Genomic DNA, 56,797 nt, shown 5'->3' on the forward strand with positions numbered 1-56,797 from the left:
CGGCTTCGCCGTACAGCGCCGACGTGGCGTTGGCCTGCGCCGCGAACTCCTCGGACGGTGCGAATCGGTCGTGGGCTGCGTTGCTCACTGACACTCCCTCCTGCTCGGTGCGCGGTACTGGGCACGCAACGTAAGCAACTCCCGTGATCTGCGGCACCACCTGCGCGACCGATCGCCGCGCTGACGCGTCCGAACGCCCCTGCTGCGCGACGAGCGGCTGATGAGCGGTCTCGCTCACGTCAGCCGAACGGATTAGCATCCCAGCATCCATCAATGGCGATTTGGGGTTTTCGATGCCGGCACCGACCCACCGCACGCCGCCGGGCGCGTGGTCGTTGCGGCGCTCGGACTCCGAATCGGTGCTGCGCACCGCGCGCCGCCTGGCCGTGAACCTGCGCGCCGGTCCCGCCGGACCCGGGGTGCCCAGCGCGCTGCGCGACCTCCGCCGGCTCCTCGACGTGAACGCGGTCGGGATCAGCGATCTGTCCGGGTCGCTGCAGTGGTCCGGCCGGTCCAAGGCCGAACCGGACGCGGTGACCTCGGTGGCCGACGTGCTGCACACCGAAACCCGCAGCGGCCGCCCACCGCTGGTGGCGATGCCGCTGCTGGTCCAGGACGAGCTCGCCGGCGTGCTGATCATCGACGGGGAGATCCGGATGTCCGCGGTGCGCGAAGCCACCGCCTGGGTCGAGGACGCGCTGGAGCACGGCAGGCTGGAGCACTCGGCGGAGCTGGCCGCGCAGTCCGAGCTGCGCGCGCTGCGGGCCGAGATCTCCCCGCACTTCATGTACAACGCGATGACCGTGATCGGCTCGCTCGTGCGCTCCGACCCGGAGCGCTCCCACGAGCTGATGCTCGATTTCGCCGAGTTCATCCGCTACGGGCTGGCCCGGCACCGCGACTACACCACCGTCTCCGACGAGTTCCACGCCATCGAGACCTACCTCGCCCTCCAGCGCGCGGTGCTGGGGGAGCGGCTGCGGGTGCAGATCCGCGTCGCGCCCGAGGTGCTGGCCGTGGCGATCCCGTACCTGGTGCTTCAGCCGCTGGTCGAGAACGCCGTGCGGCACGGCATGGAACCCCGGTTCACCCCGGGCACCGAAGGGGTCGGCACCGTGCAGGTGCGCGGCGAAGCCGAGGGCAACGACCTGGTCATCAGCGTCGAGGACGACGGGGTCGGGATGGACCCCGTCCACGCCGAGGCGATCCTCGCCGGGCACGGGCCCGCCGACTCGGTGGGGCTGGCCAACGTCGACCGGCGGCTGCGCAGCGTCTACGGCGCCTGGTACGGGCTGGTCGTGGAAACCGCCGAGGGAGCGGGCACCCGAGTGGTCGTCCGCGTGCCGCGATTCCATCCGGGAGTGGTGCCGAGTTGAGCGAAGGACTGCGCGCGCTGGCCGTGGACGACCTCCCGCCCGCGCTCGACGAGCTGTGCAGGTTGCTGCGGGAGGCGCCCGAGATCGCCGAGGTCGTGGCGGCCTCGGACTCGCTGAGCGCGCTGCGCACGTTGCAGAGCGACCGGTTCGACGTGGTGTTCCTGGACATCTCCATGCCCGGGCTGGACGGCATGGAGCTGGCGTCGCTGCTGTCGAAGATGAGCGAGCCGCCGGTGATCGTGTTCGTCACCGCCTACGAGCAGCACGCCGTGCAGGCCTACGACATCGGAGCCGTGGACTACCTGCTCAAACCCGTGCGCGCGGAACGGCTCTCGGCGGCGTTGGACCGCGTGACCCGGCTGCTGACCACTGAGGACGTCGCGGAACCCGTTCCGGCGCAGCCGGACGCGATGGTGGCGCTCCCGGTCGAGACGGCGGGTCGGACCCGCTACGTGCGGCGCAGCGAGGTGCTGTTCGTCGAGGCGCACGGCGACTACGTGCGGCTGAACACCCGCAGCGGCGTGCACGTGGTGCGCATGCCGCTGTCCCGGCTCGAGGAGTACTGGGAGGGAGCCGGTTTCGTGCGGGTGCACCGCAGCTTCCTGCTGTCGCTGGGGGCGGTGCGGGAGCTGCGCAGCGATTCCGCCGGAGCGCTCAACGCCCACACCGACGCAGGGGACGTCCCGGTCAGCCGCAGGCACGCCCGGGACCTGCGGGAGCGGTTGCTGGACAACGCCCGTCAGGCCGAGATCACCCACCCGCGGGGGCGCGGATGAGCGGTGGCCCGAAGCGGGTGTCGGTGACCAGCCCGCAAACCCGGGTGGCGCACGCTCGCCGCGTGATGCGGCGGCGTTGGCGAGCGCCGCGCCTGGAACCGGGTGAGGCCCTGCGGGCGAGGTCCCTGCACCGGGCGCAGCGCAGGCTCGGCGCGGTGACGCTTCTCCTGCTGTTCGCGCTGGTCTTCGGGTTGCCGCTGGTGTTCGCGGCGGCTCCGGTGCTCGACGAGGTGCGGGTCCTCGGCGTCCCGGTCTCCTGGGCGTTGCTGGTGCTGCTGCCGTTCCCGGCGATGGCCGCGCTGGCGCGCTGGCAGCTGCGCGCGGCCGAGCGCGTCGAGGAGCGCTGAGCCGTGTTCGCCCTGCTGGCCGTCGCGGTCGTCGTGCTCCTGACGCTGCTGATCGGGCTGCGCGGGGTGGCGGCCATGCGCACCACCTCGGACTTCCTGGTCGCCTCCCGGCAGGTGTCGCCGCTGGTCAACGCGGCGGCCGTCTCGGGGGAGTACCTGTCGGCGGCGTCCTTCCTCGGCGTGGCCGGGTTGATGCTGTCCCACGGCGTGGGCGCGCTGTGGTACCCGGTGGGGTTCACCGCCGGGTACGTGGCGATGCTGGTGCTGGTCGCGGCACCGATGCGCCGGTCCGGGGCGCTCACGGTGCCCGACTTCGCCGAGGCCCGCTTCGCCTCACCGGAGCTGCGGCGGCTGGCGGCGGTGGTGGTGCTGATCATCGGCGGGCTGTACCTGGTCCCGCAGTTCCGCACCGCGGGCCTCGTGCTCAGCGTTGTCAGCGGAACGCCGTACTGGGTGGGCGTGGTCATCGCCGGGACCGCCGTGTCGGTCACGCTCGCGCTCGGCGGCATGCGGGCGGCGACCTACGTGCAGGCGTTCCAGTTCTGCCTGAAGCTGCTGCTGTTCGTGATCCCCGCGGTGTGGCTGGTGCTCCAGGTGGGCCCGGCGGTGCGGCACGAGGCGCTGAATCCGGTGCAGTTCACCCACTTCGCCGAGGACACCCCGGTGATCTTCCGCGTCGCCGTCGACCTCGACATCACCGAGCCGGTGACCGCGCGCGACGCCGAGGGACGGCCGGTGCCGCTGGCTCCGGGCGCTCACGAGATCGAGGCGGGGCGGACGCTGACGTTCCCGGGCGGTGCGGCGGTCCCCGAGATCGACGGCATGGACGTGCCGGGCGGGCCGGACTGGCGGCGACCGCTGCTGGACCTGGAGAACGCCGGTCACCCGCTGCTGGGGACCTGGGCGGTGCTGATGGCCACCATGTTCGGCACGATGGGGTTGCCGCACGTCATCGTGCGGTTCCACACCAGCCGCGACGGGCGAGCGGCACGCCGGGCCGCGGCCATCACCGTGCTGCTGCTGGGCAGCTTCTACCTGTTCCCGGGCATCTACGGCGCGCTCGGCCGGGTGCTCGTGCCGCAGCTGTACCTCTCCGGCGTCACCGACTCGGTCGTGGTCGGGCTGCCCGCTCAGGTCGACACCGGCTGGGTCGGCACGGTGTTCACGTCGCTGCTCACGGGCGGGGCGTTCGCGGCGTTCCTGGCGACCTCGCTGGGCCTGCTGCTGGTGGTGTCCGGCGCGATCTCCCACGACCTCACCCCGGGTGGTCTCGGCCAGCTGCGCTGGACCGTGCTGGGTGCGGCGGCCGTGGTCGTCCTGCTCGCGCTGCAAGCAGCCCACCTGTCCGCCGGCGTGCTCGTGACCTGGGGATTCACCGTCGCGGCCGCCACGTTCTGCCCGCTGCTCGTGCTGGGCATCTGGTGGCCGCGGCTGACCCGGACCGGAGCGCTGTGGGGCGTGCTCGTCGGGCTGACCGCCACGTCGGGAGCCATCGGAGCGACCCTGTTCGGCCCGCAGCTCGACGGCGTGCCCGCGATCCTGCTCGCCCAGCCCGCTCCGTGGGCGGTCCCGCTGTCCTTCGCCACCATGATCGCGATCTCGCTGCGCGGGAAGACCCCGACGTGGGCGGAGACCGCGATGCTGTGCCTGCACCTGGACGAACCGTCGCGCTCCCGAACGCGGGGTTGACCCGCGGGTAACGGGCAGGAGACGGGCGCGACCGCTCGTCCCGGTCGGCGCGTCGTTCGTCGACCGTTCGTCTCGCGTGGCGGTCATCGGTCCCGGACGGCTCCCGCTGCTGCTCGTAGCTTCCTTAACGTGGCGCTCCTCACACGTTAGGGAGGATCCGTGAGCACCACCGACTCGGCCAGTCCGCCGCCCACCGAAGATGTGTGGCACGAGGCCCACGCGAGCGAGGACTTCGCCTTGCTGCGCCGGCGGCTGCGGGCGTTCGTCTTCCCGGTCTCCGCGCTGTTCCTCGTCTGGTACCTGGTCTACGTGCTGCTGGCCGACTACGCGCACGGCTTCATGTCGATCAAGCTCGTCGGCAACATCAACATCGGGCTGGTGCTGGGCCTGCTGCAGTTCGTGTCCACCTTCGTCATCACCACGATCTACGTGCGCTACGCCAACCGGAACCTGGACCCGGTAGCAGAACGCATCCGCGCCAAGGTCGAAGACGCGCCCCGCAATCCCGAGAAGGAGCTGGGATGAACCACCTCGCGCAGGGGTTGCAAGGGAGCAACCCGCTGCTCAACATCGGCATCTTCGCGGCCTTCGTCGTGGTGACGCTCGTGGTCGTGCTGCGCGCCAGCAGGAACACGAGCACTGCGGCTGACTACTACGCCGGCGGGCGCGCGTTCACCGGGCCGCAGAACGGCATCGCGATCGCCGGTGACTACCTGTCCGCGGCGTCGTTCCTCGGCATCGTCGGCGCGATCGCGCTCTACGGCTACGACGGGTTCCTGTACTCGATCGGCTTCCTGGTCGCCTGGCTTGTGGCGCTGCTGCTGGTCGCCGAACTGCTGCGCAACACCGGCAAGTACACGATGGGCGACGTCCTGGCCTTCCGGATGCGCCAGCGCCCGGTGCGCGCCGCGGCGGCGACCTCGACGCTGATGGTCAGCTTCTTCTACCTGTTGGCGCAGATGGCCGGTGCGGGCGTGCTCGTCTCGCTGCTGCTGGGCGTGTCCAGCGGGAGCGGGCAGGCGCTGGTGATCGCGATCGTCGGCGTCATCATGATCGTCTACGTGCTGGTCGGCGGCATGAAGGGAACGACCTGGGTGCAGATCATCAAGGCGGTGCTGCTGATCAGCGGCGCGGCGGTGATGACGGTGTGGACCCTCGGGCTCTACGGCTTCGACTTCTCCGGCCTGCTGCAGGCGGCGGTCGACCGGGCGTCGTCGGGCGAGAAGCTGCTCAACCCGGGCGCCAAGTACGGCAAGTCCGAGACCAGCAAGCTGGACTTCCTGTCCCTGGGCATCGCCCTGGTGCTGGGCACCGCGGGTCTACCGCACGTGCTGATGCGCTTCTACACCGTGCCGACGGCCAAGGAGGCGCGTCGTTCGGTGGTGTGGGCGATCTGGCTGATCGGCCTGTTCTACCTGTTCTCACTGGTGCTGGGCTACGGCGCGGCGGCCATCGTGGGGCCGGAGACGATCAAGAACGCGCCGGGTTCGTCGAACTCCGCGGCACCGCTGCTCGCCCAGGCGCTGGGCGGACCGCTGCTGCTCGGGTTCATCGCCGCGGTCGCCTTCGCCACGATCCTGGCCGTGGTCGCGGGGCTGACCATCACCGCGTCGGCGTCGTTCGCCCACGACATCTACGCCAACGTGATCAAGCGCGGGAAGGTCGAGGACAAGGACGCCGAGGTCCGCGTCGCGCGGATCACCGCGGTGGTCATCGGCGCGGTCGCCATCGTCGGCGGCATCCTGGCCCGCAACCAGAACGTCGCGTTCCTGGTCGCTCTCGCCTTCGCCGTGGCCGCCTCGGCGAACCTGCCGACGATCCTGTACTCGCTGTTCTGGAAGCGCTTCAACACCTCGGGCGCGTTGTGGAGCATCTACGGCGGCCTGACCACCACGGTGGTGCTGATCGTGTTCTCCCCGGCGGTGTCCGGGACCGAGGACTCGATGCTGCCGAGCGTGGACTTCCACTGGTTCCCGCTGCAGAACCCGGGTCTGGTCTCGATCCCGGCGGCGTTCTTCTTCGGGTGGCTGGGCACGGTCCTGTCCAAGGAGCACCTGGAGGACGAGTACGCCGAGATGGAGGTCCGCTCCCTGACAGGGGCGGGCGCGGAGAAGGCCTCCGCGCACTGACCTCTCGCGGCGCACGACGAGCCCGGGGCGCCCCCTCGCGCCCCGGGCTCGCATGCGCGCGAGTGCGGCGTCGCGATGCAGCGATCGTTACCGCCAACGCGGCGGAGCTCCCGGTGATCGCGGTCCGGCACGCCATGGGCGAGGTGTGCCGCTGTTCAACCCGGCCAGCCCGGCTTCCTGTGTGCCGGGCATCACCGCACGCGGAATACCCCGGGGGGTAAGCTGCGTTGGAGCTAGTGGAGGGAGATGGTCACCGTGGAGATGAAGCCGGAGATGGTCGGCGACGCGTTGACTCGGTTGAAGCGGGCGCGCGGTCAGCTGGGCGGCGTGATCGAGGCGATCGAGGAGGGGCGGGATTGCGCTGAGGTGCTGACGCAGCTCGCGGCTGTTTCTCGTGCTCTGGACCGCGCCGGTTTCAAGATCGTGGCGAGTGGCATGCGGCACTGCCGGCAGGTCGAGGAGGACGGCGAGGAGCCGCCGATGACCGAGCAGGAGCTCGAGCGGCTGTTCCTCGCGCTCGCCTGAGGGCGCTCGCGGCTGAACCACGGGAGACCTGTGTCTGAACCATACCCCCCGGGGTATCAGGAGGTGTGTGATCGTGACTGCGTTGGACGCGAAGCAACGGGCTGAAGGCCTGGTCGGCGGGCTGGCGATCGAGGTGATCGAGACGTCGTCGCTGGGGGACCGCAGCTACCTGGCCACCGATGGTGAGGTCGCGGTCGTGGTGGATCCGCAGCGCGACGTGGACCGGGTGATCGCCGCGGCCGGCCGGGCCGGCGTGCGCATCGCCCTGGTCGTCGAGACGCACGTGCACAACGACTACGTCTCGGGCGGTCTGGAGCTGGCCCGGCTGACGGGCGCGGAGTACAGCGTGGCCGCCGCCGATGAGCTGCCCTTCGCGGGACGTGGCTTGGCCGACGGTGACGTGGTCGAGCTGTCGGGGCGGATGCGGCTTCGCGTGGTGGCCACGCCCGGCCACACCTTCCACCACCTGTCCTACGTGCTCGAAGGCGAGGAGGGGCCGGTCGGTGTGTTCACGGGCGGGTCGCTGCTGTTCGGGACGACCGGCCGCACGGACCTGCTGGGTGCCGAGCACAGCGAGGAACTGGCCCGCCACCAGCACACCTCCGTGCGCAGGCTCGCCGATCTGCTGCCGGACGGCGCTCAGATCTGGCCGACCCACGGGTTCGGCAGCTTCTGCTCGGCCACGCAGGCCTCGGGCGACTCGGCGACGGTCGGGGAGCAGAAGCGCAGCAACCCGGCGTTGACGTTGGGGGAGAGCGACTTCGTTCGCCAGACGCTGACCGGTCTGGACGCCTACCCGTCCTACTACGCGCACATGGGCGTCCGCAACAGCGAAGGACCGAAGCCGCTGGACCTGCGCGAACCCGCCCGAGCGGAGCCCGAGGAGCTGCGGCGGCGGCTGGAATCGGGCGAGTGGGTCGTGGATCTGCGCTCGCGCAAGGCGTTCGTCGTCTCGCACCTGGCGGGCACGGTCGGGCTCGGTCTGGACGGGCCGATGGCGACGTGGCTGGGGTGGATGATCGAGTGGGGCGCGCCGATCACGCTGCTCGGCGAATCCCGCGAGCAGGTCGCCGCGGCGCAGCGGGAACTCGCGCGCATCGGCATCGACGAGTTCGCCGGGGCAGCGGTGGGAACCCCGGAGCAGCTGGCGACCGATCCGGCTCAGCTCCGCAGCACCCGGACGGCGAGCTTCGCGGACCTGGCCGCCGCGCTCGACGGCCACCCCGGCGAGTTCCCCGCTCCGGAGGTGGTGCTGGACGTGCGAACCCACAACGAGTTCACCGCCGCCCACATCGCCGACGCGGTGCACATCCCGCTCTACGAGCTGGCGCACCGGCTCGACGAGGTCCCGGCAGGTGTGGTGTGGGTGCACTGCGGCAGCGGGTACCGCGCGACGGCAGCCGCCTCCGTGCTGGAGGCCGCCGGACGCACCGTCGTCCTCGTCGACGACCACTTCGGCACGGCCGCCGAGGCCGGCGTCCCGATGAGCAGCTGACAACTGATGGAACGAGAGGAAATCAAGGGCATGACCCAGTCCTTACCGGCGCAGGTGGACCCCGCGCGACTGCGGGAGTCGCTCGGCGACGCGCGGATTCGTCTCGTCGACGTGCGCACACCTGGTGAGTTCTCCGCCGCGCACATCCCCGGTTCGCACAGCGTTCCCCTGGACCTGGTGCGGGAGCACCGCGACGAGCTCACCGCGCGCCACGAGGACCCCGTGGTGCTGGTCTGCGCCTCGGGCAACAGAGCCGATCAGGCCCGCGCGTTGCTGGAAAGCGCCGGGTGGAACCGGATCAGCGTGCTGCGCGGCGGGATCGCGGCCTGGGAGAACGAGAACGGCGAGCTCAACCGCGGTAGCGGCGCGTGGGCGATGGAGCGGCAGGTCCGGTTGACGGCCGGACTGCTCGTGCTCACCGGCGTGCTCGCCAGCACCCGCTTCGAGAAGGCCAAGTGGCTGGCCGGGTTCGTCGGCGGCGGTCTGACCTTCGCCGCGGTCACCGACACCTGCGCGATGGCCCGGGCGCTCTCGTTCTTGCCGCACAACCGCGCTCCCCGCTCGAACTCCCGGACGCAGCTGGCCGCGCTGACCCGCGGATGAGGTGACGTTCCTTGTTGCTAGCAGCGGCCTTCGGCGCTGTCATCGGTCTGATGCTCGGGCTGCTCGGCGCGGGCGGATCGATTCTCGCCATCCCCGCCCTGGTCTACGGCGTCGGGTTGCCCTGGGAGACGGCCATTCCCACGTCACTGGCCGTGGTCGCGCTGTCGTCGGTGGGCGGGCTGGTTCCGCGGCAGCGGCGGAGCGCCGTGCGGTGGCCGGTCGCGCTGGTCTTCGGCGCGGCCGGCATCCCGGCCGCCTTCGGCGGCGCCGCTCTCGGACGAGGGGTGCCGCAGCAGTGGCTGCTGCTGGGCTTCGCCGCGCTCATGCTCGTCGTGGCGGTGCGCATGCTGCGCGGCGGCGACGAGCGGGTCGGCGCCTGCCGCACCCACGACGGCGGGGTGCGCTGGCGCAGCTGCCTGCCCAAATCCCTGCTGACCGGGGCAGCGGTGGGTGTGCTCACCGGACTGTTCGGCGTCGGCGGGGGCTTCATCATCGTGCCCGCCCTCGCCCTGCTGCTCGGTCTGGGCGCTCAGGAAGCCGTGGCCACGTCAGTGGTCGTGGTGCTGATCAACTCGATCGCCGGACTCGCTGCCCACGCCGGCACGGCGACCGAGATCGACTACGGAACCCTGATCGCCTTCGCCGGTGCCGCCGCAGTGGTCTCGGCCGTGTCCGCGCTCTTCTCGAGCGAGCTGAACCCGGCGACCGTGCGCCGCTGGTTCGCCGTCGTCGTCATCGCGGTCGCCGTCTTCGTCGCCGTGGCCGCCGTCGTCAACCCAGCCGCGCTGGGGTGAGGCAACGCGGGAAGACCGGCAGTCGGAGGGTTTCGCCCCGCGTGACCGATCCAGGAGCTGCCCGAGGAGGCTGCGCAGTCGGGATGTGCTGGACACCGGCGGCGAGCCAGGTGGACCGGTCCAGATCGTGCCTGTTGCCAACTGCGGTTCGGGCGGACGGGATCCAGGCCTACAGCTCGCTGGCGAGCCCCAGCACCACCGCGGTGGACAGCTCGCGTGCGATCGTGTCGACGTCCGGGGTGCGCGTTTCGAGTCGCGAGGAGGCCGTCTCGAACCACACGGCACCGAAGATCAGCCGGACGATCAGATCGGGATCGAAGCTGCGGTGGTCCCACCAACCCAGGTTCTTCCGGACCACATCAGCGCTCTCCTTGAGCAGGGGATCGACTGGAGTTCCTCTCGTGCACCACCTCTCGCCGCGCGAAGCCGGTTCGGTCCGGTGCGGTCACCCGGTGCTGGTGCGGGCGATGGCGGCGTAGACGCAGGAGTGCTCGGGCTCGACGTCGTTCTCGCCCGGGCGCCAGTGCTGTGCGAAGACGAGCCCGGGATCGACCAGGGGAGCGTCGCCGAGCAGGGCGAGGACCTCGTCGTGCGTGCGCGCGTGGGTCGGTGTGGTCATGCTCCGGCTGAGCCGGGCGGCTTCCCTGCCGTCGATGGCGGGTTCGTCGTCCGTGAGGTGCGAGAGGATGTGCACGCTTCCGGCCGGTAAGCGTTCCCAGTACTGGCGCACGACGTCGGCGGTGTGCGCGGTGTCCGGGAAGTACTGCAGGACGAGCAGGCTCAGCAGGGCGATCGGGCGGTCGAAGTCCAGCAGGCCCGCGACCTCGTGGGCGGTGTAAACCTCCTCGACGTCGCGCAGATCGCCCTTGAGGATCGTCGTCCGGGGATCGTCGCGCAGCAGGTTGCGGCTGTGCGTCACGGCGACCGGTTCGTTGTCGACGTAGGCCACGCGCGCGTAGGGGTTGCCCTGCTGAGCGATCTCGTGGACGTTGCCGACGGTGGGGATGCCGGAACCGAGGTCCAGGAACTGGTCGATCCCGTTGGCGACGCACCACAGGACAGCGCGGCGCAGGAACGAGCGGTTGGCCCGGGCGGCGGCGGGGATGCCGGGCACGGCGTCGACGATCTGGTCGCCGAGCACTCGGTCGACGGCGAAGTTGTTCGCGCCGCCCAGCCAGTAGTCGTACACCCTCGCCGCGCTCGCGCTCGACAGGTCGAGCTCGGCGAGTTCCGCGGGGTTGATCGTGGAGTCGTCCAGTGCCACGGCTCTCTCCTTCGTGCCGGTGGGGGCACTGCTGATCATCCGCGAGGACCCCGGGGTCGCACAACGCCCTCGCCCCAACGCGTTCCGGACGTGCGGGCTCCTGTTGCGGGACGCGGGCGACAGCGCCGTAACCGAGGGGACCGGCGACGTCGGTGAGCTCCTACAGGTCGGTGTTGCGCCATTCCGGGCGGGGGCACCAGCCCTGGTTCGACCAGCGCCAGTCCTTCGAACCACGGAGAGATCTCGGCGTGGTCGCGCGGGTGCACGGGTTCTCCGGCCTCGGCGTAGGCGGCGCGGAGTCGTTGCACCTCGTCGCGCAGCGCGGGGTCGGCGTGCTCGTCGGTCAAGGTGCTCACGGCGATGAGGCTTCCCGCCGCGAGGTGCTGCCGGTAGCCGCGGATCAGCTCGATCGTTTGCGGGTCCGGCAAGTACAGCAGCACTCCGACCACCAGCAACGCAATCGGCTGGCTGAAGTCCAGCAATTGCCGGGTTTCCGGGTGATCGAGGACGACTTCCTGCTCCCGCATGTGGGTTTGGATGATGGTGGCGTTCGGGTTCTGGTCCAGCAGGCCTCGGCTGTGGTTTGCCTCGGGTGGGGTGGGGTGGGGTGGGGAAGTTTTCATGAAAACTTCCCCACCCCAGGAGTCGCCGAGAGTGCGGTGGTGGCCGAACGGGCTGGGGGTCCGAGGAGGACTCGGAGCGGTGAGCTAGGCGCCTGATTGCCAGATCCTGATCGATTCGACGGGGTGGATCAGCATCACGACGTTGAGGATCAGGCCGTCGCGGATGAAGTGCATCAGCAGCAGTTCGAGAGTCGCGGTGACGGCGATGGAGGCCCAGACGGGCGCCTTCTTCGCCAGGACGAATCCGGTCACCATCGCGAGGACGTCCGACACGGAATTGAGGACGCTGTCGCCGTAGTAGTCCAGCGACACCGTGGCGGTGCGGTAGCGATCGATGATCCACGGAGTGTTCTCCAGGACCTCCCAGCCGCATTCGAGCAGGACCGCCAGCAGCAGGAGCCTGCCGAAGGACAGCCGGGTCTTCTTGTTGAGCAGCCAGAGCAGGAAGTAGAACCCGACACCGTGCATGATGTGGGTCAACGTGAACCAGTCGGTGATGTGCTGCGAGTTTTCCGAACTCATGACCACGCCGTGCCAGAGCTTGACGTACCCGCACGAGCAGTACGGCACCCGTCCCATCGCCCATTCGGCGGCTGCCATGAGGGCCACGACCAGAAGGCAGAGTTGCAGGTCGGCACGCAGGATCACGGCCCCGGTCGCTTGACGAGCGGTGCCGGAGAGCGCCGTCCTGGTGCTCGGCGTCGATGCAGGGGTCTTCTTCATCGGTCCTGGGGTTTCCTCCGCGTGGTCGGAGCGCAGGTGCCTTTCAGCTGCGTCCTGCTCAAACGGGACAGCCTGCCAGGTCCGCAGGCTTCTGTCCGGCGCGTGTGGCAACCGTGACCGAGGAGCGCGCCTCGCCATGAGAAGCGTCACGAAAGGCGCGGAACGCGCTTCGCAGGAGCGCAGGAACCTCTCGATCGGCTCCGCGCGGAGGTTCTGAGCGGCCGGGTCGGTCGGGCCATCGATGACGAGGCGAACCACGAGGTCCGGGGTGAGCCTCCGCGCGGGTTTGTGGTTCCGCTTCTCCTGACCTTCTATGGGGGAGTCGAGGACGCGGGCGGTCACTGGAGGAGTGGTGGACGAGCTCTGGCAGCTGTCGAACATGCGCACGAGGTCGGTCTCGCCGGAGAACCCGACTGGCGCGAAGGGAGCGGGCGCGCGGGCCACCGAAGGCACCGGCGCGTCCGCGGCCCGGGAGCTGGGCGTCGGGTGGAAGGTCTCGCCCTCGATCGACCTGGTTGCCGGCACGACGGCGACGCTGGCCGACGTGGCAGGTCCCGGCGTGGTCCAGCACATCTGGCTGACCACCGAGGTCGCGAGCGTGCGGCAGCTGGTGCTGCGGATGTACTGGGACGCCGAAGAGCATCCGTCCGTCGAGGTGCCGCTCGGCGACTTCTTCTGCAACGGGTGGGCGGAACTGGCGCTGGTCGACTCCGAGGTCGTGGTCGTCGCCCCGGCGGGTGGGTTCAACAGCTACTGGCCGATGCCGTTTCGCGCCCGCGCGATGATCACGCTGGAGAACCCGACCGACCGGAGCGTTCGGCTGTACTACCAGGTGACCTACCAGGAGCAGGAGCTCGGAGAGCGGATCGGCTACTTCCACGCGAGCTGGCGGCGCAGCAACCCGCTCGGCGATCCGGCGGTGCACACGATCGTCGACGGCATCGCGGGCACCGGCCGGTACGTGGGCACCTACCTGGCCATCCGGCCGGGTGCGCCGGGGTGGTGGGGCGAGGGCGAGGTGAAGTTCTACCTGGACGGCGACCAGGAGCACCCGACGATCTGCGGGACCGGCACGGAGGACTACTTCGGCGGGGCGTGGAACTTCGACGTGGGCGGTCGCTATGTGCCCTACTCGACCGGCCAGCTGGGCCTGCACCAGGTGCTGCCGCCGGACGAGATCTACCGGCCGGACCAGCGGTTCGGCATGTACCGCTGGCACCTGCGGGATCCGATCTGCTTCGAGCGGGACCTGCGGGTCACCGTTCAGGCGCTCGGGTGGAAGGCGGGCTGGTGCTACCTGCCGTTGACCGAGGCCGACATCGCCACCACCGCCTTCTGGTACCAGACCGAGCCGCACACCCCGTTCCCGCCGCTGCGCACCCAGCAGCCCGCTGGGTCGGAGGCCGGCCGCGTCGCCACCTGGTTCCAGAACTTGCTGCGCCGCCGCGGGTAGCGCGATCGATCGTCCGCTCGAGCGAGAAGTCGGCTACGGCGTGTCCTGGACCGTCGTGATCGCCAGGAAAGCCGAGCGCACCCGCTCGGGGACTTCTTCGGGGGAATCCGCCGGGAGCTTGCCGTCGAGGTGCAGGGAGGCGAGGCCGTGCGCGAGGCTCCAGCCCGCGCACGCCAGGGCCGTGGTGTCCGACTGCGGTGCGACGTTGGCCAAGGCCTGTGCGAGGAGCTCGTGGAGCGCGTCGGCGGCCCGCACGCGCTCGTCGTCGGACCCGTCGCAGGGCTTGCCGAACATGAGCCGGAACAACGCCGGTCGCCGCAGCGCGAAATCGACGTAGGCGACGCCGAACTCCGCGAGGTCGGCGGTCGAGGTGGGCAGGTCGCGGTCGGCGGTCAGGTCGTGCTCGAGGTCGCCGAACCCCTGGACGGCCAGCGCGGACTCCAGGGCGTCGCGGTCCGGGAAGTGCCGGTAGGGGGCGGTGGCCGAGACACCTGCGTTGCGGGCGACGGCGCGCAGCGAGAAGGTCTCCCCGTTCTCGAGCATCTGCATCGCGGTGGTCAGCAGTGCTGCGCGCAGGTCTCCGTGGTGGTAGCCGCCCTTCGCCGATGTTGACACTGCTCACTCCCCTCCCTAGGCTTGCGTGAGCACTGTAAACATACCGCACGAACCGGAGATCGGATGCCCTCCCTGCACGCGCCCCTGACGTTGCCGAGCGGAGCGGTGCTCCCGAACCGGGTGGTGAAGGCCGCGATGGAGGAGAACATGGCCGTCGGCGGGCAACTTCCCGGCGACCGGCTCATCCGGCTCTACCGCCGCTGGGGGCAGGGCGGTGCGGGACTGCTCATCACCGGCAACGTCATGGTCCACGCCCAGGCGCTCACCGGACCCGCAGGCGTGGTCCTGGACGAGCGCTCGCCGCTCGAACCGTTCCAGCGCTGGGCCGCGGCCGCCCGGACCGGTGGTGCGCAGGTCTGGATGCAGATCAACCACCCCGGTCGCCAGATCATGGCGAACATGCCGGGGGTGGCCTGGGCGCCGTCGGCGATCCGGGTCGACATCGGGCGGAACAGCAGGACGCTGGCCCAGCCGGTGGAGATGACGTCCGATCAGATCGCGGAGACGGTCGAGCGGTTCGCGACGACCGCACGGCGAGCCGAGGCCGCCGGTTTCGACGGGGTCGAGGTCCACGCGGCGCACGGGTACCTGCTGTCGCAGTTCCTCTCGCCGCTGTCCAACCAGCGCACCGACGAGTGGGGCGGCTCGCTGGAGAACCGCGCCCGTTTCCTGCTCGACTGCGTCCGCGCGGTCAGAGCGCAGGTGCAGCCCGGGTTCGCGGTCGCGGTCAAGCTCAACTCGGCCGACTTCCAGCGGGGCGGCTTCGAGGCCGACGACGCGAGGAAGGTCATCGAACTGCTCGCCCCGCTCGGCATCGACCTCGTTGAACTGTCCGGCGGCAGCTACGAGAGCCCGGCCATGACCGGGCAGTCGGCGGACGAGCGCTCCAGCGCGCGGGAGGCCTACTTCCTTGGCCTCGCGGAGGAACTCGCGCGGACCAGCCCGCTCCCGCTGATGCTCACCGGTGGCATCGTCCGGCGCCCGGTGGCCGAGGAAGTCCTCGCCGGTGGCATCGACCTGGTCGGGATGGGAACGGCATTGGCCGTCGACCCCGACCTGCCGGACAAGTGGCGCTCTGAGGGCGACAGCAGCGTCCACGTCGAGCCGGTCGGGTTGAAGGACAAGGCCATGGCCTCGGCGGCCGGCATGGCCAGGGTGCGCTACCAGCTCCGCCGGCTCGGGCGCGGCCGCACGACCCGACCGGGCATCAACCCGGTCCTCGCCTACCTCCGCGAAGCACCACTCCGGCGCACCGCCCTGCGGCGCTACCGCAGCTGGCTGCAGTCGGAACCGACCTGATCCACCGCCGCTCGACCCCTGGAGAAGACCATGCCCGACAGCACCTCCCGCCGCTCCTACGACCTGGTCCTGTTCGGTGCCACCGGATTCGCCGGTGGGCTCACCGCGGACTACCTCGCCCGCAACCTCCCGTCGGAGGCGCGGTGGGCGCTGGTCGGTCGCAACGAGGCGAAGCTCCGCGGTGTGCGTGACCGGCTCGTCGAGGCGCATCCCGACAGCGTGCGCGCCGAGCTCCTCGTGGCCGACGCGACGGACGAGAGCTCGCTGCGCGAGGTCGCCGAGTCGAGCCGCGTCGTGATCACGACCGTCGGGCCCTACCTGGAGCACGGCGAGCCGCTCGTGGCCGCGTGCGCCGCCGCCGGAACCGACTACCTGGACCTCACCGGGGAACCCGAGTTCGTCGACCGGATGTACCTGGCCCACCACGCCACCGCGTCGCGCACCGGTGCCCGCATCGTCCACGCCTGCGGTTTCGACTCGATCCCGCACGACCTGGGCGCGCTGTTCACACGTCAGCAACTACCCGAAGGCGGACCGGTGACGATCCGGGGTGTCGTGCGCAGCAACGCCATGTTCTCCGGTGGCACCTTCCACTCGGCCCTGGGGCAGTTCGCGCGGGTCAAGCAGATGCGCGAGGCGTTGAAGCAGCGCAGCGAGGTCGAGCCGCGGCCCGAGGGGCGACGCGTGCGGGCGAAGTCGGACAGGCCGCGGCGCGACCGGGCTCTCGGTCTCTGGCTGCTGCCGCTGCCGACCCTCGACCCGTTCATCATCAAGCGCTCCGCCGCGGCACGCGCCGACTACGGCTCCGACTTCAGCTACACCCACTTCGCGGGTGTCAAGAGCCCGCTCACGATCGCCGGTGCCGCAGTGGGTCTCACCGCGCTGATCGCGGCCGCGCAGGTGCCGCCGCTGCGGCGGCTCATCCTCTCCCGCATCCCGCAAGGGGAGGGCCCGTCGCCGCAGCGACGTGCGCGCTCGTGGTTCACCGTGGACTTCCTCGCGGAATCGTCCGGCCGCACGGTGCGCACGCGGGTCAGCGGCGGCGATCCCGGCTACGACGAAACCGCCAAGATGCTCGCCGAAGCCGCCATGTCCCTGGCCTACGACGAGAACCCGAGCACCGCCGGTCAGGTCACCACCGCCGTCGCCATGGGCGAGAACCTCACCTCGCGGCTCGTCGACGCCGGAATCTCGTTCTCCGTCATCGACCGGAACGCGGCCGTCGAGTCGAAGTAGGAACCCTGCCCCAGCGCTCGCGTGCCCGGTGAAAGAGCCGGTGCGGGCGCTGGGGCTCTGGTCAGGTGGCGCGTCCGGCGATGGTGGGGGTTTCGCCGCCCCCGCTGATGCGCGGCCCCGTCGGCTCGACCCCGCGCGATGCCCGGCTGAAGTGGACGGTTCCTGTCTCCGCCCGCGCAGCAGCGGACGGAGGAGGCATCATCACCACGCCCATTCCCGTCCCGGTGTCCGAGACACGGCTCTCACCAAGCTGTTCCACCAGGCCGGTGCCGACGAGTCCGTTCGGATCGCCTGCCTCACCGAAGTCGCCCGCAGGGCACGCGCCTACGATGCGTATCTGCACGATCTCGCAACCACGTCCCGAGCCGATACCGACATCGTCGCGCTCTGCATCGCAGGGGTCCGCAATCGCGTCACCAAGTCGACCGAGCGGCTGCCGCTGCACGGTGCCGACCGCGGTTGATATCCGCGCGTCGAAGAACCGGCGCCCCAACACGAGGAATCAGCATGTCCGAGTTCATCGCCGGCCTTCCCAAAGCCGAATTGCACGTCCACCACGTCGGATCCGCCTCCCCGGAGATCGTGTCCGAGCTGGCCTCGCGCCATCCCGGCACCGTCCCCAGCGATCCCGACGAGCTGGCGAAGTACTTCGAATTCCGCGACTTCGCCCACTTCATCGAGGTCTACCTCTCGGTGGTCGACCTGATCCGGACCCCCGGTGACATCCGGTTCCTCACCTACGAGATCGGCCGGGAGATGGCGACCGGGCAGAACTTGCGGTACGCGGAGCTCGCCTGCACGCCCTACACCTCGGTCCTCCCGCACGAGCACGACAAGGGCATGCCCATCGAGGCCTACACCGAGGCCATCGAGGACGCGCGCGTGGCCATCGAGCGCGACTTCGGGCTCGTGCTGCGCTGGATCTACGACATCCCGGGGGAGTCCGGGGTGCCTGCGGCGGACGCGACCCTGGAGTACGCGTTGCACCACCGGCCGGAAGGTCTGATCGGCTTCGGTCTCGGCGGACCGGAGATCGGCGTGCCGCGCCCGCAGTTCCAACGACATTTCGAGGCGGCGCTCTCGGCGGGGCTGCAGAGCGTTCCGCACGCGGGCGAGACCACCGGCCCGGAGACGGTCTGGGACGCGCTGCGACTCCTCGGTGCCGAGCGGATCGGGCACGGGACCTCGTCCGCGCAGGACCCGGCCCTGCTCACCCACCTCGCCGAAACCGGTGTGCCGCTGGAGGTCTGCCCGTCGTCGAACATCGCCACGCGTGCGGTCGCGAGCCTCGACGAGCACCCGATCCGGGCGTTCCGCGACGCCGGTGTCGCCATCACCGTCAACTCCGACGACCCGCCGATGTTCGGCACGACGCTCAACCGGGAGTACGGGATCGCCGCCGAACTCCTCGAACTCGACAACGCCGGTGTCGCCGACCTCGCCCGCGCGGCGGTGCGCGCGTCGTTCGCCGACGATGCGGTGAAGAAGCGGATCCTCGGTGAGATCGACACCTACCAGGCCGGCGCTGAGGCCTGATCCTCGGACGCGGCCCTGCGCGCCTTCCGCACCTCGCGCGCCGGGCCGCGTCCTGGTCGATCCTGCGGGGAACTCCCGCTCGTCGGGCGCTGTTTGAGGATTCGCGCCGTCCACTGCGCGGACCGCACCGGGATCGCTGGGTGTGCGTCGCCTCCACGGACGTGGCTGCGACGCTGAGCGAGGTGCGCGACCTCGCCGATCTGGCCTACTAGCCGCCCTTCTCGGCGCTGTCGCCCTCGCCGAGGACGTCCGCCCCCGATGCTGCGATCATCACCGAGAACTTATAGTCGGGTCCGCACTAGGTCGCGGGAACCGGCCGGCTCGGGCTGATGCCGGAACGGATCGCCCGAACGCAGCCCGGCCTCCTCCGGCATGACCGTCGTGGAACTTCCCATCGCATCCGGTTATTCGGCCGAATCCCTCTGGTGGCACCCGAACCACGACCGGGATCCCGCTCACCTCTGGCTCCGCGACGCCTGACCCTCACGAGCCCAACGCGTGCACGACGACGATGGGATGTCAACCTTAAACGTCCTCAGTGGACTGACGGGCGATGGTTCTCATTGCGAAAGACCGGCAGCTGGAAGGAAATATTCCTGTTGCGCTGTATTCGTTTTCTCATCGCTTGAGGGTGAATTAGGCCTCATCGTCGGGGCTTGTGGATCTACCCGCTCGCCCGTTACGGTCGCTTGCCAGAAAGGCTAGGCAAACCTAACCAGCTTCTCGGGTGGCTTCGTGGCGCGGCCCCCCACCTGGGCATATCCGTGCGGTCGTCGGCAGGCGGAATCCCACGCGGTGCACGGCATCCGCGTGGGTCGCCGCCGGGTTGATCGCTGCCGTTCTCCTGCGCGACACGGCTCGACAACGAGGTGAAGGTGACTTGACAACCAGTATCCAGCTCGCGGGTGGGATCAGCGGACCGGAGAACCTCGGTCCGCTCCTCGCTGCGGCGCTCGACGCCCTGGGAAAGGGGACGGTCGACCGAGGCGGCCCGCTACCGACTGGTGGTGCCGAGGCGGTCGGGACCCTGTTCGCCGGTGACGTGCTCCCGGTGGAGGGTCAGGGTTCGGCGCCGGCGTTGGACGGCTTGACGAAGGCCTTCACCGCAGGTGCGGCCGATCCGGCTCATCCGGCGTGCGTCGCGCATCTGCACACGCCACCGCTGGCGCTCGCGGTGGCCGCGGACCTCGTCGCCGGCGTGCTGAACTCGTCGTTGGACTCCTGGGACCAGGCCCCGTCCGGTGCGCACGTGGAATCGCAGGTCGTCGGGGCGTTGGCGGGTCTCGTCGGCTACGACCCGGAGGTCGCCTCGGGAGCGGTGACCTCCGGCGGCACGGAGTCCAACCTGACAGGTCTGCTGCTCGCGCGCGAGCACGCGCTGGCCGGTGCGTCGGGTGCGCACGCCGTGGCCTCGGGAATCCCCGCGGAGGTGACCGGGAAGCTGCGCATCCTGTGCTCGGAGGCCACGCACTTCTCCGTGGCGCGCAGCGCGGGCGTGCTCGGGCTGGGGGAGGAGTCGGTGATCCAGGTGCCGCTGGATCGCGACCACCGGATGGATCCTGAGGCGCTGCGGTCGATCCTGGCCGATCTGCGTGCTGCCGGAGACATCCCCGTCGCGGTGGTGGCCACGGCCGGCACCACCGATCTCGGTGTGATCGACCCGCTGCCGGAGATCGCGGACGTGGCCACCGAGCACGGCACCTGGCTGCACGTCGATGCCGCCTACGGCGGCGGTGCGCTGTTCTCCGAGCGCTTGGCCCCGTTGCTGAACGGCGTTGACCGCGCCGATTCGGTCGCGCTCGACCTGCACAAGCTGGGCTGGCAGCCGGTCGCCGCCGGAATCCTGCTGGCGCGCCGGGCCGCCGCGTTCGATCCGATCGAGCGGCGGGTGGCCTACCTCAACACCGCCGACGACGAGGCCGCCGGGTTCCAGAGCCTGCTCGGGCGTTCGCTGCGCACGACCCGCCGCCCGGATGCCTTCAAGATCGCCGTGACCTTCCGCGCGCTGGGCCGCCGCGGGCTGGGCGAGCTGGTCGACAGGTGCCACGAGCAGGCCCGTAGTGCCGCGGCGACGGTCCAGGAGCATCCGAAGCTCGAACTGTACCGGGAACCGGTGCTGACCACGGTCATCTTCCGCTACCTGCCGGAGGGCGGGGATCCGGACGCCATCAACGCGGAGCTGCGTCGTGCCTTGCTGCGCAACGGCCGTGCCGTGGTGGGCCGCACCGAACTCGACGGCTCGGTGTGGCTGAAGCTCACGCTGCTCAACCCCAACACGACCGAATCCGACATCAACGCCCTGCTGGCGGAAGTGCTGGCCGCTGCCACGGACGAGGAGGCCTGATGACTGCCACCACCGGTAGCGACGTGGAGTTCGACCCCGATCGGATCGCCGAATCGGCCGCGGTGAACGCGCTGTTGCGGTGCTGGGTCCGCGAAACTGGCGCCCACGTCCCGGAATCGGGTCCGCTCGACCTGCCGCTGAAGTCCGCGAACACGGCGATCCGCGCTGATGTCCAGCACCGGTCACCGACCGGTCACCACCGCTTCGGGCCGGTGCGCTTCGAGGGCGGTGCCGCGGTCAACGCCGTCGCGCTCGCCGCCCTGATCGCCGGCGAGGCCGCTGCCGGGCACGCACCCGATCCGACCGCGGTCATCGACCTGGTCGGACGGGTCGCCGACTCGCAGCACCGCACCGCGACGCATCTGCGCGAACGACGTGGGACAGATCCGGTCGGCACGCCCCCGTTCCTGGCCGCCGAGCAAGCGCTGGTGCTCGGTCATCCGCTGCACCCGACCCCGAAGAGCCGCATCGGGTGGACCGACCGCGAAGCCGCCGCGTACTCCCCGGAACTGCGCGGGAGCTTCCAGCTGCACTGGTTCGCCGCGGACCGGTCGGTGATCGCCGGGGAGGGCGGCGCGGAGGCGCTGCTCGCCGAGTTCGCGCCGGAGGTCCCGGACGGGACGGTGGCCGTGCCGGTGCACCCGTGGCAAGCCCGCGAGGTGCGAGAACGGACCGGCGTGCGGGACTTGCTGGCCGCAGGCCTGCTGCAGGACCTCGGGGCCTCGGGCGCGCCCTGGTACCCGACCGCGTCGATCCGGACGCTGTACCGCCCGGATGCGCCGGTGATGCTCAAGTTCTCCCTGGCGCTGCCGATCACCAACTCCAAGCGGGAGAACCTGCGCAAGGAACTGCTGCGCGGCGCGGAGATCGATCGGCTGCTCGACGCGGGTCTCGCGGGCGAGATCTCGGCCGCGCACCCGAACTTCTCCGTCGTGCGGGACCCCGCCTGGATCACCGTGGAGCTGCCCGGCGAACCCGATCGGGAGAGCGGACTGGAGCTCGTGCTGCGGGACAACCCGTTCGACCCCGAGCAGCGCGTCGCGTGCGTCGCCGGCCTGCTCGCCGAACGTCCCGACGCTCCTCGATCGGCTCTGCGAGCGCTGATCGAGGATCTGTCCGAGCGCACTGGCGCCCCCGTGGAGGAGGTCGCCGAGCGGTGGTGCGCCCGCTACTTCGACGAGCTGATCGCGCCGGTGCTCTGGTTGTACCGGGAGCACGGGCTCGGTCTCGAAGCTCACCAGCAGAACACCCTGGTGAGCCTGGACGCCGAAGGATGGCCGTGCGGCGGCTGGTACCGGGACAACCAGGGCTACTACCTCTCCGAGTCCCGCATCGCCGGGCTGGAGGAATTCCTGCCGGGAGTGGGCGTGGCCGGTGACAACCGCGTCGCCGACGCCGTCATCGACGAACGTCTGGGCTACTACATCGGCATCAACAACCTGCTCGGCCTGGTCGGCGCGTTCGGATCGCAGGGCCTCGCCGACGAACGGCGGCTGCTTGCTCTGCTGACCGAGCGCCTGCTCCGGTTCTCCGATCTCCCGCTGGCCAGGACGCTCGTCGAGGAGAAGACCCTGCGCTGCAAGGCGAACCTGCTCACCCGGCTCGACGGGCTCGACGAGCTCGTCGGCCCGCTGGAGACCCAATCCGTCTACGTCGACCTCGACAACCCGTTCGTGGAAGGGGATTCCACCGCATGAGCCACGTGCACGACCTGGTCGGCGTGGGAATCGGTCCGTTCAACCTCTCGCTGGCAGCGCTCGCCGAACCGGTGGACGACCTCTCGGTCGCCTTCCTGGAGGCCAAGCCCGAGTTCTCCTGGCACCGCGGTCTGCTCATCGAGGGGACCACCCTGCAGGTGCCGTTCCTGGCCGACCTGGTCACGCTGATCGACCCCACCAGCAGGTGGTCGTTCCTGTCCTACCTGGGCGCGCAGGAACGGCTCTTCCCGTTCTACTTCGCCGAGAACTTCCACATCTCGCGCCGCGAGTACGACCACTACTGCCGGTGGGTCGCCGACTCGTTGCCGTCCTGCCGCTTCGGGCGCCGCGTGACCGCGGTGCGCTGGGACGCCGAGGACGAGGTGTTCCACGTGGAGTCCGAGGACGTCCGGACGGCCGAGCGTGAGACGCTCGCCGCCCGCAACGTGGTGCTCGGCGTGGGAACCGAACCGGCCGTGCCGGAGCCGATGCGGGAGGTGCTGGGCGAGAAGGTGTTCCACGCTTCGGAGTACCTCGACCGGCAGGAGTCGCTGCGCGGTGCCGAGGACGTCACCGTGATCGGCTCCGGGCAGTCCGGAGCCGAGGTGGCACTGGACCTGATGCGGGCCCAAGAGCGCGCGGGCTGGCGGGTTCGCTGGCTCACCCGGTCTCCGGCCTTCGCGCCCATGGAGTACTCCAAGCTCGGCCTGGAGCACTTCACACCCGACTACACCCGGTACTTCCGGACCCTGCCGCAGGAGACCCGGGACCGGGTCGTGCCGGACCAGTGGCAGCTCTACAAGGCGAGCAGCGCGACGACCCTCGCGGCGATCCACGACGTGCTCTACGAACGCAGCGTCGGGCAGCGCGACGTGGCCGCGGATCTCATGCCCAACGTGGCCGTGACCGGTGCGCGGGAGTCCGGCGACGGCGTCGAGCTGGCGTGCCGGCACACCGAGCAGGAACGCGACTTCTCGGTCCGGACCGACCGGGTGGTGCTGGCGACCGGGTTCTCGGCGAACCGGCCGGCCTGCCTGGAGCCGCTGTCGGACCTGGTCGACTGGGATGCGCGCGGCCGGTACCAGGTCGGCGATGACTACGGCGTGGCGCTGAGCCCGGAGGTCACCGGTGGCGTGTACGTGCAGAACGCGGAGATGCACAGCCACGGCGTGGGAGCGCCGGACCTGGGGCTGGGCGCTCACCGGGCCGCGGTGATCGTCAACGCGGTGTCCGGGCGCGAGCCGTACTCGCTGCCGAAGCGCAGCGCGTTCACCACCTTCGGCGTGGCCTGATGCGCGCACGTCCCGTCCTGCTCATGGCAGCGGGCCTGCACATGGTCACCGAGACCGCGCTCGCGCCCTTCTACCCCGCCCTGTTCCGGGCGGCGTTCGGCGTCCACGACCTCGCTGCGACGGGCTACTTCATCGCGTTCAGCAGGATCGCGGCGATCGCCGCCGTTCCGCTGTGGGGGATGGCGACCCGGCGCTGGCGCATCGAGCAGCTGGTTCTCGTCGGGCAGTCCGTCGCCGTGGTGCTGACGGCGTGCCTGGCGCTGGCACCCAGCTACGCGGTCTTCACCGCCATCGGTGTCGCGCTGGTCGCGGTCAAGGCGGTCGTGCTGCTGGCGTACCCGAAGACCGCCAGGAGTCATCCGAGGGGGCTGCTGCCGGGAGTGCGGCAGTACGTCGCCGTCCTGCAGGTCGCGGTGGTGACCGCGTCCGGGCTCGGGACGCTGATCGTCAGCTCACCGGATCCCAGGCAAGCCCTGCCGCTGCTCGCGGTGGTCGAGGCCGGGTTGCTGGTGGTCTGCGTGATCGCCTTGCGCACCCCCGAGGCCGAGCCGGTGGAGCAGTCATCCCCGACGATTCCCGAGATGCCGCGCAGCGCGCTGAGACCGCTCGCGGTGCTGGTGCTCGGGTTCGCCCTCGCGGGGGCCGTCGTCCGTCCGTACTTCACCGAGTACGTCACCGGAGCAGGGCAGTCCGAGCCGATCGGCGCGCTGCTGTTCGTCGCCGCGCACGTCGCCGCGCTGGTGTCGGTCGTCCGGCTGCGCGCGGAGCCTCCCGGGCCGGTCGTCCCGTTCGTCCTCGCCGCTGCCGGGCTGGCAGTGCAGGCCGTCGTCACCGATCCGGTGCTGCTCGCGCTGGGGCGAGTGCTCTTCGGCGCCGGCCTGGGACTCGGGCAGGTCGCCCTGGACTTCCGGGTCCTCACCGCCACCCGGGGCTCGGGTGCCGCGTACGGACTGGTGGCCGCCGCTCAGCACGTCGGCCTGCTCTCCGCGCCGCTGATCGCGATGGCGAGCGCCACCCAGGACCTGGCCCTGCCGCTGGTCATCGGCGCGGGACTGTTCGCAGTCCTCGCGCTCGTCACGTTCCCGGTGCTCAACACCGCGAGCACTCCACGTCCTCGCTCTACGGAGGTAACCGATGTCTCTGTCCGTGCCACCTGAACTCACCGCCGAGAACTGGCAGCGCGCCGACCGCGACGTGCTCGCCAAGTCGCTGGCCGAGCTGTCCTACGAGCTGATGCTGGAACCCGTCGAGGTCGGTCGGGGCCTGTACCGCATCCAGTTCCCGAACGAGGTCTCCTACACCTTCACCGCCCGGCGCGGAGCGTTCGGGCACTGGACGGTGGACCCGCACTCGATCGTGCGCGGCGAAGCGGGTGACGAGCGGCCGGCGCACGACACGCTGCAGTTCCTGCTCGACGCGCACTCGACGCTGGGGATCAGCGGCGACACCGCCGGTCACCTCGCCCGCGAGCTGACCGCGACGCTCGCCGCCGACGCCAAGCTGCTGGGCTCGCAGGGAGCCACCGCAGGTGAGCTCGCCGAGCTGTCCTACGTGGACCTCGAAGGGCACCAGACCGGGCACCCGTGGATCGTGCCGAACAAGGGCCGGATCGGGTTCTCGGCGTCGGATGCGGCCCGCTACACCCCGGAAGCCCGGCAGGACCTGCGCCTGCCGTGGATCGCGGTGCACGCCGACCTCGCCCAGTACCGCGGCGTCGAAGCACTGCCCAACGAGAAGCTGATCGCGCACGAGCTCGACGAGGCGACCCGGCAGCGATTCACCCAGCAGCTGGCGGAACGCGGGCTCGACCCGGACGCCTACGTGTGGATGCCGGTGCACCCCTGGCAGTGGGACGAGGTCGTGCTGCCCGTCTTCACCCCGGACATCGCCGCCGAGCGCATCGTCCCGCTCGGCGACGGGCCGGACCTCTATCGGGCGCAGCAGTCGATCCGCACCTTCGCCAACCTCGACTCCTCGCAGCGGCACCACGTCAAGCTCCCGCTGTCGATCCTCAACACGCTGGTCTGGCGGGGTCTGCCCACGGAGCGGACGGTCGCCGCACCGGCTCTGACCTCGTGGGTGCTCGACCTGGCCGCTCACGACACCTTCCTGCGCGATGAGGCGCGCGTGGTGCTGCTCGGCGAAGTCGCCTCGGTCACGGTCAAGCACCCCGTCCTGGAGGAGATCCCCGAAGTCCCGTACCAGTACCGGGAACTGCTGGGCGCGATCTGGCGGGAGCCGATCAGCAGCAAGCTCGACGACGGCGAGCGCGCTCGAACCCTGGCCTCGTTGCTGCACGTGGACGGCGCGGGACGCGCGTTCGTCAGCGAACTGGTGGAGCGGTCCGGTGTGGACGCCGAGAGCTGGCTGCGTCGGCTGTTCGGCGCGCTGCTCCCACCGCTGCTGCACTTCCTGTACCAGTACGGGCTCGTGTTCTCCCCGCACGGTGAGAACGCGATCGTGGTGTTCGACGGTGACGACGTGCCGACGCGCCTGGCGGTGAAGGACTTCGTCGACGACGTCAACGTGGCCTCCGCACCGATCCTGGAGCTGGAGGAGCTGCCGCAGGAGGTGTCCGACATCCTGCTGCGCGAAGAGCCCCAGTTCCTGTGCCAGTTCATCCAGAGCGGCCTGTTCGTCGGGCACTTCCGCTACCTCGCCCCGCTGGTCGAGGAGCACCTGTCGATCCCGGAGCACCGGTTCTGGACACTGGTGCGGGAGGAGGTCCTGAGCTACCAGGCCGCCAACCCGGAGCTGGAGCAGCGCTTCAAGCTCTTCGACCTGCTGACACCGGAGATCGAGCGGCTGTGCCTCAACCGCAACAGGCTGCTGCTCGACGCGTACCGGGACCGTCCGGAGCGACCGCACGCCGCCGTGCACGGAACGATCCCGAACCCCCTGCACGACCCGGATTCCTGATTCCGGGGCCGTGGGCGCCCTCGCCGAGGGCGCCCACGGCGCTCAGCGCGTTCGGGCCGACAGCGGATCGGCACTCCGGACGATGGCGGTGATGACCAATCCTCGCTCGGCCAGCCATCGTCCGGTGAACGAGGTCAGCGGTGCGCCATCGATCTGCGGGCCTCGCTGGAGCAGCCGTGCGTGGAACGTGCCGTCCGGCGAGAGGGTGATGTCGGCGTCTTCGAAGTCGAGCGACCTCCGGGTCAGCGGGAACCACGCCTTGTAGACGGATTCCTTGGCGCTGAACAGAACGCGGTCCCAGTGCACCGACGGGTCCGCGGCGGCGAGCGTGGTGAGCATGGCTCGTTCCGCGGGCAGGGAGATCGCGTCGAGGACGCCGTCGGGCAGCGCGTCGTGCGGTTCGGCGTCGATCCCCGCGGTGCGCACAGAATCGTCGCGTCCGACCACGGCCGCTCGGTAGCCCGCGCAGTGGGTCATGCTGCCCACCACGCCCGGTGGCCAGCCGGGGGTGCCGCGTTCGCCGGGCAGCAGCGGGACGGCGGGCACCCCGATCTCGGCCAGCGCGTTCCGGGCGCAGTGGCGGACGGTGGTGAACTCGCGGCGCCGCTTGTCGACGGCACGGGCGATCTCCCGCTCCTCCTCCTGGAACAGCCACGCCTGCGGCGGGTCGGTGAACGCCTCGTCCCACGCGACGCCCTCCGTCAGCAACCGGTCGATCATGCCGCCTCCGGGAACACCGGTCGCAGCAGCTCGTCGGGCAGTCCGCGGCGCTTCCACTCGCGGGGGTAACCGATCGAGACCTCCTCGAACCGGACGCTGTCGTAGTAGGTGGTGCGCGGGATGTGCAGGTGCCCGTAGATGACGGTCTTGGCGCGGAAGCGCTGGTGCCAGTCGGCTGTGCGCACCGTTCCGCACCACTGCGCGAACTGCGGGTACCACAGCACGTCGGTCGGCTTGCGGACCAGCGGGTAGTGGTTGACCAGCACGGTCGGCAGGTCCGGATCGCAGGCGGCGAGGCGCTTCTCGCTGTAGTCCAGCCGGGCCCGGCACCACTCGTCGCGGGTCGGGTAGGGATCGGGGTGCAGCAGGAACTCGTCGGTGCACACGACACCCGAGTCGTGCGCGACCGCGAGCGCCTCTTCCTTGGTCGACGTCCCGGCGGGGCGGAACGTGTAGTCGTAGAGCACGAACAGCGGCGCGATGGTGACCGGGCCACCGCGACCGGTCCACACCGGGAACTCGTCCTCGGGCGTGACCACCCCGATGTCCCGGCACCGGCGCACCAGTTCGAGGTAGCGCTCCTGCCCGCGCAGCTGCAGCGGGTCCTGCTTCGGCGTCCACAGCTCGTGGTTGCCCGGCACCCAGACGACCTTCTCGAACCGCCCGGCCAGCAGCGCCAACGCCCAGCTGATGTCCTCGGACATCTCGCCGACGTCTCCCGCGACCAGCAGCCAGTCGTGCTCCGAGCGCGGGTGCAGGTTGCGGACGATGTCCTGGTTCTCCTCAGCAGCGACGTGCAGGTCGCTGATGGCGAGCAGTTCACCTGAGCTCATGATCAGGCGATGGTAGCTCCGAAGTGGCGATGGACCACGGAATTCCCGGCACAACTGGGGCGATGACTAGGGCGTGGGACACACCTGCGCACGACGTCCTCCGTGGACGAGGGGTCAGGAGCAGACGGCTCCGCTCGCCGCGGAACCGACCAGCTTCGAGTACTTCGCCAGCACACCCGTGCGGCGCTCCGGGGTGCGCGGGGTCCACGCGCTGCGCCGCTCGTCCAGCTCCTGCTGCGGGACGTCGAGGTCGAGGGTCTTGGTGGTCATGTTGAGCACGATCGGATCGCCGTCCCGCACCAGCGCGATGGTGCCGCCGTCGGTCGCTTCCGGAGCGACGTGCCCGATGCACAGGCCGGTCGTCGCGCCTGAGAACCGCCCGTCGGTGACCAGCAGGACCTCCTTGCCGAGCCCGGCTCCCTTGATCATCCCGGTCACGGCGAGCATCTCCCGCATCCCTGGGCCACCGCGCGGGCCTTCGTAGCGGATCACCACGACGTCACCGGCCACGACGGTCCCGTTGGACACGGCGTCGAGCGCGCCTTGCTCGCCGTCGAAGACCCGTGCGCGTCCGCGGAATTCGGCGGCGTCGAAACCCGCGGACTTGACCACGGCCCCGTCCGGGGCGAGCGATCCGCGCAGGACGGTGATGCCGCCGGTCGGGTGGATCGGGTCGCTCAGCGCGTGGATCACGGTCCCGTCGAGGTCCGGCGGGTCGATCTCGGCGAGGTTCTCCGCGACGGTGCGACCGGTGCAGGTGAGCGCGTCGCCGTGCAGGAGACCGGCGTCCAGCAGCGCCTTCATCACCACCGGCACACCGCCGACCTGGTCGACGGTGCTCATCACGTGCGCGCCGAAGGGCTTGACGTCGGCCAGGTGCGGGACGCGATCGCCGATGCGGTTGAAGTCGTCGAGCTCCAGCGGCACGCCGGCCTCGGTGGCGATCGCGAGCAGGTGCAGCACGGCGTTGGTCGACCCGCCGAAGGCCAGGACGACGGCGATCGCGTTCTCGAACGCCTCCCGGGTCAGGATCTGCCGGGTGGTGATCCCCTTCTCCAGCAGTCCGATCACGGCCTCGCCGGAGGCGCGGGCGATGCCGTCGCGCCGCCGGTCGACGGCGGGCGGGCTCGCCGAGCCCGGCAGCGCCATGCCCAGCGCTTCGGCCGCGCTGGCCATCGTGTTCGCCGTGTACATGCCCGCGCACGCGCCCTCGCCCGGGCAGATGGCGCGCTCGATCTCGGTCAGCTCCTCGCGGCTGATCAGGCCGCGGGCGCAGGCGCCGACCGCCTCGAACGCGTCGGCGATGTTGACCTCGCGGCCGTCGACGTGCCCGGGAAGGATCGTCCCGGCGTAGACGAAGGTCGCGGCCAGGTCGAGCCGGGCTGCGGACATCAGCATGCCGGGCAGGGACTTGTCGCAGCCTGCCAGCAGGACGGTGCCGTCGAGGCGCTCGGCCTCCACGACCGTCTCCACCGAGTCGGCGATGACCTCGCGGCTGACCAGCGAGTAGTGCATGCCGACGTGGCCCATCGAGATGCCGTCGGAGACCGAGATCGTGCCGAACTCCATCGGGAAGCCGCCCGCGTGGTGCACGCCCTCCTTCGCCGCCTGCGCCAAGCGCTGCAGGGAGAGGTTGCAGGGGGTGATCTCGTTCCAGCTCGACGCGATGCCGATCTGCGGCTTGACCAGGTCGTCGTCGCGCATCCCGACCGCGCGGAGCATGCCGCGCGCGGCCGTGCGCTCGATGCCGTCGGTGACCTGGCTGGAGCGAAGCTCGCGATCGGACATCATGCCTCCTCGGCACGGTGAGAACGGGACGACACCCACGATCGCACCCGCCGGGCGCGCGGGCACGCCCCCTCGCCGAGCGCGGACGCGAGCTGTCGCGCGTCGTTCACCCGAGCACCGGGTCGACCGCCCGGTTCCCGGTGTCGGCGCTCGTACCGCCCACGTCAACCCCACCGGGGATGATCAGGACCGGGCAACGCGCGCTGTGGATGCAGCGCAACGCCGTGCTGCCGAGCACCGCTTCCGCGATGCGGCCGTGGCCCCGGTTCCCGAGCACCAGCATCAAGGCGGACGCCGACCTCTCGGTCAGGGCTTCGGCTGGACGGCCCTCGCGGAGCTCGACCTGCAGCTCCGGCAGATGCTCACCTGCCGCGCACTCATCGACGACGCGCATCAGCTCCTGCCGGTGCTGCTCGCGCACGTGGTGCGGCGCCAGCCGCGGGTTCATCGTCAGCGGGGCAGGACCACCGAGCACGGCGTGCCGCTGCCACACCATGACCGCGGCGACCGAGGCCCCGCGCGCTCTCGCTTCGTGCAACGCCCAGCGCAGCGCCCGGCTGCCCGCCTCCGAGCCGTCGACACCCACCACGAACTCCTTGTGACCGGTCATTTCGACCACCCCGGACTCCAGTCATGCCCGCGCGCAGGTCCGTGCGCTGCGTGGCGGGCTTTCCGTCCCCGGACTCCAGACGACCGCAGGACCGGCTTCGGCGGTAGGGCCGAGCGACCCGGATGCCGCTGCCTTCTGCGCTCGCGCGCGATGCGGCCCCGGCAGCACCGCGAGGTCTTCAGGGTCGGTGTCGGCGACCCGCACGCCCTGCTGCTGACCTTCTCGGGACGAAGTCCTCCGCGGCCTCGCGTCCGTCGGCTTGCGCTCGCCGGACGGTGGGCTGGAGGTGGTCCTCGTAGCGCCTGAGCGCGGCCGGCACGCCGTCGTCCCGGCGCAGCTCCCGGGCGAGCGCTTCGGCGCCGGCCAGGGCCATGCCCGCGCCCTCACCGGTCAGCAGCGACAGCGCTTGGCACGCGTCCCCGACGAGCACGACGCGACCGGTGCTCCACCTCCGCATCCGCACCTGGGCAACCCGGTCGTAGAAGAGTTCGGCCGGGCGCTGATCGAGGAGGTGGGGCACGATCCACCCGGTCTCGCCGTAGGTCCGGGTCAATGCCGTGCCGGGATCATCGGGGAGGGGTGAGTCCGGCCGCGTTCGGTGGGTGAAGAAGGCCGCAACCCGGTCTCCGCCGACCGGGTAGGCGCCGGCGTGCAGGCCAGGAGCCTCCACGAGGTGCAGCGCGTCGCCGAGCTGTGCTGCCGTCGACTCGTCGGTGAACACGTAGGCGGCGGTGTGGAAGCCGAGGTCTCGGACGAACTGCCGCGCCGGACCGAAGGCCAGCTCGCGGATTCGCGAGTGAACGCCGTCGGCGCCGACGAGGAGATCCGCTCGCTCGACGGAACCATCGGTCAGGAGCGCGGTGACCTCGTCGTCGTTGCTGGTGAACTCCGCGATGCTGGTGCCGAACCGCACATCGGCGGAGCCGGTCAGCGCGTCGTGCAGGATCGCTTCGAGATCGCCCCGCATCAGCGAGACGATCCGGTCGGCGGTGGGCCCCTCGTCGGTGAACCGCTCCCGCACGGTTCCGTCGTGGTCGTGGTAGACGAGTTCGGAGAGCAGGAACGCGCGCTCGCGCAGCAGGGGGAGCAAGCCCATGCGTTCCGCCGCGTCGTAGCCGAGGTCCCGGCAGTCGAGCATGTATCCCGCACCGTGCCGGGCGGGAGCTCGTTCGAGGACGATCACCTCGTGCCCGTCGTGTTGCAGCCACCACGCCGCGGCCAGCCCGGCGATCCCAGCGCCGCAGATGACGACCTTCACAGCCGTTGCCTCCCCCCGTGCGAATCCGGAATCCGCCCTGAGGACTCCGGCCGGGTCCTCGACTGTGCGGTACGCGATGGCTTCGAGCAACCGAATATCGAAGAGCCGCGCGCAACTCCTCGCGGCGTGGGAGGGGGCGCGGTGAGAGTCCTAGTGGCTGTTGGGGATTGCGGCGGAGCCGCTCAGGTTCCGCTACCCGCACCGCCACGCAAAGCAACTCATCAACACCTTCTAGTGGCGGACGATCTCTCGTTCGACGTAGTCGTGCAGCACCTGCTGCATGCGCTCCACGGAACGGCCGGGCCGCTCGGTGAGGACCTGGATGCCGAGGCCGTCGATCAGCGCGGTCAGGGGCACCGTGAGGTCCTCGGGATCGGCGTCGGCGACGAACACGCCCTGCTGCTGCCCCTCCCGGATGGTGCGGGCGATCGTGTCGTGCCAGCGGGTGTAGGAATCCGAGTGCAGCACACCCATTTTCGGGTTGCGCGCGCTCTCGTTCCACACCTGCAACCAGATCGACCACTCCAGGCGGAGCAGGCCGGGTTTGGGCAGCTGCAGGTCGACGAGCCGCAGCAGCCGCTCGTGGGCGTCGTCGATGCTGTGCAGTTCCGCGACCTGCCGGTCGTAGGCCTGCCGCACCGAGTGCCGCAGGGCTTCGGTCAGCAGGTCGTCGCGCCCGGGGAAGTGGTAGTGGATGGTCGCAGCGCTGATCCCGCACGCCTTCGCCACGTCGGAGATCCGCACCGCGTGGTATCCGTGCTCAGCGATGAGGTGCCAGGCGGCGTCCAAGATCTGCTGGTGGCGCCCGGCTTCCCGCGCGTCGGTGGTGCGGGCGAGCACCGCCGAGCGCTGCGGCGCTGCGGCAACGGTCTCGACCTCGTCGCTGCCGTTGATCAGCCAGTTCACCGTGACGTTGCCGACCTCGGCGATGCGGGTGAGCTCGGCCGGAGTGAAGCGCCGGGTGCCGGCCAGCGACTTGGACAGCTTGGTGGCGTCCAGGCCCATCTGCTCGGCGAACGCCCGCTGGCTGCCCGGGTGCTCCCGCAGCACGAGCCGCACGCGGTCGCGCAGTGCCGACTCCGCTTCCTCCACGAGGACGAAGGATAACAGCTGTTGCGACAATCGCAACGAAGGGGTGCGTCGCAACGACGAATCCGAGTTGGGCGGGTGCTGGAAACACAAGAATATGGCCTCGTACCTGCTGTTATCGAATTGAGGTCTTGACGGATCCCCGAATGGTGCCCACTGTGTACGGCATTGCGAAACTGACTCATCAGTCGAATCGCAACGCATCCGCTCGGCGAGCGCCCGCAGCCCGACGTCGACCGCGCACGGTCACGCCGCTCCGGCGCGGGTCCCGCGCGGCACGGCAAGGCACGGTCGGCAGATGCCGGCCACGACAGTGGTGGAGGTGCTTCCGTCATCCTCGCGACAGGCGGACAAGTTCGGATCGACAGACGGATCTTCTGGTTCTCGGTGCTGCTGGTGGCCGCCATCTGCGTGCCGGTGATGATCGCGCCGGAACGCGGCCAGCAAGCCCTGGACAGCGTGCTCGGCCTGCTCACCGGCAAGTTCGGGTGGCTCTACCTCTGGTTCGCCGCCGGGGTCGCCGGTTTCCTGGCGTGGCTGGCGTTCAGCCGCTACGGCCGGGTGAAGTTCGGCGACCGCGACGACGAACCGGAGTTCTCCACGCGCAGCTGGCTCGCGATGATCTTCACCTCGGGAATCGGCGGCGGGATCATCTACTGGGGCGTCATCGAGTGGTCCTACTACTACGTGGAACCCCCGATGGGCCTCCAGCCCCGCAGCACCGAGGCGGCCGACTGGGCGGCCACGTACCCGCTGTTCCACTGGGGATTCACCGCGTGGGGCCTGTTCTGCCTGCCCGCGCTCGCGCTGGCCTACGTCTACCACGTGCGCAAGCAGCGCACGCTGCGGCTCAGCGACGCCTGCCGCGGCGTGATCGGGGACCGCGCCGACGGCTGGCTCGGACGGCTCATCGACGTGCTGTTCATCTTCGGCCTGATCGGTGCCGCGGGCACCTCGCTGGGCCTGGAGGTCCCGCTGGTGTCCGAGGGCATCGCCGCGATGACCCCGCTGGAGAAGGGCACGCCGCTGGACATCGGGATCGTGGTGATCTGGACCGGGCTGTTCGGCGTGAGCGTGTTCCTGGGCATGCAGAAGGGGCTCAAGCGGCTGGCCGACATCAACGTGTGGCTGGCGCTCGGCCTCGGGCTGTTCATCCTGGTTCTGGGCCCGACGGTGTTCCTGATCGACACGTTCACCCAGAGCGCCGGGATCCTGCTGCAGAACTTCGTGGAGATGAGCTTCTACACCGACCCGGTGGGCGGTTCGCGCTTCGAGGAGACCTGGACCATCTTCTACTGGGGCTGGTGGATCGCCTACGCGCCGTTCGTGGGCCTGTTCACGGCCAAGATCTCCAAGGGGCGCACGGTGCGCGGGATGATCGGCGCGATGTGCCTGGCGGGCAGCGCCGGGTGCTGGCTGGCGTTCATGCTGCTGGGCAACACGTCGCTGTACTTCGAGATCACCGACGTCGTGCCGGTGGCCGACATCGTGCAGAACCAGGGCGACACGGCCGGCATCATCGCCACCTTGGCGCACCTCCCGCTGGGATCGTTCGCGGTGGTGGCCTTCCTGCTGCTGATGGTGGTCTTCCTGGCCACCACGCTGGACTCCTCGGCCTACACCATGGCCGCGGTGGCGTCCAAGGACCTGCCGCAGGACGTGGAACCCGCGCGGTGGCACCGGGTCTTCTGGGCGATCGTGCTCGCGGTCGTGTCGGTCGTGCTGATGTACACCGGCGGACTCGAAGCCCTGCAGACGTTGTCCATCATCACCGCGTTCCCGCTGATCTTCGTGCTGGTGATCGTCGCGGTCTCGCTGACCCGGTGGCTGCGCGAGGACTTCGGGGACGTCGGTGCCCAGCCTCCGCTGGTGGCCCCGACGCACAGCTCGGGCGAACAGGAGAAGGAGCCAGTGGGCGCGTCGGACTGAGCGGCGCCTGAACGCGGATCGGGGTTGCCGTGCGCAGCCCCGATCCGCGGGCGTCCGCCGCGGACCCGTCCGATCGTCAACGCTTCTCGCGCAGCGCGTGTTCGAGCTCGCTCTTGGACATCTTGGAGCGTCCTTCTACGTGCGCTCGGCGGGCGTCGTCGTAGAGCTGCTGCTTCGTGCGTCCGCCAGGTCCTTCGCGGTTCCCGGACCGGAGGCCGCCCCGGCGTTCGGGGGAGAGGTCCTGCACGGAGGTCTTGCTGCGCTGCCGGGCCTGTCCTCGCTGAGCTCGGTCCTTGTTCACCGTGCGCGCCGCGATCTCCTCGGCCCGGCTCTCGCTGGAGCCGCGCTGCCGGGTCTGCTCCTTGATGTGCTGGTACTGCCGTTCCTGCTTCTGGTTCCACGCTTGTTGCGGCACTGTGCTTCGCTCCCTCCCCGCCTCGTGCGGGAATCGACGAACGTCCTCGCCCCGGGGCCTACCCGGATCCCCGGTCGAGAACACCTCCGCCTCCGCGCGCTGGCCAGTGCCGCGTGCTGCTAGCGCAGTGCCGGGGCGAGCCAACGCTGCAGGTAGGAGCGCAGTTCGGCGCCGGAGCGGGCCGGCTCGCCCGGGTCCAGGACCAGTGACTGCAGCGTTCGCAGCAGGTGCTCGACCAGCTCGCGCTGCCTGTCCTCGTCCCAGCCCAACGCCTTCCAGTCGATCCCGAAGCCGGTGATGAGGTTCCGGCCGATGTCGATCGAGGACGTGGAGGTCAGGTTGGCGACGGTGCCGCTCATCCGGCCGGGTGCGAGCAGGCGGTTCAACGCCGGATCGTCGCGCAGGTGCTCGAAGACGTAGGCGACGACCTCGACCGCCGCGTCACCGGCGTCCCCGCCGGTCGCGGCCAGGTGCTCCCGGACGTGCTCGACGAGGTCCGCGGTGAGGTCGGCGATGGCCTGGTTCGCGGCGGCGTTGAGCAGCCCTTCGGTGGTGGGGAAGTAGCGGTACACGGTCTGCCGGGTGATGCCGATCCGCTCGGCGATCTCGGCGGTGCTGGTGTTGCCGGCATCGGTCAGGCGCTCCCGGGTCGCCGCCAGGATCCTGGCTCGTGCCTCCGAGGCGTCCGCCGGGGGACTGCCTGCCCATCCGTGCGCTCGCATGCTTCCAGTATCCCATTCCATACACTTTCCAGAATGTGTATGGTCTGCGGTCATGGTCACACCGTTGCCCGCAGGCTTCGACTTCACCGACCCCGACCTCAACCTCCGCGGCGTTCCGCACGAGCAGTTCGCCGCCCTGCGCAGTGCCGCTCCGATCTGCTGGGTCGAGCAGGTTCCCGAGGCGCGCGCAGGCATGTCCCAGGAATCCGGGACCGGGTACTGGGCCCTGACCAAGCACGCCGACGTCGCCGCCGTCTCCAGGAACACCAAGGTGTTCAGCAGCCACGAGAACGCGGTGATCATCCGCAACCCGGAGACGGCCACCCGCGAATCGGTCGAGCCGAGCAAGGTCGTGATCATCAACCAGGACCCGCCCGAGCACACGCAGCTCCGGAAGATCATCAGCCGGGGCTTCACCCCGCGCGCCATCGGCGCGCTGGAGGAGGCGCTGGAGGAGCGCGCGCGGCGCATCGTCGGCGAGGCCGTCGAGACCGGTGGCGGCAACTTCGTCGACCAGATCGCCTCGCAGTTCCCGCTCGAGGTGATCGGCGACATGCTCGGCATCCCGGCCGAAGACCGGCGCAAGATCTTCGACTGGACCAACCAGATGACCGGTTCCGATGACCCGGACCTGGCGCGGGAGGACAACGATCCCGAAGCGGCCGCGGCCGAAGTCCTGATGTACTCGATGGTCCTGGCCGCCGACCGCCGCGAGAACCCGCGCGACGACATCGTCACCAAGCTCGTCAAGGCCGACGTCGACGGCAGAGGCCTCACCGACGACGAGTTCGGCTTCTTCGTGATCGCTCTCGCGGTGGCGGGCAACGAAACCACCCGCAACGCCACCGCCCACGGGATGAACGCGTTCTTCGACAACCCCGAGCAGTGGCGGCTGTGGAAGGACCAGCGCCCGGGGACGATGATGGACGAGGTGGTCCGCTGGGCCACCCCCGTCACCTCGTTCCAGCGCACGGCCCTGGAGGACACCGAGCTGAGCGGGGTCGAGATCAAGAAGGGGCAGCGCGTCGGGCTGTTCTACGCCAGCGCCAACTACGACGACGACGTGTTCACCGATCCGTTCACCTTCGACATCAGCCGAGACCCCAACCCGCACCTCGGTTTCGGCGGGCACGGCGCCCACTACTGCATCGGCGCGAACCTCGCCCGCATGGAGATCCGTCAGATCTTCGACGCCGTCGCCGACATGGCCCCGGACATCCGCCGGGCGGGGGAGGTCGCACGACTCCGCTCCGGGTGGCTCAACGGGATCAAGGACCTCCCCGTCAGCTACTCGTAGCTCGCTCCACCGCCTCACGACGCAGGGCTCGGGCGCCCGCATCCGCACGGGAACTCGCGGCTCTCGGCGGGCGTCCGGTTCGCCGCCGCCTACGGTCGGACCGAAAGTGATGGGAGCGAGCGGGTTTCCGGTATCACCGCCTAGGGAATGCCCGCGGTGATCCGGACCTTCGATCTGGCGGAGGCTGGCTACAGGTTCTGCTTGTAGTCGAGGCTGAGGCCGGTGCGGAGGAGGCGTTCGTTGGCCGCCGCCCGCACGGCGCGCGCGGCGGTTCCCCTCGTGCCGTTGAGCTTGACGTGGTCGGCCCAGATCGCCGACGGGCGAGGGAGTTCCGCGGGATCGATGTGCTGATCGCGGTTCCAGAGCCGGGCGTCGCGGACCGCCGCGGAGGCCGCGAGCCTCGCGCGCGTGACCTCGACCAGCAGCACGACCTTGGGCGCGCGATTGCGCTCCGACATCGACTCCCGGAGGGCCGGATCGGTGCTGATGGTCGCCGTGCCGCTGATCTCCAGCGTTCGCTCGTCGCCGGGCGTCATCGCGAGGATCGCCACCTCGGGGTCGTCGACGAGGTTGTGGAACGTGTCGGTGCGCTTGTTGCCAGGCCGATCGGCGATCGCGATCGTCGTCGGCCCGATCTGCCGGAGCACCCCCGGCAGATCACCGCGCGGGCTGGTGTCGGCATTGCCGTCCCGGTCCCGGGAGGTGACCGTCGCGAACGGCGCGGTGGCGAGGAAAGCTGCCGCCTCGGGCCCTAGTTCGGGGTCCTCGGCGCTGGTGTCCCCGTTCGGTGCTCCGGTGGAGCGGCCCCACAGGTCCGACCGGATCACCGCCTTCCCGCAGTGCAGGAACGCTTCCCGGACGACGAGTCCGTTCTCGTCCAGATGTCCGTTGATGCGCAGGGTTTCGCGCCAGCCGGGCAGCAGCACCAGCAGGGCGGCGCCTGTTCCCGGTGCTGCCGCGCTCGGGAGCGGGAGTCGCAGGCGCGAGGGGTTGAGGGGCTCCGCGAAGCCCGGCGCGCCGCCGATGGCCTCGGTGCGCAGGTGGTGCTCGCCGTCGGCGTAGCCGAGCACCGCCGAGGGGGAGCGTGCGAGCAGCGCGACGCAGTGCGGGTCGAGCCGGTCGATCGTCTTCATCATGACCGGCAGGCGTCTCGCCCCGACGACGCCTTCCAGCTCCGCCGCGCTGCAGATCAGATCCATGATGGTTAGGCTACCCTAATTAATGAGCCCGGTCTTCCGGTTCGGGTCGACGGCGTCGCTCATGTGCTCGTGCGCCCACGCTTCGAAGCTGGTCAGCGGGATGCCCAGAGCTCTGGCGTGTGCCGGACGACCTGGCTGGCCCGCCACGTTCAGCCACGCGTGCGAGGCGCCCATCGGCGGCATTCCCGCGGCGAAGGCCTGCTCTTCGGTCATGTCCGGTGCGGACAACGACCTGCCCAGGGTCCGGGAGAGGGTCTCGGCGATCTCGGTCATCGACAGGTGATCGCCGGCCAGTTCCAGCTCGACGCGGTCGAATCGCTCGGGTGCTGCGATCGCGGCGGCGGCTGCGGCACCGATGTCGGCCACCGCGACCAGGGAGAGCCGGGTGTCGGGACGCAGGACGCTCACCAGGCCGCCTTCGATCCCGCGCGGGAACAGGAATGCCGTCGACGGCAGGAAGTTCTCCATGAAGGTGCCGGGTTTGAGCAGGGTCCAGCGCCGGAACCCCGCTGCGCGGACGCGGTCCTGGATCGCGGTCTTGGCGGACAGGGTGGCGTGCATCGACGGCCAGCGGGTCTCGTCCCAGCCGGGGATCTCGGCGTGCCGACCTGCGCCGGTGACCGACGTGTGCACGAACTGCGGCACTCCGGCGGCCGCTGCGGCCTCGACGAGGTTGACGCCTTGAGCCACCTCGCCGTCGAAGTCGAACCCCGCTGAGGTGATCTCGGGCATCTGCACGGAGAAGACGGCGCGGGCGCCCTCTGCGGCCCGGAGCAGGGAATCGCGATCGTGGAGATCGCCGGTGACCAGCTCGGCCCCGAGCGCTTCGAGGGCCTCCGCGCGAGGTGCGGACGGGTCGCGCACAAGAGCGCGGACCGGAACGTCGGCGGCGCGCAGGGCGCGGGCGGTCGCGCCGCCCTGCTTGCCCGTGGCGCCGGTGACCAGGACGGGGGCGGTATCGGTCGGCATGGTGCTCCTCCAGGGCGAGCAATAAACGGCGGGCCCCGCCGTTTTCGTTCCGGTACGATACGGCGGACCCCGCCGCTTAGCAAGCACGGAGACGTCCCATGCCTGACCAGCAGCGCGCCGACGCCCGGCGCAACTACGCGCGCATCCTCGCGGTGGCGGAGGAGGAGGTCGCCGCTCGCGGAGCCGAGGCCTCCCTGGAGCAGATCGCCCGCACCGCAGGGGTGGGATCGGGGACCGTGCGCAGGCACTTCCCCAGTCGTCGGGCCGTCTTGGAGGCGGTCTCCCGCAAGCGGATCGAGGCCTTGCGCGTCCGCGCGCACGAGCTCGCGAGCGAGGACGACAGCCGGGAGGCGCTGCTGGGCTGGCTCCACGAGGTCGTCGACTACTGCGTCACCGCCAGGGGCCTGGCGGTCGCGCTGGCTTACGACGACGGATCCGGCGCCGCGCAGGACAACGCCTGCTCGGCGTTGCTGGAAGAGGCGGCGAGTCCGCTGCTGCACCGCGCTGCCCAGGACGGTGCCGTGACGCCGGGCACCACCGTCGGGGACCTCATCGCGCTCGCTGTCGGCATCGCGCTGGCCACCGAGCACCGCCGCGACCCCGCTGCCGAGGCGCAACGACTCCTCCACCTGGTCGTCGCGGGGCTGAGCCCGCAGAGCTGACCTGCGTCCCAGGTCCACATCGGACTTCCCCCTCGGTTTCCGCGGGCCCCGATGCGGGTAGGGCCGGGGACGAGGAGCTCGTGGACGGGAAGGAGCCGACATCATGGAGCGAGGCTCGGACAAGCACGGACCGAAGAAGGACGACGAGCTGGAGAAGGAGATGCAGGCGCACCTGCGCAGCGGTCAGAGCCAGCGCGCCGACGAGTCGCTCGACGCCGAACCTCCGGCGGACGACGACCCGGTGACCGACGTCCGTCCGGACCCCTCGGCGCAATCCTGAGCCGCCGACCCAGCCGCGAGAGGACCGCAACGCCGAGCCCCGCCGGCGTTGCGGCTTCCGGGTGAGCAACGGCGCGGCCGAAGGTGTGAAACCGGCTCCTGAAGAACCATTTCCGCGTGAACGACGACCCGTGGACGAAGCACTGCGGCAGCCTTGAGGTCGCCGGTGGGGGAACTGGGGTCCCGGCAGTGGTGTCGACGGGAAGCGGGTCACATGCCGCAGGGCACGAGCGGAACTCAGGAGCGCGCCACGGCGCCCGGCCCGCTGATCGGGGTGGAAGACCTGGAACCGCCCGTGTGGGCGGACGTGGACCAGAAGGTCGCCGGCGCGGGGCTGTGGCAGACCGTGCGCGAGCTGCCGACGGCGGCCGGTCTGGTGATCGGCCTCGCCTTCGAGGCCGCACCGCGCCGCACCGTGCTGGCCGGCGTCGTCCAGCTGGCCTCGGGCTGCGCGTCGGCTTTCGGCCTGTTCGCCACGGCCGGAGTCCTGACGCAGCTGTTGACGACGGGTCCCACGCCCGAGCGCGTGGTGGCCTCACTCCCGGCGATCGGAATGGTGGTCGCGGCCTTCGCACTGCGCGGTCTGCTGCAGACCGCGGTCTCAGCGGTCGAGGGCGTGCTGATGCCGCTCGTGCGCCGGGCCGCGCAGGACCGCCTCAACGCGGCCGTCGCTGAGGTGGAGCTGCTGGCATGGGAAGACCCCGACTTCCAGGAACTGGCCCGCCAAGGCGGGTACCAGGGCGTGCAAGCCGTGGAATCGGGCATCCGCAGCATCACCCAGATCTCCTCGGCCCTCGTCTCGCTCACCGCGGCGCTGGTGACGGCCGCGCTGCTCAACCCGTGGTTGCTCCCGGTGCTCCTGCTGCCGACCGCGGCCGAGGCGTGGGCGTCGATGCGCGCCGCGAAGCAGGGGTACCTGAGCTTCCTGAGCCTGGTCGCCCGGCGGCTTCGGTTGCACGTCGCCGAGAACCTGCTCGTGGCCCGGGACGTGAGCACCGAGCGCACAGCGCTGAACCTGCAGGAGCCCCTGCTGGTGGAGCACCGCCGCATCGCCGATCAGGTCACCGCCGAAGCGATTCGCGCCGAGCACCGCCAGACCCGGACGCGGCTGATCGGCCGCACGCTCGCCGGAATCGGCACGGGCCTGGCGTACTGCATGCTCGGACTGCTGCTCTACACCGGGGCGATGCCGCTAACCATCGCGGGCGCCGCGGTCATCGCGATGCGCGCGGCCGCGAGCTCGCTGTCGATCACGATGGTCTCGGTGAACCGGCTCTACGAGCACTCGTTCTACCTGCGCTTCTACCAGCAGCTGCTCGCCGAGGCGGGGAGGCGGAGCCGGCCGGTCAGGGGAGTGCCCGCCCCGCGTGATCCGGCGACGATCCGGCTGGAGAGCGTGTCGTTCCGCTACCCGGGCGCGGAAGAGGCGTCCCTGCGCGGCATCGACCTGACGTTCCACCGGGGCGAAGTCGTCGCCCTCGTCGGCGAGAACGGGTCCGGCAAGACCACGCTGGGCAAGGTGCTCACCGGTTTGTACCCGCCGACCGAGGGGCGAGTGCTGTGGGACGAGGTTGACCTGGCGGAGGTGGAACCCCGGGGCGTCACCGAGCAGATCGCGCTGATCGACCAGAGCCCGGCCCGGTGGCCGATGACCGCCGCCACCAACGTCCGGATCGGGAACCTGGCAGCCGACGAACCGTTCGACGGCAGGTGGGACGCCGCGCTGGGCGAGTCCGGCGCCGACAGCGTCCTCGCAGGGCTTCCCCACGGGCACGACACCGTGCTCTCGCGCCAGTTCCGGCGGGGGCACGAGCTCTCCGGCGGCGGGTGGCAGCGCATCGGTGTCGCCCGGGGCATCTACCGCGGCGGAGCGTCGGTGCTGGTGGCAGACGAGCCGACCGCGGCGCTGGACGCGAAGGCGGAGGCACGCGTGTTCGCCGGGCTCCAGCACGCGACCAGGGGATCGCGCGGCGACGGTGGGCACCGGACCACGATCCTGGTCACCCACCGGCTGGCCAACGTCCGCCACGCCCACCGCATCGTGGTCATGCGGGCGGGAGAGGTGGCGGAGTCCGGGACCCACGAGGAGCTGATGGAAGCGCACGGCCTGTACCGGGAACTGTTCACCATCCAGGCCCGCGCCTACGCCGAGGACGGGGGTTCGCTCGGTGGAGGAGGCGGGGACGTTCTCACGAGAAGTTCCCCACCCCGATCCGGGAACGCGGGAGCACCTGCCTGACGAGGCATTCCGTCGAATGGAGGTCAGCCGCGCCCGCGTTGCGCGAGCCAGCAGAGGTCGGCCGCTGCGATCACCGCGAGGATCGCCAGAACCCATGCGACCCAGGTCATCTCCGGCAGCCACAGGAACAGCAGCACCGCGCCGGCGGTGCACAGCACCACGGCGACGCCGGCCAGCCACAGCCAGAGCGTCCAGGCGGTCCGCTCGCCGGAAGCGTCCACCGGACCCCCGCCGCGCGGCACGTTCTCGTCATCAGCTCCTCGGCGGTCCTCCACGCCTGCCGGTCACCTCCTCGAAACGCCGTCTCCGCACCGGTGAGCGGTCAGCACAACCTCGTCAGCCCTCCGGTTCCTCGGCGGTGTCGTGGCGCTGCTCGCGGGCGGTCTTGCGCGCCTCTGCGGGGCTGGCGGCCGTCGGTGCGGAGCCGGGGAGCGCCCGGCGAGCGGACTCGGGGGTGAACAGCACCGCCACGAGGCCGACGGCGCCCGCGAGCACCAGCAGGAACGCCGGGGCGATCGGGCTGCCGGTGGACCCGATCAGCGCCTCGGAGATCAGCGGCGTGGTGCCGCCGAAGAGGGCCACGGCGATGTTGAAGCCGATCGACACACCGCCGTAGCGGACCGGCGTGCGGAACAGGGCCGGGATCGTCGAGGGCAGGGTTCCGCTGAAGCAGACCAGGATGACACCCAGCAGGAGGATGCCCAGGAACACCGACCACCAGTGCCCGAGGCTCATCAGCAGGAAAATCGGCACCGCGAGCACGATGAGCGCGGCGCTTCCCGCCGTGACGATCGGCAGCCGTCCCACCTGGTCCGAACGCCAGCCCAGCCGCACGACCAAGCCGATCACCAGGACCAGCACGGCCAGCACCAGCACGAGCGACTGCGGGTGGCTGAAGCCGAGGACGACGGTCAGGTAGGTCGGCATGTAGGCGGTGAGCATGTAGTTGGTGACGTTGAAGACCAGCACCAGACCGATGCAGACCAGCAGCGGCCGCCAGCTGTCCAGGAAGATCTCGCGGAAGGTGTTGCGCGGGTTCTCCTCGGCCTCGTCGGCGTCGTCGGATTGGTCGTTCTGCTGGAAGGCGGGTGTCTCTTCCAGCCGGAACCGGAGGTAGAGCCCGATCAGCCCGAGCGGTCCGCCGAGCAGGAACGGGATGCGCCACCCCCAGCTCAGCAGGGCGTCCTCGGGGAGCGTGATCGTCAAGATGGTCACGACGGCGGCGCCCAGCGAATACCCGACGAGCGTGCCGAACTCCAGCCAGCTGCCCATGAAACCCCGCCTGCGGTCCGGCGAGAACTCGGCCACGAACGTCGTTGCCCCGCCGTACTCCCCGCCGGTCGAGAAACCCTGCACGAGGCGGGCGACGAGCAGCAGGATGGGGGCGCCGATGCCGATGGTGGCGTAGCTGGGGATGAGGCCGATCGCGAAGGTTCCGGCGGCCATGGTGACCATCGTGATGGCGAGGACCTTGCGGCGTCCGATGCGATCGCCGAGCGGGCCGAAGAAGAAGCCGCCCAGCGGCCGCACGAGGAACGCCACCGCGAAGGTGGCGAAGGTGGACAGCAGCTGAGCGGTCGGGCTGCTCGACGGGAAGAACACCTGGCTGATGACGACGGTGATGTAGCTGAAGACACCGAAGTCGAACCATTCCATCGTGTTCCCGATGGCCGCGGCCGCCACCGCTCGGCGGACCTTCGGCTCCTCGACGATCGTCACGTCTTCGGGTGTGGGCCGGTTCCGCTCGCGCCGGTGAGGCCATCGTCCTCGGTTCGTCGTTGCGGCAGCCATGCCCCACCCCTCAGCGGTCGGTGTCACGCCCGGGCGTGATCCGGTCCGCGGTCGCCGGGTGCGAAACCCGTTCACCTGCAGTGCTTCCCACACGACCACGTCACGACGTCAGGCGCTCTTCGCAACTGCGGCGGAGCGCTGCGACGAGGTCGTGGATCCTGGACGGTTCGGCTGCCGGCCTCCCTGGTGGATCGTGGTCATCACCGCCCCTCGGGGTTGGCACCTGCGAGATCCCCCAAACCCCGATCGCACCAGGATCAGCCGTTCGACGGATCCAGATCGCGCGCCATGCCGGGAGGTGGGACCCTCGCGCGCGTTCCTCGCGTACGTCCACGGGGTTTCACCTGCGCAGCGCATCTCCGGTGGTGATCGGGGGCTGGAAGCCGCCGATCCGCCGTTCGAGGAGCTCGGCCAGCCGCAGCGGTGTCCGGTCCTCGAACATCGGGCCGATGATCTGCACTCCCACCGGCAGGCCTCCGGGGCTTCGGCCCGCTGGTGCGGCGGTGGCGGGCAGGCCTGGCATGGTGGCCAGGCCGGCCCAGACGATCTGGTCGAAGTAGGGGCGCTCGACTCCGTCGATGTCGAGCTGGCGTTGCCGCGGATCGGGGGTGTGGTCGTGCGGGAACGCGGGTGTCGGCGAGACGGGGCACACCACGGCGTCGAACTCGGCGAACAGCTCGCGCCATCGGCGGCGGTGGAGCTGGCGAGTGTGGTCGGCCTCCTTCCAGTCGCGGTGGCTCAACACCATCGCGCGCAGTCGTGCCGCGTCGAGGCTCGTGTCGTCCGCGCTCAGCTCGGCCGCCCGGATCCGCAGCTGCTCGTAGGTTTCGACCGGGAAGCGCGCGGTGGAGCCGGAGACGAGCAACGTCGTGTAGAGCGACCCGGCTTCGGCCAGGTCGGGCAGCAGCGGACTGCGCCTCTCGACGCGGGCCCCGCCGTCGGAGAGCGCCGAAGCCACCCGTTCCACACCCGCTTTCACCGCCTCCGCGGTCGGGATGAGCGGGTGCTGGTCGAGGACCAGGACTCGGAAGTCGCCGAGCTGCCGGTGACGCGCGGGCGGCAGGCACAACCGGTGCGCCACGCCGGAAGTCAGCGGGTCCGGCCCGGCCATGACGTCGAGCAGCAGGGAGAGATCGCGTGCGGTGCGCGCCATGGGCCCGACGACGGCGAGGTCGAGGTCGACCGGCAGCGCGGGCGTGGTCGGCGCGACCATCCCGCGGCTGGCCGCCAGCCCGACAGTGGGTTTGTGCGCGTAGACGCCGCAGAAGTGCGCGGGTGTGCGCAGCGAGCCGCCGATGTCGGAGCCGATCGACAACGTTCCGAAACCGGCTGCCAGGGCCGCCGCCGAACCTCCGGAGGACCCGCCCGGCGTCCGGCTGTGATCCCACGGGTTGTGCGTGGTCCCGTAGATCTCGTTGAAGGTCTGCAGGTCCTGCAGCCCCAAGGGGACGTTGGTCTTGCCGAGCACCACCGCTCCGGCGTCGCGGAGTCGCGAGACCTGCACCGCGTCCTGCTCCGGTACGAAGTCGCGGTGCTCGGGCATGCCCCAGGTGGTGGGCAGCCCGGCGATGTCGTAGGATTCCTTGACGGTCACCGGGATGCCGAGCAGCGGCCGGTCCTCGCCTCGTGCGCGCGCCCGATCGGCTCGCAGCGCGGCGTCCCGAGCCCGGTCGAAGTCAGGTGCGCAGATCGCGTTGATCGCCCCGTCATCCCGCTCGATGCGAGCGATCGCCGCGTCGGTCAGCTCCGCCGAGGTCACCTCACCGCCGCGCAGAGCGGTCCGGAGTTCCCCGGCCGTCGCGTAGTTCCACTCCATGAGCCGGAACGTATCCGACGCGGCGAAGAGCCATAAAATTCCTTTTCGCGCAACGGCTTCGACGGCTCCGCCGGCTCTGCGTCAGCGGTCGCCGAGATGGTGGGGCGGGCCTATTTATCACAACTGTGATATTTTGTGGACATGGCACGGTTGGACGTGGGCTCGGTGGCCTACTCGCTCGCCGACGGTCGGCAGCTGCTGCGCGATGTGTCGTTCAGCGTCGGCGGCGGAGAGCGGGTCGCGCTGATCGGTGCGAACGGCACCGGGAAGACGACGTTGCTGCGGACCGTCATCGGCGAGCTCGCGCCGGAATCCGGGGCGGTGACGCGCGAGGGCGGCCTGGGTGTGATGCGCCAGTTCATCTCCGGCAGCACGGTGCGCGAGCTGCTGCTGTCGGTCGCGCCTGCCCGGATCAGGGACGCGGCGGCGGCGCTGGCGCGGGCTGAAGCGACGATGGAGGAGCGCGGGACTGCGGAATCGCAGATGTCCTTCGCCTCGGCGGTCGCCGCGTGGGGCGACGCGGGCGGTTACGACGCGGAGGTGTTGTGGGACACCTGCGCGGTCGCGGCTCTCGGCGTGCCTTTCGAGCGGTGCCGAGATCGCCCTCTGTCCACTCTGTCCGGTGGTGAGCAGAAGCGGCTCGCGCTGGAGGCGTTGCTGCGTGGCCCGGACGATCTGCTGCTGCTGGACGAGCCGGACAACTCGCTCGACGTTCCGGGAAAGCGCTGGCTGGAGCACCAGCTCCGCTCCACCACCAAAGGCGTGCTCTACGTCAGCCACGACCGGGAACTTCTGGCACGCACCGCCACCTCGATCGTCACGCTGGAACTCGGCGCCGCGGGCAACACCTCGTGGGAGCACGCGGGCAGCTTCGAGACCTACCGCGAAGCGCGGGAACAGCGCTTCGAGCGGCTGGACGAGATGCGCCGGCGGTGGGACGAGGAGCACGCGAAGCTCCGCTCGCTCATGTTGATGTACAAGCAGAAGGCCGCCTACAACTCCGACATGGCGTCCCGCTACCGGGCGGCGCAAACCCGTCTGACCCGGTTCGAAGAGGCCGGCCCCCCGGAGGAGCAGCCTCGGGAGCAGCACCTCGACATGCGGCTGCGCGGCGGGCGCACCGGCAAGCGGGTGCTCACCTGCGAGTCGCTGGAACTGACCGGTTTGATGCGCTCTTTCGACTTCGAGGCGTGGTACGGCGACCGGATCGCGGTGCTCGGGTCCAACGGATCGGGGAAGTCGAACCTGCTGCGTCTGCTGGCCGCGGGCGGCACCGATCCTGCGCCGGAGCAGGAGCCGGTCGGGGACGTCGTCATCGAGCCCGTCGAGAGCGCGGGGTCCGCCCGGCTGGGAGCGCGGGTGAGACCGGGCGCGTTCGTCCAGAACCGGGCGCGCCCGGACCTCGTCGGCCGCACGTTGCTGGAGATCCTGCACCGGGGCGATGAGCACCGCGCGGGCATGCCGCGTGAAGACGCGTCCAGGGTGCTCGCTCGCTACGAGCTGGCCCGATCAGCCGAGCAGCGCTTCGAATCGCTCTCCGGCGGGCAGCAGGCCAGGTTCCAGATCCTGATGCTCGAACTCGGCGGGGCGACGATGCTGCTGCTGGACGAACCCACCGACAACCTGGACCTCGTCTCGGCGGAAGCGCTCCAGCGGGCGCTGCGGTCGTACCGGGGAACGGTGCTGGCGGTCACGCACGATCGCTGGTTCGTCCGGGACTTCGAGCGGTTCCTGGTGTTCGGCGCCGACGGTGACGTGCGCGAGCGCGACGAGCCGGTCTGGGACGAGGAGCGCGTCTCCAGGCGGAGGGGCTGAGCCGTGCCGGCGCGGATCGATCCGCAGGAGCGGCGGCAGCAGGTGGTGGAGGCGGCGTTCCGGCTCGTCGTCGCCGACGGTTGGCAGAGCGTGTCGCTGCGGAAGGTGGCCGACGAATCGGGTCTGAACATCGGTTCGGTGCGGCACTACTTCGCGGGGCACCAGGACCTGCTCGCCGCCGCGGCGGAGGAAGCGGGGGCCCGGATGGGCCGCCGTCTCGCCGAGCACCCGGTCGAGCACCTGCGCGGTGTGCGGGGCGATGCCGCGCTCGACGCCGCACAAGCGATGGTCGAGGCGGTCATGCCCGTCGACGACGCTCGCCGTGAGGAGGCCATCATGGTGGTCGAGCTCATCACGGCTTCGCGTACGATGCCGGTGTTCCGGGCGATGGCCGAGCGCATGGGGGAGGACTTGGCCGCGGTCCTGCGGGAGGCGCTGGACGCGCTCGGGGTGCCCGAAGCCGATCTCGCCGCAGCTCAGCTCTCCGCGGTGATCGGGGGTTTGACCATCGACTCGGTGACGCCGCACGGGGGTCTCAGCGTCGACCGGATCCGGACCGTCCTGCGGGCGCAGCTCCGCATGGTGCTCGTGACCGCGCGACGAGGGTGATCAGGTTGCCAGGATGGTTGTTCGGGCTGCTCGCAGCCGCGTTCGTGCTCTACACCGATGATTACGTGATCGCGGGCATCCTCCCCGAGCTGGCGGGCGAGCTCGGTGTCGGTGAAGGGCAGGCCGGACAGCTGGTGACCGCGTTCTCCGCGACCGTCGCCGTCGCGGCACCCCTCGCCGCCGTCGCCCTGGCGCGGGTGCCGCGCCGCAGGCTGTTCGCGGTCGCGCTGCTGACGTTCGTCGCGGCGAACGCCGCTGCGGCCATGACTCCGTCGTTCGCGGTCCTGATGGTGCTGCGGGTGCTCGCCGCGCTCGCGGCGGCCGGCTGCACACCGGCGCTGTTCGCGTTCGCGGCACGTCACGCCCCCGAAGGCAGGGTCGGCACCTACATCGCCGTGGTCTCGCTGGGCGTCACCGGCTCGATCGCCGCCGGGGTGCCCGTCGGCGCCTGGATCGGCGGAACCTTCGGCTGGCGAGCGACTTTCGCGGCAATGGCGATCGCTGGAGCGCTCGTGGTCGTGCTCATGCTCTCGGCACTGCCCCGGTCGGAGGGCCCTGAGGAGGCTCCTGCGCTGGTCGAGCAAGTGCGCACGCTGCGACAGCTCCCGATCGTGCTGGGGTTGCTGGCCAACTGCGTGCTCATGACCGGATCCATGATGATGCTGACCTACCTCGCCCCGTACCTCGCGGAGACGACGACGGCCGGGGTCGAGGGCCGCGCGGTCGCCTTCAGCCTCGCCGGAATCGCCGGCATGGCGGGGATCTGGCTCGGCGGCCTCGCCACCGACCGCTGGGGTGCCGATCGCGCCCTGCTCTTCGGCGTCAGCGTGATCGTCGCGGCGATGGTGGCGCTGTGGGCGCTCTGGGCGAGCCGCCCTGCGTCGTTGCCGCTCGTGCTCGCCGTGGCCACGGTCTGGGGCGGCATGGCGTTCTGGAACTCACCGGCGATCCAAGCCCGGCTCCACCGGCTCGCGGGGCCGGTCTCCGGGCAGGCGCTGGCGCTCAACACCTCCGGCACCTACCTCGGCGTGTCCATCGGAGCCGCAGGCGGCGGGGTCATCCTCACCGGTTCCGGACCAGGAGTGCTGCCGCTCAGCGCGGCGGGTTTCGCGATCACAGCCCTGCTGCTGCTCGCTCTCGCCCGCCGCGCCAGCCGAGTCGTCGCTGCCGGCTGAGCGGGTCACCGCGACGGCGCGTCGCGTTCGGCGAAATCGGCGCGTTCGAGCGCCCACGAGACCACGACTCCCGCGATCAGGCCCCAGAAGGCCGCGTTGATGTTCAGCGGGTGGACTCCGGAGACCGTCACGAGGAATGCGATCAGCGCGCCGAAGGTGAAGCGCGAGTGGAACGCGGTCACGAACGCGCCCTGCAACGCGCGCAGCATCGCCAGACCTCCGAGCACGGCGATGAACGCCGGGGGAGTGGCCAGCATGAAACGGACCAGTGCGGGCGCGAACAGCCCCACCACGATCGCCCCGAGGCCGCTCACGATTCCCGCGGTGTACTGGCGGGACCGCTCGCACGAGGCCACCAGCAGCGCGTTCGTCGGGCCGGTCAGGCAGGTCGAGACGGCACCGACCGCGGCCATCGGCAACGACCAGAGCCCGCACAGGATCGCCGCGACGTTCGTCCGGGGCTCGTGGCCTGCCCGCTTGAGCACCGCGACGCCTTGACCGTTCTGGACCACCAGCACGGTGATCGCGAGCGGGACGACGAGCTCGACGATCGCTCGCTACGAGACCACCGGTGCCTGCAGCACCGGTTGCGCGAGCCAAGCCCCCTGCGCGAGCTGGAACCGGACGGACGCGGCGACGGCGAGCGCACCGGCGATCAGCGCGCCCAGGATGGGTGGCATCAACCGCCCGGCCTTCGGGAACACGCTCAGCGCGACGAAGACCACGACCATCGGGGCGGCGAGACCGACCTCCGTGCCGGTCGCGGTGACGAGGTCGAGCCCGAACTGCAGGAAGACCCCCGCGACCATCGCCATCACGATGGGCATCGGGAGGGCGGACATGATCGTGCGCACCCAGCCGGTCAGGCCGATCACGAGGATCAGCAGCGCGGTGACGACGAAGGCGCCCAGCACTTCCGGCCACGGCAGGTGGTTCAGCGAGGAGCCGACCACGACGGTACCGGGAATCGTCCAGAAGAACGCCAGCGGCTGCCGGTACACCCAGGACGCGATGGCGGTGAGGATGCCGTTGAGGAAGAACACCCCGAACACCCACGACGCGAGCTGGCCCGGGCTGAGTCCGCCATGCGTACCGGCGGAGAGGATCACCGCGATGGGCCCGCTCGCGGAGAACACCAGCCCGACGATCCCGCCGGCCGCCGACGATCCGCTGAGGTCCCGCAACACCTGGCGTGGGCGGGTGGCGGGGGAGTCGGGGCGTTCGAACCGCCCTCGCCGGGTCGGCCTCTCGTCGTCGACCTCTTCCAGCGTGCTGGTCAAGATCCCCCCTCGGTCATGAGGATGCCGGGTGCCCACGATCGACACCCGGCATCCGGAGATCGAAAAACAGTGCGCGGAGCAGTGGTTCAGTCCGCGATCTTGGACGGGTGCACCGCCAGCGGTGAGACCTCGATGTCCATGTACGGGAACAGCGGCAGGCCGGACAGCAGCGCGTGCAGCTCGTCGTGGTCGGCGACGTCGACCACCGAGAAGTTCGCGTACTCGCCCGCGATCCGCCAGATGTGCGGCCACTTGCCCTCGCGTTGCAGCTTCTGGCTGTAGGCCTTCTCGCGAGCGAGGAGGTCCGCTCGCTCCTCCGGATCCATGTCCGGCGGCAGGTTCACGTTCATGCGGATGTGGTAAAGCACGAGAGTGTCTCCTGTGGACTGTAGGTGTCTTTCAGTTCGCTGCGGTAGCCGCTGTTTCAGGTGTGGGTGGTGGGGGAAGTTTTCATGAGAACTTTCCCCACCACCCACACCGCAGTGCCTTCCCCTGTGGGGATCTCTCACCCGCCGTCTGGCGAGTACGCCGCGACGCCGATGTCCACCCCTGGGTAAGCGGCATACACAAGGAGTGGCGCACGGAGTCCGGATGGCGGGTCAGGTTCCGCTACCCGCACAGCCAAGCAAACCGATTCTCAGCCGGGCCTTTGGTCAGGCGGGGTCGAGGACGAAGCTGTAGTCGATGACCTCGCCGCCGTCTGCGGGCTTGGGGGCGAGCATCAGCTCGGGCTTGACCGCTGAGGCGATGTCGTCGTCGTTGTGGGCGTCGCCAGGGAAGTACAGCTGCGCGGTCAGCAGCTCGTGGCCCGGGGCAAAGACCTTGACGTGCAGGTGCGCCGGGCGCCAGGCGTGCCAACCGGCTGCGGAGATGAGCTTGCCGCACGCCCCGTCCGTGGGGATCTGGTACGGAGCAGGACGCACCGTGCGGATCTCGAAGTTGCCGTCGGCGTCGGCGGTGAACGAGGCGCGCAGGTTCCACTCCGGGATGCCCGGGGCGAACTGCGAGTAGTAGCCGTCGGCGTCGGCGTGCCACAGCTCCACCTTCGCCCCGGCCAGTGCCGAGCCGTCGGTGGAGGTGACGCGGCCCTTCCAGGTCAGCGGAGTCCCGGGCTCGTCGTCGCGCATCGGCACCGGCCCGCTCGCGCCCTGCTCGGGGGCGTCCGGGACGTAGTAGGGGCCTTCGATGGTGCCCTTGTTGCCCTCGCGGTGTCCGGTGGCGACGTCCTCCACGACGTGCTCCACCCAGACGTCGAGGAACAGCGGCCACTCGCCGTCCTCGCCGACGCTGATCAGCCACGCCTTGAGGGCGTTGAACTCGTCGTAGGTCACCTTGTGCTCGCGGATGGTGGAGTGCACGGCGTCGAGCACCGAGCGGGCGAGCAGGCTGACCCGCTCCGGCGGCGTGTCCGACACGCCGGAGGGCTTGTCGCTCTTGAACCGCTCGGTCGCGCTGGCTCCGGAAGCGGCGGCGGTGGCCGAGTCGTGTGCGGTGGTCATGGAATCCTCCTTGATTCGTGGTGGGGGTGGATCAGCGATCCGAGCGGTAGTGCTGGAGCTTGTCGGGATCGAGCTCGGCACCGAGGCCGGCGCCGGGACGGACGGTGAGCTCACCGTCGCTGATGCGCAGCGGTTCGGCCAGCAGGTCGTCGCGCATGGCCAGGAAGTTCGACAGCTCGCCGGCGCGATGCGAGGTCCCCCGGTAGGCGGCGCCGAAGGCCACGCTGCACAGGGACCCCAGCTGGCCGTCGATCTGGTTGCCCATCACGACCTCCACGCCCAGGCCCTCGGCGAGGTGGTGGGTGCGCTGAGAGCCGGTGAACCCGGTGCGCGCGGTCTTGATGCTCAGCGCGGTGGCCGACCCGCCGAGGATCTCCCGGGTCACGTCCGCCGGGGTGACGGCGGATTCGTCGGCGATGAAGGGCACGTCGAGCTGCTGCACCAGCCACCGGCGTCCCAGCACGTCGTCGGCCGGGCACAGCTCCTCGGCGAACAGCAGGTCGAGGTCGGACATCGCCTTCATGGCGCGCGCCGACTCGGCGGCCGTCCAGCCGCGGTTGCCGTCGACGTAGAGGTCGGCACCGCTGCCGAGGTTCTCGCGCAACGCGCGCACCACGGCGGTGTCCAGGGAGACGGGGCGGCGCCCGACCTTGACCTTGAACGTCGTGATCCCGTAGGTGTCGCGCATCATCTCGGCCTCGGCGACCATGGCTGCCGGTTCGTCGAAGCCGAGCATGTGCGAGACCTGCATCCGGTCGGTGTACCCGCCGAGCAGCTCGGTCACCGAGGCGTCCAGGCTGCGGCCCAGCGCGTCCCACATCGCCATGTCGATCGCCGACTTCGCCGTCGGGTTGCCGACGGTGCGGTTGAGCCGCTCGTGGGCGACCTCCCGCTCCAGCAGGCTCAGGCCGATGAGCTGCGGCGCGAAGATCGATTCGATCACCGCGACGATCCCGGCCTGGGTCTCGCCGTAGGTGAACGGCCGCGGTGGTGCTTCGGCCACGCCGACGATCCCGTCATCGGTGCGCACCCGGACCAGCACGTGCTCGGCGGTGTGCACCTCGCCGGAGGCGAAGCGCAGGGGCTTGCTGTAGGGGATGGCGAACGGGATCGCCTCGACCTGGGTGATCTTCATCGATGGACCTCTGCTGTTGGTCTGGCCGACGGGAAGACGTCCTCAAGAGCGGCGAGGGCGCCTGCGACGACAGGTGATTCGGTGCCGCGGAGCCACGCCAGGGCTAGCTCGACGGTCGCCGCGCCCGCCAGGTCGCGGAACACGACGCCGGCGAGCGGGAGCGAACGGGCCGAGGCGGGCACCACGCCGACGCCCAGGCCTCCGGCGACCAGCGCGAGCAGCGCAGCGGTACCGGGTGCCTCGTGCTCCAGCGCGGGGGTGAAACCGGCCTCGCGGCAGCTGCCGATGACCGCTTCCTGCACGACCGAGTTGCGCGGGCTGTAGGCCACCAGCGGCTCGGTGCGCAGGTCGGCCATCGACACGATGGGTTCGACCGCCAACCGGTGGTCGGCCGGGACCGCCAGGATCAGCGGCTCCACCTCGATGACCCGGAAGTCGATGTCCTCGCCGGTCACCGGCGGGCGGAGCACCCCGATGCCGAGGTCTCCGGTGCTCAGCTGCTCGCACTGGTCGGCGGTGAGCAGGTCGGCGCGGACCTCCAGCTCCACGTTCGGCACCCGCTGGGCGAGCGCTCGGGCCAGGTGCGGCAGGTGCGAGAAAGCCGCCGTACCGGTGAACCCGACGCGGAGCAGCCCGAGCTTGCCGTCACCGATGCGCTGCACGCCGCGCACCCCGTCGTCCAGCGCTCCCAGGACCCGATGCGCTTCGGCCAGGAAGAACTCACCCGCCGGAGTGATGCGGACCTGCCGCGTCGTGCGCGCCAGCAGGGTCACCCCCAACTCCTTCTCCAGCTGGCGGATCGTCTGCGACAGCGCCGGCTGCGCGACGCGCAGCTGCTCGGCCGCCCGGGCGAAGTGGAGCGTCTCGGCGACGGTGACGAAGTAGCGCAGGTGCCTGAGCTCCATGGCGCGCCCTCCTCCCGGTCCCTGCCGCCGATTTCTTCACGATAAGAAGCGAAGTGATCGAGAACAAAGACCTGATTGCGGTTCATTGATAAGTCCGAGCTATTAATCGCACCCTAGGTCAGAGCTAGGCACTTGTCCGGTGTGACCGGCGACACGAGCTGTCATCGTTCTCTGCCAAGCCACGGCGGCACGGCCCGCCGAAGGCCGATCAGAGTCGATCCGCGCCGCTGGAGGACCCCATGAGCGAGATGCTGGAGCACGTGTCCGCGGTCGTCGCCGACGCCGTCGTCGAGGACCCCGAGGCGGGCGTGTACCGCGCCAACCGGCGGATCTTCACCGACGAGGAGATCTTCGAACTCGAGATGAAGCACCTCTTCGAGGGCAACTGGATCTACCTCGCCCACGAGAGCCAGCTGCCGAACAACGGTGACTACTTCACCACCTACATCGGCAGGCAGCCAGTGATGATCACTCGCGACAGGGACGGCGAGCTGCACTGCCTGATCAACGCCTGCGCGCACCGCGGTGCGATGATCTGCCGCCGCAAGACGGACAACCGCACCACCCTGACCTGCCCGTTCCACGGGTGGACGTTCCGCAACGACGGGAAGCTGCTCAAGGTCAAGGACCCCGATGGCGCCGGCTACCCGGACAGCTTCGACACCGAGGGGTCGCACGACCTCACCAAGGTCGCCCGGTTCGACTCCTACCGCGGGTTCCTGTTCGGCAGCCTCAACCCGGACGTCACGACGCTGGAAGAGCACCTCGGCGACACGACGAAGGTCATCGACATGCTCGTCGACCAGTCGCCCGACGGACTCGAAGTGCTGCACGGCGCGTCGTCCTACACCTACGACGGCAACTGGAAGGTGCAGGCGGAGAACGGTGCCGACGGCTACCACGTGACCGCCACGCACTGGAACTACGCGGCCACCACCTCGCGCCGCAACACCGGCGAGTCGAAGAACAGCACCAAGACCCTCGACGCGGGCAGCTGGGGCAAGTCCGGTGGCGGCTACTGGTCCTACCCGAACGGGCACCTGTGCCTGTGGACCTGGGCGGGCAACCCGCAGGACCGGCCGCTGTGGCCGAGCCTGGACGAGCTGAAGGAGGAGTTCGGCGAGGCCAAGGGCGAGTTCATGGTCCGCGGATCCCGAAACCTGTGCCTGTACCCCAACGTCTACCTGATGGACCAGTTCTCCACCCAGATCAGGCACTTCCGGCCCATCGCGCCGGACAAGACCGAGGTCACCATCTACTGCATCGCGCCCAAGGGTGAGAGCGCCGAGTCCCGGGCCTGGCGGATCCGCCAGTACGAGGACTTCTTCAACGCCTCCGGCATGGCCACCCCCGACGACCTGGAGGAGTTCCGCTCCTGCCAGCTCACCTTCCGCGCGACGGCCGCGCCGTGGAACGACATGAGCCGGGGTGCCGAGCACTGGCTGACCGGACCGGACGAGGTCGCCGAAGCGCTCGACATGCAGGGCGTCATCTCCGCGGGCCAGAAGAACGAGGACGAAGGTCTCTACCCCGTCCAGCACGGTTACTGGCGGGAAGTCATGCGCGCCGCCATCGAGGCCGAACGAGGCGGCGCCTCCGACGGCACCGCCGTGTCCCCGTCCACCACCGCGTGAGGAGCTTCCCGATGACCATCGCCGCCACCACCGAGAACGGTTCCGCCGACGCGGGGACCGGCAAGCCGATCACGCAGCAGGACATCGAGCAGTTCCTCTACCGGGAGGCTCGCTACCTCGACGACCGCGAGTTCGAGAAGTGGCTGGAGTGCTACGCCGACGACGTCGTCTACTGGATGCCCTCCTGGGGCGACGACGACCTGCTGTCCGCGGACCCGCAGACCTCGATCTCGTTGATCTACTACCCCAACAAGGGCGGGCTGGAGGACCGGGTCTTCCGCATCCGCACCGAGCGCTCCAGCGCTACGTCGCTCCCGGAACCGCGCACCAGCCACAACATCAGCAACGTCGAGCTGATCGAGCGTCGTGGTGACCTCGTCGACGTCCGGTTCAA

General features: G+C 70.3%; 52 protein-coding genes and 1 pseudogene (1 of these 53 cut by a window edge). 30 read left to right on the forward strand and 23 right to left on the reverse strand.

Annotated elements, in window-relative coordinates; all coding sequences use genetic code 11:
* The first annotated feature begins 293 nt into the window (after nt 1–293).
* From ACYVF3_RS11925 to ACYVF3_RS11970, 10 genes are all read left to right on the forward strand, one after another.
* The gene (locus tag ACYVF3_RS11925) at nt 294–1,376 is read left to right on the forward strand and encodes a sensor histidine kinase (protein ID WP_461154291.1); all 1,083 of its coding nucleotides are present in this window, start codon (nt 294–296) and stop codon (nt 1,374–1,376) included.
* A complete protein-coding gene (locus ACYVF3_RS11930; RefSeq protein WP_461154292.1) occupies nt 1,373–2,152 on the forward strand; it encodes a LytR/AlgR family response regulator transcription factor in 780 nt (259 codons plus the stop codon). The genes ACYVF3_RS11925 and ACYVF3_RS11930 overlap by 4 nt, the downstream gene beginning before the upstream one ends.
* Entirely contained in the window at nt 2,149–2,499 is a 351-nt protein-coding gene (locus ACYVF3_RS11935) for a hypothetical protein (protein ID WP_461154293.1), read from the forward strand. Before ACYVF3_RS11930 ends, ACYVF3_RS11935 begins: the two co-directional genes overlap by 4 nt.
* Before the next feature lie 3 nt (nt 2,500–2,502).
* Complete coding sequence (locus ACYVF3_RS11940) at nt 2,503–4,188, forward strand: sodium/solute symporter (RefSeq protein WP_461154294.1); 1,686 nt, start codon at nt 2,503–2,505, stop codon at nt 4,186–4,188.
* 159 nt (nt 4,189–4,347) lie between these two features.
* Nucleotides 4,348–4,713, forward strand: coding sequence for a DUF485 domain-containing protein (locus ACYVF3_RS11945; RefSeq protein ID WP_461154295.1), 366 nt, complete (start codon nt 4,348–4,350; stop codon nt 4,711–4,713).
* On the forward strand, nt 4,710–6,317 hold the full coding sequence (locus tag ACYVF3_RS11950; protein ID WP_461154296.1) for a solute symporter family protein: 1,608 nt from the start codon (nt 4,710–4,712) through the stop codon (nt 6,315–6,317). The genes ACYVF3_RS11945 and ACYVF3_RS11950 overlap by 4 nt, the downstream gene beginning before the upstream one ends.
* 255 nt (nt 6,318–6,572) lie before the next feature.
* Complete coding sequence (locus ACYVF3_RS11955; RefSeq protein ID WP_145739908.1) at nt 6,573–6,842, forward strand: metal-sensitive transcriptional regulator; 270 nt, start codon at nt 6,573–6,575, stop codon at nt 6,840–6,842.
* Between the two features lie 70 nt (nt 6,843–6,912).
* A complete protein-coding gene (locus tag ACYVF3_RS11960; RefSeq protein ID WP_461154453.1) occupies nt 6,913–8,337 on the forward strand; it encodes an MBL fold metallo-hydrolase in 1,425 nt (474 codons plus the stop codon).
* A 6-nt stretch (nt 8,338–8,343) separates the two neighbouring features.
* Entirely contained in the window at nt 8,344–8,940 is a 597-nt protein-coding gene (locus ACYVF3_RS11965) for a rhodanese-like domain-containing protein (protein WP_461154297.1), read from the forward strand.
* An 11-nt stretch (nt 8,941–8,951) separates the two neighbouring features.
* Nucleotides 8,952–9,734 carry a sulfite exporter TauE/SafE family protein gene (locus tag ACYVF3_RS11970; RefSeq protein WP_461154298.1) on the forward strand — a complete coding sequence of 261 codons (783 nt, stop codon included), beginning with the start codon at nt 8,952–8,954 and terminating at the stop codon, nt 9,732–9,734.
* A gap of 169 nt (nt 9,735–9,903) precedes the next feature.
* Here ACYVF3_RS11970 and ACYVF3_RS11975 read toward each other — a convergent pair whose 3' ends face one another.
* The 4 genes from ACYVF3_RS11975 to ACYVF3_RS11990 all read right to left on the reverse strand — a co-directional run bounded on the left by ACYVF3_RS11975 (nt 9,904) and on the right by ACYVF3_RS11990 (nt 12,344).
* Nucleotides 9,904–10,092 carry a hypothetical protein gene (locus tag ACYVF3_RS11975; RefSeq protein ID WP_461154299.1) on the reverse strand — a complete coding sequence of 63 codons (189 nt, stop codon included), beginning with the start codon at nt 10,090–10,092 and terminating at the stop codon, nt 9,904–9,906.
* 87 nt (nt 10,093–10,179) lie between these two features.
* Complete coding sequence (locus ACYVF3_RS11980; RefSeq protein WP_461154300.1) at nt 10,180–10,998, reverse strand: SAM-dependent methyltransferase; 819 nt, start codon at nt 10,996–10,998, stop codon at nt 10,180–10,182.
* 35 nt (nt 10,999–11,033) lie between these two features.
* The gene (locus ACYVF3_RS11985) at nt 11,034–11,621 is read right to left on the reverse strand and encodes an SAM-dependent methyltransferase (RefSeq protein WP_461154301.1); all 588 of its coding nucleotides are present in this window, start codon (nt 11,619–11,621) and stop codon (nt 11,034–11,036) included.
* A gap of 84 nt (nt 11,622–11,705) precedes the next feature.
* Complete coding sequence (locus ACYVF3_RS11990; protein WP_461154302.1) at nt 11,706–12,344, reverse strand: DUF2585 family protein; 639 nt, start codon at nt 12,342–12,344, stop codon at nt 11,706–11,708.
* A gap of 352 nt (nt 12,345–12,696) precedes the next feature.
* Here ACYVF3_RS11990 and ACYVF3_RS11995 point away from each other — a divergent pair, with 352 nt between their 5' ends.
* Complete coding sequence (locus ACYVF3_RS11995; protein ID WP_461154303.1) at nt 12,697–13,797, forward strand: glycoside hydrolase family 172 protein; 1,101 nt, start codon at nt 12,697–12,699, stop codon at nt 13,795–13,797.
* Between the two features lie 33 nt (nt 13,798–13,830).
* Here ACYVF3_RS11995 and ACYVF3_RS12000 read toward each other — a convergent pair whose 3' ends face one another.
* A complete protein-coding gene (locus ACYVF3_RS12000; protein WP_461154304.1) occupies nt 13,831–14,412 on the reverse strand; it encodes a TetR/AcrR family transcriptional regulator in 582 nt (193 codons plus the stop codon).
* Nucleotides 14,413–14,475: 63 nt separating this feature from the next.
* Between ACYVF3_RS12000 and ACYVF3_RS12005 the strand changes: the two genes are divergently transcribed.
* The 9 genes from ACYVF3_RS12005 to ACYVF3_RS12045 all read left to right on the forward strand — a co-directional run bounded on the left by ACYVF3_RS12005 (nt 14,476) and on the right by ACYVF3_RS12045 (nt 26,735).
* Nucleotides 14,476–15,711 carry an NADH:flavin oxidoreductase/NADH oxidase family protein gene (locus ACYVF3_RS12005; protein WP_461154305.1) on the forward strand — a complete coding sequence of 412 codons (1,236 nt, stop codon included), beginning with the start codon at nt 14,476–14,478 and terminating at the stop codon, nt 15,709–15,711.
* 30 nt (nt 15,712–15,741) lie between these two features.
* On the forward strand, nt 15,742–16,947 hold the full coding sequence (locus tag ACYVF3_RS12010) for a saccharopine dehydrogenase family protein (protein WP_461154306.1): 1,206 nt from the start codon (nt 15,742–15,744) through the stop codon (nt 16,945–16,947).
* A 151-nt stretch (nt 16,948–17,098) separates the two neighbouring features.
* Nucleotides 17,099–17,410, forward strand: coding sequence for a DUF2000 family protein (locus ACYVF3_RS12015; protein WP_461154307.1), 312 nt, complete (start codon nt 17,099–17,101; stop codon nt 17,408–17,410).
* A gap of 44 nt (nt 17,411–17,454) precedes the next feature.
* Nucleotides 17,455–18,483, forward strand: coding sequence for an adenosine deaminase (locus tag ACYVF3_RS12020; RefSeq protein WP_461154308.1), 1,029 nt, complete (start codon nt 17,455–17,457; stop codon nt 18,481–18,483).
* Nucleotides 18,484–19,363: 880 nt separating this feature from the next.
* Nucleotides 19,364–20,827, forward strand: a complete 1,464-nt coding sequence (locus ACYVF3_RS12025) for a pyridoxal phosphate-dependent decarboxylase family protein (protein WP_461154309.1) — start codon at nt 19,364–19,366, stop codon at nt 20,825–20,827.
* A complete protein-coding gene (locus ACYVF3_RS12030; protein ID WP_461154310.1) occupies nt 20,827–22,524 on the forward strand; it encodes an IucA/IucC family protein in 1,698 nt (565 codons plus the stop codon). The genes ACYVF3_RS12025 and ACYVF3_RS12030 overlap by 1 nt, the downstream gene beginning before the upstream one ends.
* Nucleotides 22,521–23,816: a lysine N(6)-hydroxylase/L-ornithine N(5)-oxygenase family protein gene (locus ACYVF3_RS12035; protein WP_461154311.1), complete on the forward strand. Its 1,296-nt coding sequence runs from the start codon at nt 22,521–22,523 to the stop codon at nt 23,814–23,816. Before ACYVF3_RS12030 ends, ACYVF3_RS12035 begins: the two co-directional genes overlap by 4 nt.
* Nucleotides 23,816–24,973, forward strand: coding sequence for a hypothetical protein (locus ACYVF3_RS12040; RefSeq protein ID WP_461154312.1), 1,158 nt, complete (start codon nt 23,816–23,818; stop codon nt 24,971–24,973). The genes ACYVF3_RS12035 and ACYVF3_RS12040 overlap by 1 nt, the downstream gene beginning before the upstream one ends.
* On the forward strand, nt 24,951–26,735 hold the full coding sequence (locus ACYVF3_RS12045) for an IucA/IucC family protein (protein ID WP_461154313.1): 1,785 nt from the start codon (nt 24,951–24,953) through the stop codon (nt 26,733–26,735). The genes ACYVF3_RS12040 and ACYVF3_RS12045 overlap by 23 nt, the downstream gene beginning before the upstream one ends.
* A 42-nt stretch (nt 26,736–26,777) precedes the next feature.
* Here the strand turns inward: ACYVF3_RS12045 and ACYVF3_RS12050 are convergent, their stop codons facing one another.
* The 6 genes from ACYVF3_RS12050 to ACYVF3_RS12075 all read right to left on the reverse strand — a co-directional run bounded on the left by ACYVF3_RS12050 (nt 26,778) and on the right by ACYVF3_RS12075 (nt 33,036).
* Nucleotides 26,778–27,455, reverse strand: coding sequence for a 4'-phosphopantetheinyl transferase family protein (locus ACYVF3_RS12050; protein WP_461154314.1), 678 nt, complete (start codon nt 27,453–27,455; stop codon nt 26,778–26,780).
* Entirely contained in the window at nt 27,452–28,288 is an 837-nt protein-coding gene (locus ACYVF3_RS12055; protein WP_461154315.1) for a metallophosphoesterase family protein, read from the reverse strand. Before ACYVF3_RS12055 ends, ACYVF3_RS12050 begins: the two co-directional genes overlap by 4 nt.
* Nucleotides 28,289–28,402: 114 nt before the next feature.
* Nucleotides 28,403–30,076: a dihydroxy-acid dehydratase gene (gene ilvD, locus ACYVF3_RS12060; protein WP_461154316.1), complete on the reverse strand. Its 1,674-nt coding sequence runs from the start codon at nt 30,074–30,076 to the stop codon at nt 28,403–28,405.
* 106 nt (nt 30,077–30,182) lie between these two features.
* The gene (locus ACYVF3_RS12065; RefSeq protein WP_461154317.1) at nt 30,183–30,686 is read right to left on the reverse strand and encodes a universal stress protein; all 504 of its coding nucleotides are present in this window, start codon (nt 30,684–30,686) and stop codon (nt 30,183–30,185) included.
* A 178-nt stretch (nt 30,687–30,864) separates the two neighbouring features.
* Nucleotides 30,865–31,944 (reverse strand): FAD-dependent oxidoreductase, encoded by a 1,080-nt coding sequence (locus ACYVF3_RS12070; protein ID WP_461154318.1) that lies wholly within the window; start codon nt 31,942–31,944, stop codon nt 30,865–30,867.
* A gap of 231 nt (nt 31,945–32,175) precedes the next feature.
* Nucleotides 32,176–33,036 (reverse strand): TetR family transcriptional regulator C-terminal domain-containing protein, encoded by an 861-nt coding sequence (locus tag ACYVF3_RS12075; protein ID WP_461154319.1) that lies wholly within the window; start codon nt 33,034–33,036, stop codon nt 32,176–32,178.
* Between the two features lie 369 nt (nt 33,037–33,405).
* On the opposite strand from ACYVF3_RS12075, the gene ACYVF3_RS12080 reads away from it, so the two are divergent.
* Nucleotides 33,406–34,962 carry a BCCT family transporter gene (locus tag ACYVF3_RS12080; protein WP_461154454.1) on the forward strand — a complete coding sequence of 519 codons (1,557 nt, stop codon included), beginning with the start codon at nt 33,406–33,408 and terminating at the stop codon, nt 34,960–34,962.
* Nucleotides 34,963–35,038: 76 nt separating this feature from the next.
* On the opposite strand, the gene ACYVF3_RS12085 is transcribed toward ACYVF3_RS12080, so the two are convergent.
* Together ACYVF3_RS12085 and ACYVF3_RS12090 are read right to left on the reverse strand one after the other, a co-directional pair.
* Nucleotides 35,039–35,377: a plasmid stabilization protein gene (locus ACYVF3_RS12085; protein ID WP_461154320.1), complete on the reverse strand. Its 339-nt coding sequence runs from the start codon at nt 35,375–35,377 to the stop codon at nt 35,039–35,041.
* A 119-nt stretch (nt 35,378–35,496) separates the two neighbouring features.
* Nucleotides 35,497–36,099 (reverse strand): TetR/AcrR family transcriptional regulator, encoded by a 603-nt coding sequence (locus ACYVF3_RS12090; protein ID WP_461154321.1) that lies wholly within the window; start codon nt 36,097–36,099, stop codon nt 35,497–35,499.
* A 52-nt stretch (nt 36,100–36,151) separates the two neighbouring features.
* On the opposite strand from ACYVF3_RS12090, the gene ACYVF3_RS12095 reads away from it, so the two are divergent.
* Nucleotides 36,152–37,396: a cytochrome P450 gene (locus tag ACYVF3_RS12095; RefSeq protein ID WP_461154322.1), complete on the forward strand. Its 1,245-nt coding sequence runs from the start codon at nt 36,152–36,154 to the stop codon at nt 37,394–37,396.
* Between the two features lie 188 nt (nt 37,397–37,584).
* On the opposite strand, the gene ACYVF3_RS12100 is transcribed toward ACYVF3_RS12095, so the two are convergent.
* Complete coding sequence (locus ACYVF3_RS12100; RefSeq protein ID WP_461154323.1) at nt 37,585–38,595, reverse strand: pyridoxamine 5'-phosphate oxidase family protein; 1,011 nt, start codon at nt 38,593–38,595, stop codon at nt 37,585–37,587.
* Nucleotides 38,596–38,610: 15 nt separating this feature from the next.
* The gene (locus ACYVF3_RS12105; protein ID WP_461154324.1) at nt 38,611–39,564 is read right to left on the reverse strand and encodes an NmrA family NAD(P)-binding protein; all 954 of its coding nucleotides are present in this window, start codon (nt 39,562–39,564) and stop codon (nt 38,611–38,613) included.
* Between the two features lie 98 nt (nt 39,565–39,662).
* Between ACYVF3_RS12105 and ACYVF3_RS12110 the strand changes: the two genes are divergently transcribed.
* From ACYVF3_RS12110 to ACYVF3_RS12120, 3 genes are all read left to right on the forward strand, one after another.
* Nucleotides 39,663–40,226: a TetR/AcrR family transcriptional regulator gene (locus ACYVF3_RS12110; RefSeq protein WP_461154325.1), complete on the forward strand. Its 564-nt coding sequence runs from the start codon at nt 39,663–39,665 to the stop codon at nt 40,224–40,226.
* A 103-nt stretch (nt 40,227–40,329) separates the two neighbouring features.
* A complete protein-coding gene (locus ACYVF3_RS12115) occupies nt 40,330–40,506 on the forward strand; it encodes a hypothetical protein (protein ID WP_461154326.1) in 177 nt (58 codons plus the stop codon).
* A gap of 213 nt (nt 40,507–40,719) precedes the next feature.
* Nucleotides 40,720–42,744 (forward strand): ABC transporter ATP-binding protein, encoded by a 2,025-nt coding sequence (locus ACYVF3_RS12120; RefSeq protein WP_461154327.1) that lies wholly within the window; start codon nt 40,720–40,722, stop codon nt 42,742–42,744.
* A 23-nt stretch (nt 42,745–42,767) separates the two neighbouring features.
* On the opposite strand, the gene ACYVF3_RS12125 is transcribed toward ACYVF3_RS12120, so the two are convergent.
* The 3 genes from ACYVF3_RS12125 to ACYVF3_RS12135 form a co-directional block, all read right to left on the reverse strand.
* The gene (locus tag ACYVF3_RS12125) at nt 42,768–43,019 is read right to left on the reverse strand and encodes a hypothetical protein (RefSeq protein ID WP_461154328.1); all 252 of its coding nucleotides are present in this window, start codon (nt 43,017–43,019) and stop codon (nt 42,768–42,770) included.
* A 61-nt stretch (nt 43,020–43,080) separates the two neighbouring features.
* Nucleotides 43,081–44,463 (reverse strand): MFS transporter, encoded by a 1,383-nt coding sequence (locus ACYVF3_RS12130; RefSeq protein WP_461154329.1) that lies wholly within the window; start codon nt 44,461–44,463, stop codon nt 43,081–43,083.
* A gap of 412 nt (nt 44,464–44,875) precedes the next feature.
* Nucleotides 44,876–46,351: an amidase gene (locus ACYVF3_RS12135; protein ID WP_461154330.1), complete on the reverse strand. Its 1,476-nt coding sequence runs from the start codon at nt 46,349–46,351 to the stop codon at nt 44,876–44,878.
* A 141-nt stretch (nt 46,352–46,492) separates the two neighbouring features.
* Here ACYVF3_RS12135 and ACYVF3_RS12140 point away from each other — a divergent pair, with 141 nt between their 5' ends.
* The 3 genes from ACYVF3_RS12140 to ACYVF3_RS12150 are packed head-to-tail and all read left to right on the forward strand — an operon-like array spanning nt 46,493 to nt 49,950.
* A complete protein-coding gene (locus ACYVF3_RS12140) occupies nt 46,493–48,166 on the forward strand; it encodes an ATP-binding cassette domain-containing protein (protein ID WP_461154331.1) in 1,674 nt (557 codons plus the stop codon).
* A gap of 3 nt (nt 48,167–48,169) precedes the next feature.
* Nucleotides 48,170–48,775, forward strand: coding sequence for a TetR/AcrR family transcriptional regulator (locus ACYVF3_RS12145; protein ID WP_461154332.1), 606 nt, complete (start codon nt 48,170–48,172; stop codon nt 48,773–48,775).
* On the forward strand, nt 48,772–49,950 hold the full coding sequence (locus ACYVF3_RS12150; protein ID WP_461154333.1) for an MFS transporter: 1,179 nt from the start codon (nt 48,772–48,774) through the stop codon (nt 49,948–49,950). Before ACYVF3_RS12145 ends, ACYVF3_RS12150 begins: the two co-directional genes overlap by 4 nt.
* 5 nt (nt 49,951–49,955) lie before the next feature.
* Here ACYVF3_RS12150 and ACYVF3_RS12155 read toward each other — a convergent pair.
* From ACYVF3_RS12155 to ACYVF3_RS12175, 5 genes and pseudogenes are all read right to left on the reverse strand, one after another.
* Nucleotides 49,956–51,275 (reverse strand): annotated as a pseudogene (locus tag ACYVF3_RS12155) (benzoate/H(+) symporter BenE family transporter).
* 41 nt (nt 51,276–51,316) lie between these two features.
* On the reverse strand, nt 51,317–51,598 hold the full coding sequence (catC, locus tag ACYVF3_RS12160) for a muconolactone Delta-isomerase (RefSeq protein WP_461154334.1): 282 nt from the start codon (nt 51,596–51,598) through the stop codon (nt 51,317–51,319).
* Nucleotides 51,599–51,883: 285 nt separating this feature from the next.
* Nucleotides 51,884–52,729, reverse strand: coding sequence for a catechol 1,2-dioxygenase (gene catA / locus ACYVF3_RS12165; protein ID WP_461154335.1), 846 nt, complete (start codon nt 52,727–52,729; stop codon nt 51,884–51,886).
* Nucleotides 52,730–52,760: 31 nt separating this feature from the next.
* A complete protein-coding gene (locus ACYVF3_RS12170; protein WP_461154336.1) occupies nt 52,761–53,864 on the reverse strand; it encodes a mandelate racemase/muconate lactonizing enzyme family protein in 1,104 nt (367 codons plus the stop codon).
* Nucleotides 53,861–54,769: a LysR substrate-binding domain-containing protein gene (locus ACYVF3_RS12175; protein ID WP_461154337.1), complete on the reverse strand. Its 909-nt coding sequence runs from the start codon at nt 54,767–54,769 to the stop codon at nt 53,861–53,863. The genes ACYVF3_RS12170 and ACYVF3_RS12175 overlap by 4 nt, the downstream gene beginning before the upstream one ends.
* Before the next feature lie 239 nt (nt 54,770–55,008).
* On the opposite strand from ACYVF3_RS12175, the gene benA reads away from it, so the two are divergent.
* Both benA and benB read left to right on the forward strand, forming a co-directional pair.
* Nucleotides 55,009–56,403 carry a benzoate 1,2-dioxygenase large subunit gene (gene benA / locus ACYVF3_RS12180; protein ID WP_461154338.1) on the forward strand — a complete coding sequence of 465 codons (1,395 nt, stop codon included), beginning with the start codon at nt 55,009–55,011 and terminating at the stop codon, nt 56,401–56,403.
* A gap of 11 nt (nt 56,404–56,414) precedes the next feature.
* Nucleotides 56,415–56,797 carry the 5' portion of a benzoate 1,2-dioxygenase small subunit gene (gene benB / locus ACYVF3_RS12185; protein WP_461154339.1) on the forward strand. 160 nt of this gene lie beyond the right edge of the window, so 383 of the gene's 543 nt are visible here — the first part of the coding sequence; the start codon lies at nt 56,415–56,417; the stop codon falls past the right edge of the window.

The sequence above is a fragment of the Saccharopolyspora tripterygii genome (genome assembly GCF_054778355.1).

Bases quoted from the DNA above. Each gene is read 5' to 3' on its own strand.
- ACYVF3_RS12005 (WP_461154305.1), top strand. From the start codon at position 14,476: ATGCCCTCCCTGCACGCGCCCCTGACGTTGCCGAGCGGAGCGGTGCTC.
- ACYVF3_RS12135 (WP_461154330.1), bottom strand. From the start codon at position 46,351: ATGGAGTGGAACTACGCGACGGCCGGGGAACTCCGGACCGCTCTGCGC.
- ACYVF3_RS12140 (WP_461154331.1), top strand. From the start codon at position 46,493: ATGGCACGGTTGGACGTGGGCTCGGTGGCCTACTCGCTCGCCGACGGT.
- ACYVF3_RS11935 (WP_461154293.1), top strand. From the start codon at position 2,149: ATGAGCGGTGGCCCGAAGCGGGTGTCGGTGACCAGCCCGCAAACCCGG.
- ACYVF3_RS11925 (WP_461154291.1), top strand. From the start codon at position 294: ATGCCGGCACCGACCCACCGCACGCCGCCGGGCGCGTGGTCGTTGCGG.
- ACYVF3_RS12010 (WP_461154306.1), top strand. From the start codon at position 15,742: ATGCCCGACAGCACCTCCCGCCGCTCCTACGACCTGGTCCTGTTCGGT.
- ACYVF3_RS12020 (WP_461154308.1), top strand. From the start codon at position 17,455: ATGTCCGAGTTCATCGCCGGCCTTCCCAAAGCCGAATTGCACGTCCAC.
- ACYVF3_RS12105 (WP_461154324.1), bottom strand. From the start codon at position 39,564: ATGCCGACCGATACCGCCCCCGTCCTGGTCACCGGCGCCACGGGCAAG.
- ACYVF3_RS11965 (WP_461154297.1), top strand. From the start codon at position 8,344: ATGGAACGAGAGGAAATCAAGGGCATGACCCAGTCCTTACCGGCGCAG.
- ACYVF3_RS12120 (WP_461154327.1), top strand. From the start codon at position 40,720: ATGCCGCAGGGCACGAGCGGAACTCAGGAGCGCGCCACGGCGCCCGGC.
- ilvD (WP_461154316.1), bottom strand. From the start codon at position 30,076: ATGTCCGATCGCGAGCTTCGCTCCAGCCAGGTCACCGACGGCATCGAG.
- ACYVF3_RS12170 (WP_461154336.1), bottom strand. From the start codon at position 53,864: ATGAAGATCACCCAGGTCGAGGCGATCCCGTTCGCCATCCCCTACAGC.
- ACYVF3_RS11950 (WP_461154296.1), top strand. From the start codon at position 4,710: ATGAACCACCTCGCGCAGGGGTTGCAAGGGAGCAACCCGCTGCTCAAC.
- ACYVF3_RS12040 (WP_461154312.1), top strand. From the start codon at position 23,816: ATGCGCGCACGTCCCGTCCTGCTCATGGCAGCGGGCCTGCACATGGTC.
- ACYVF3_RS12175 (WP_461154337.1), bottom strand. From the start codon at position 54,769: ATGGAGCTCAGGCACCTGCGCTACTTCGTCACCGTCGCCGAGACGCTC.
- ACYVF3_RS12055 (WP_461154315.1), bottom strand. From the start codon at position 28,288: ATGAGCTCAGGTGAACTGCTCGCCATCAGCGACCTGCACGTCGCTGCT.
- catA (WP_461154335.1), bottom strand. From the start codon at position 52,729: ATGACCACCGCACACGACTCGGCCACCGCCGCCGCTTCCGGAGCCAGC.
- benA (WP_461154338.1), top strand. From the start codon at position 55,009: ATGAGCGAGATGCTGGAGCACGTGTCCGCGGTCGTCGCCGACGCCGTC.
- ACYVF3_RS12065 (WP_461154317.1), bottom strand. From the start codon at position 30,686: ATGACCGGTCACAAGGAGTTCGTGGTGGGTGTCGACGGCTCGGAGGCG.
- ACYVF3_RS12115 (WP_461154326.1), top strand. From the start codon at position 40,330: ATGGAGCGAGGCTCGGACAAGCACGGACCGAAGAAGGACGACGAGCTG.
- ACYVF3_RS12050 (WP_461154314.1), bottom strand. From the start codon at position 27,455: ATGATCGACCGGTTGCTGACGGAGGGCGTCGCGTGGGACGAGGCGTTC.
- ACYVF3_RS11990 (WP_461154302.1), bottom strand. From the start codon at position 12,344: ATGAAGAAGACCCCTGCATCGACGCCGAGCACCAGGACGGCGCTCTCC.
- ACYVF3_RS12090 (WP_461154321.1), bottom strand. From the start codon at position 36,099: ATGCGAGCGCACGGATGGGCAGGCAGTCCCCCGGCGGACGCCTCGGAG.
- ACYVF3_RS12100 (WP_461154323.1), bottom strand. From the start codon at position 38,595: ATGGATCTGATCTGCAGCGCGGCGGAGCTGGAAGGCGTCGTCGGGGCG.
- ACYVF3_RS12095 (WP_461154322.1), top strand. From the start codon at position 36,152: ATGGTCACACCGTTGCCCGCAGGCTTCGACTTCACCGACCCCGACCTC.
- ACYVF3_RS12035 (WP_461154311.1), top strand. From the start codon at position 22,521: ATGAGCCACGTGCACGACCTGGTCGGCGTGGGAATCGGTCCGTTCAAC.
- ACYVF3_RS12045 (WP_461154313.1), top strand. From the start codon at position 24,951: ATGTCTCTGTCCGTGCCACCTGAACTCACCGCCGAGAACTGGCAGCGC.
- ACYVF3_RS11985 (WP_461154301.1), bottom strand. From the start codon at position 11,621: ATGAAAACTTCCCCACCCCACCCCACCCCACCCGAGGCAAACCACAGC.
- ACYVF3_RS12030 (WP_461154310.1), top strand. From the start codon at position 20,827: ATGACTGCCACCACCGGTAGCGACGTGGAGTTCGACCCCGATCGGATC.
- ACYVF3_RS12110 (WP_461154325.1), top strand. From the start codon at position 39,663: ATGCCTGACCAGCAGCGCGCCGACGCCCGGCGCAACTACGCGCGCATC.